The organism is Candidatus Phyllobacterium onerii (assembly GCF_028331445.1).
Classification (GTDB): Bacteria; Pseudomonadota; Alphaproteobacteria; order Rhizobiales; family Rhizobiaceae; genus Phyllobacterium; species Phyllobacterium onerii.
Genome location: NZ_JAQMHX010000001.1, coordinates 56,060 through 113,234, shown reverse-complemented (window position 1 = coordinate 113,234; position 57,175 = coordinate 56,060). Strand labels below are relative to the sequence as shown.

The window sequence follows — 57,175 nt, the reverse complement described above, 5'->3', positions numbered from 1 at the left end:
TCGCCGCAATCAGTGCTAACTTGTCAGAACCAGTGCCCAATAGCGCTCGGCACCGCCATTTGTGGACTCTGCATAGGCCAAACCGAAACGGGTAAATTGCCGATCGAGAATGTTACGCCGATGTGGCGGCGATGCCATCCACCTGGCGAAAAGCTGGTCGATATCCATGTGTCCCATGGCGATATTCTCAGCCGCAAGACCATGGATTTCGTTATCCCTTACACGGGAGGCAAAGCCGCGACCCCAGCCTGTCGTGTGAGCCATGCGGCCAGCACTTGCCATGTAGGCCGCCTGTTGTAAGGCGGCACGTTCCAGCATGGGATCAGCGTTCAACCCGGCGAGGCCATTGGCGGAGCGGATCGCTTGCACGTTTGAATTAGCCACAGCCGAAGCTCCCACAACTTTTCCTGGCGTTTTCACGGCAGTCTGGCAGGCAGATAGCGGCAGAACCGCAGCCGCGGTGAGGCCTAGAAAGTTGCGGCGCGACAGATAAAAATTCTTTTCGGACATGAAAGATTCCTGAAGGAGACCGTCCGCCAATATCCGCCAATTGTGGCTCCTTCGGGCCGAAGTTGGCTGTAGCGGAAATTAGCGCCGATAACTCAGCAAGCGCAAAATGATGAAGCAGGGAATGACAACCACCGCACCGAGCAGGAAATAAGCGGCAAAACGTTCGATAGCGCCAAAACCGAGATTCCAAATGCGGCGAATGAAGTTCTCGAAACCATAAAGAATGTCGATAGGAGACCAGTCGAAGGCATTCATGACGACGCCCACCACCAACGAGACCACGATCAGTTTCACAAGGACCCGACCGGGCGAGTCTCCCAGGAAGCGGTTCATTCTTTCCGACATTTGTTCTCCGGTATTGGAAAAGATGGAGCGGGTGAAGGGAATCGAACCCTCGTATGCAGCTTGGGAAGCTGCCGTTCTACCATTGAACTACACCCGCATCTGCTTATCAATGTTCGTTGAAGCCCATTCTTGTCAAGCGTTCCTCGCGTATCATTTAAAGTGCTTTGACAATTTCAGGCCCTGTGCCTGGTAGTTGGAACCGAGGTCGGTTCCGTAGAGTGCACGCGGGCGCTCCAGCATATGCTCATAGATCAGGCGTCCGACGATCTGACCATGTTCGAGAATGAATGGTACTTCATGGCTACGCACCTCGAGTACCGCGCGGCTGCCGGTTCCACCCGCAGCAGTATGGCCGAAACCCGGGTCGAAGAAACCGGCATAGTGGACACGGAACTCTCCAACTAGCGGATCGAAGGGCGTCATTTCTGCGGCATAGAGCGGTGGCACATGCACAGCCTCGCGCGAAACCAGAATATAGAACTCATCAGGATCGAGCACCAGTTCGCGTGCACCACGGTCATGGATAGGTTCCCAGAAATCAAAAAGGTCATGCACACCGCGTTTATCCACATCAACGACACCGGTATGATGTTTGCCGCGATAGCCGACGAGACCGTTCGCATCGCCAGTCAAATCAATTGACAGCGCGATGCCGCCCCCGGAAATGTTGGGCGTTTCGGACGCGACCAAGGTTTCCGCCGCATGCAAAGCCGTGAGTTCTACCTCTTCCAATTGCGCGCGCCCGGTACGGAAGCGGATTTGCGACAGACGCGAACCGGTACGTGCCACGATGGGAAAGGTGCGCGGACTGACCTCAAGATAGAGCGGCCCGTGATAGCCTGCTGGCACTTTGTCAAATTCCTGCGCACCGTCGACGATGACGCGCGTGAAAATGTCGAGTCGACCGGTGGAGCTTTTCGGGTTGGCCGAAGCAGAGACCTCAGGCGGCAGGCTCAGGCTTTCCAACAAGGGAACGATATAGACACAGCCGGTTTCAAGCACCGCGCCTTCGGTCAGATCGATTTCATGCAGCTTGAGACGCTCAAGCTTGTCGATAACGGCGGTTCCAGGCCCCGGCATGAAACTGGCACGAACGCGATAAGCTTTCGTACCAAGCCGCAAGTCAAGGCTCGCAGGTTGGATCTGGTCACCATCAAAATCGCGCTCCGTCCTGAGCGCGCCGGCTTGATGCAGAGCCCTGATGCCGCGGTCCGCCAGAATGCCCGCTTGATGTCTACTCATGTCGATCGCCAAAACCTTACAAAAACATACAAAAGCTTTAGCGTCTCGCCCGGTTGACGCAAGCGCTTGAGAGGATTAAAGCAGTTTTATCCCGTGGTGATTTGGCCGGCCGGCTTGCAGCCACGTTAAATAATTTGCTAAAAGAGGCCCGGTTTCGTCCGGCCTTTTTGCGATTCACGCAAGGCCGGTTTTTTATTGGCCAGATTCTGGCAGATTGAGAAGACGATGACCGCGAACATCACCCGCAAGCTACGCCCCGCAACCCAACTCGTCCATGCCGGAACGCTGCGTTCAGGCTTCGGTGAAACATCCGAAGCCTTGTTCCTGACGCAAGGGTTTGTCTACCCCAGCGCCGAAGCCGCTGAAGCCCGTTTCAAGGGTGAGGAGCCGGGCTTCATCTATTCCCGCTATGCTAATCCGACAACGGACATGTTCGAAAAGCGCATGTGCGCATTGGAAGGCGCTGAAGATGCGCGTGCTACGGCGTCAGGCATGGCGGCTGTGGCAGCAGCCATCATCTGCCAGGTCAAGGCCGGCGACCACGTTCTGGCCGCAAGGGCGATGTTCGGCTCATGTCGCTACATTATAGAAACGCTTCTGCCGCGCTACGGTGTTGATTTTACTTTGATAGATGGTTCGAGGATCGAGAACTGGCAAAACGCCATCCGCCCGAACACCAAGGTGCTGTTCCTCGAAAGCCCGACCAACCCGACACTCGAAGTCATCGATATTTCGGCTGTGGCACAGGTGGCCAATTCGGTCGGCGCCAAGCTCATCGTCGATAACGTCTTCGCGACGCCGCTCTTCCAGAAGCCGCTGGAACTCGGTGCACACATCGTTGTCTATTCCACGACCAAACATATCGATGGACAAGGTCGTTGTCTTGGCGGCGTGATCCTTTCCGACAAGCAGTGGGTAGACGAAAATCTGCACGAATATTTCCGCCATACCGGCCCTGGGCTCAGCCCGTTCAACTCATGGGTCATGCTGAAGGGCCTCGAAACTTTGGCCGTACGTGTGCGCCAGCAGACGGAGAGCGCAGCAAAAATCGCCGATTTCCTTGCCGATCATCCGGCGATCTCCAAGGTAATTTATCCGGGCCGTGCCGATCATCCGCAGGCTGATGTCATCGCCAAGCAAATGTCGGGCGGTTCCACACTGATCGCCTTCGAAGTAAAGGGCGCCAAGAAGGCGACGTTCAATGTCGAGAACACCCTGGAAGTCATCCAGATTTCCAACAATCTCGGTGATTCAAAGAGCCTGATCACCCATCCGACCACAACTACCCACAAAAATCTCACGGACGAGGCCCGCGCCGAACTCGGTATTTCCGATGGTTTATTACGGCTGTCGGTCGGGCTTGAAGACGCGGACGATCTGATCGAGGATCTCGATATCGCTCTGAAAGCGGCACTGTAGAAGATTAGAGGATATGCCGCGCGGAGACTGATTTCGGCGCGGCCCTCTTCCAGGCGATCGCCATGGCATGGCGGACTGCGTCCGGATCGGCGCTGTCCAGAACGACATAGGTCGAACCTTTTTCGCCCCAGCTTCCCGGCACAGGCTCAAACATATTTCTCGACGTCTCACACAAGAGGGATTGATCTTCCCGAGTGAGCAACAATACACCGCGCAGCTTCTCAGGGCGCAGCGTTGCAAACATTTTTCCATTCACCCTAAAATCGGTCGTGCTGAAATGACTTGCCTGAATAGTTTCAGGAAATGAAAGCGCCATTTCTGCAAATTCTTCGAGGCTCATCAACAGAATTGCTTAGCTCCACCGAACGGCTTCATCCCTATATTAGCGAGAAATGCGCCGATCACGAAGGATTTAAACCGGACTTTCTCTGGGCGGTTGACGTGATCGCGCCGAGCCGCGATATGAGGGACATAAACTGAGAGAAGGTATGTACAAAGCCATTACCCGCGATATTGAGGTAACCGTCGAACCGTTCTATCTGGAGGAGCAATCCAATCCGGAAGAGAACCGTTACGTTTGGGGATATCGCATTACCATCGCCAACGAGTCGGAGATTACTGTGCAATTGCGTGCGCGCTACTGGAAAATCACCGACGGTAATGGCCACATGGAGGAAGTACGCGGTCCGGGCGTCATCGGTGAACAACCTATTCTCAATCCCGGCGACTCCTTCCAATACTCTTCCGGTTGTCCCCTGACGACGACATCTGGCGTCATGGTCGGTCGCTATACAATGCAGACCGACAGCGGAGTACGCTTTGATATCGAGATCCCAGCATTCTCACTTGACCTGCCCGATCAGTTACGCACACTGAACTGATGCAAGAGACAAATCGTACTCAATCGCCTTACATCAAGGCTTTGGCCTGCTCTGCCGTTGCCTTTGCTTTGGCCATAGGCGCACAGTTTCTCGGCTATAGTCTGCCAAGCTTCACAACGAGAACGGAAGCTGTCAGTCAGTTGGTCGCGCTGGTGATGGTCCCCGGTCTCATCGTTGGCCTTCTGGCGAAGAAATCAACGAGAGTATGGCCGCTTTGGCTGATTATCTGCGCATTCATCGCACTATTAATTGTGGTAACGATCGTTCACGAAGTAACCGCGCCAATGCGTGCCTGATTGCTCAATTCTTTGGCAAAAACTCTGCCGGATCGAATTCATATTCTGTCGAGCAAAATTCGCAGGTGACACTAATCTTGCCATCCTCTATGCTGTCAGTAATCTCTTCAGCAGTGAAGCCAGAGAGTACGCCGGCAATTTTCTCGCGTGAGCACGAGCAATCATCGTTCACCGGCACCGCGTCGAAAACGCGGACGCCTCGCTCATGGAACAGGCGGTATAGCAGTCGTTCAGCTCCAACTTGAGGATCGGTCAATTCCGAGCTTTCGATAGTCGCAACGAGTGCCTTGATTTCAGCCCAGTCATCGTCTTCGACAAGGTCGACTTCATCGTCGTCGTCAGATTCCGGCGCGTCACCCGCTGGTAGATCACGCTGACGCATGCGCAGTTCCGATTCAGGCAGAAACTGCACAATGAGCCCACCGGCCCGCCATTGCTCGACCGGCTTGCCGTCTTCGCCACGTTCGATCAGCTTTGCAACCGAAAGACGAAGGTCTGTGGGAATCTGCTCGGACTGGCGGAAATAGGTCTTGGCGATCTCTTCGAGGTTGGAACCATCGAGCGCAACGATGCCCTGATATCGCTGGGTGTATTCGCCCTGATCGACGGTGAGTGCGAGCGTGCCGCCACCCATCAGCTCTACTGGCGAAAGTTTGTTCTCAGCGATGGCTTCGGCCAAGCGCTCCTCGTCATAGCGCGCGTACGCGCGAACGGAATTCGGCGTGCGAAAGTCGACGACCAGCATGTCGACTGGTCCGTCCGACTGGGACTGGAAGATGAACTTCCCATCGAATTTCAGCGATGTGCCGAGCAATACCGTAAGCACGATCGCCTCCGCTAGAAGCTTCGCTACAGGCTCCGGATAGTCGTGGCGGCTCAAAATGTCATCTAGTGCAGGTCCGAGCTGAACGGCACGCCCGCGCGCGTCCAATTCCTCAACCTGGAACGGAACCACGGCATCATCGCCAGCGAATACATATTCGTCAGTGCGGATGGAAGAATCAGACATTCGGGCGACCTCCTTCGAGGCACCAGGCAAGAATTGCCTTTTGTGCATGTAGACGGTTTTCCGCTTCATCAAAAACGACGGAATGCGGTCCATCAATGACGGAGTCAGTCACCTCCTCGCCGCGGTGTGCGGGAAGGCAATGCATGAACAGCGCATCAGGGTCGGCATGTTTTAGCAATGCGTCGTTGACCTGGTATGGCATGAACACGTTGTGGCCGCGCGCGCGACCCTCCTGTCCCATCGACACCCAGGTATCGGTAACGATACAATCGACACCTTCGACGGCCGAAATTGGATCAGTTGTCAGTCTAATCTTGCCGCCAGCGCGCTTGGCCCAATCAAGATATTTGCTGTCCGGTTCGCTGCCTTCCGGCGTCGCGATGTTGAGATTGAAATCAAATCGCGCTGCTGCCTCGACGAGCGAGTGCAGCACATTGTTGCCGTCACCCGTCCAGGCGAAAGTCCTGCCCTTCACCGCACCGCGATGTTCCTCGAATGTCATGATATCTGCCATAATCTGGCACGGATGGGTGTCATCCGTCAGCGCATTGATCACTGGCACTGTGGCGTTTTCGGCCATCTCTATCAGGCGTTCATGCGTGGTTGTTCGCATCATGATGATATCGACATAGCGCGACAACACCTTTGCGGTGTCGGCAATAGTCTCGCTGCGGCCAAGCTGCATTTCCGATCCCGTTAGCATGATCGTCTCGCCGCCGAGCTGACGCATGCCCACATCGAAGGACACGCGCGTACGCGTTGAAGGCTTGTCGAATATCATTGCCAGCACCTTGCCGGCAAAGGGTTTTTCGATATTGCCGGCTTTGAGACGCGTTTTGCGGTCGCGCGCATCGTTGAGAATGTGCCGCAGATCACTAGGCGAAAGCGCCGAGATATCCGTAAAATGACGGAGGTCCTGTTTGATCATCATAAGACTTGTCTCTACGCGCTTTTCAGTCTGGCTGTGACTGACAGACGCTCAGCTGCAGCTTCGATCCGCGTGAGGGCCTCACGGGCATCCGCTTCGGTTGCAACCAGTGGTGGCAAAAGGCGAATGACGTTGTCGCCCGCGCCGACGGTAAGCAAATGTTCGTCGCGCAAGGCTTGAACCATCGTCGTGTTTGGTACAGCGCACTTCAGACCGATCAGCAAACCGCGGCCACGCACCTCGGAAATCGCTTCCGGATAGCGATCGGAAATTGAGGCCAGCCCCTGTTTCATAAACAGCGCAATCTGCCGCACATGATCAAGGAAACCTTCTTCAAGAACGATGTCAAGCACTGCATTGCCTACAGCCATGGCTAACGGATTGCCACCGTAGGTCGTGCCATGCACGCCGGCAGTCATGCCCTTGGCGGCTTCGGCGGTCGCAAGACATACACCGAGGGGAAAGCCGCCACCAATGCCTTTGGCGACGGCTACGATGTCCGGCGTGATGCCAGACCATTCGTGCGCGAAGAGCTTGCCCGTGCGGCCTACGCCTGTCTGAACCTCGTCAAGGATCAATAGCAAGCCGTGTTCGTCGCAGAGCTTCCGCAGCGCGCGCAGTTCCTCGTCGGGCACCGGACGCACACCGCCCTCGCCCTGGATCGGTTCGATCAATATGGCGGCGGTTTCGGGTCCAATTGCTGCCTTCAATGCCTTTTCGTCACCGAAAGGCACCTGATCAAAGCCTTCGACCTTTGGTCCAAAACCCTCAAGGTATTTCAGCTGACCACCAGCGGCAATCGTCGCCAGCGTACGGCCATGGAAGGCGCCTTCAAACGTGATGATGCGGAATCGCTCGGGATTACCGTTGACGTAGTGATAACGCCGCGCTGTCTTGATCGCGCATTCGAGCGCCTCTGCACCGGAATTGGTGAAGAAGGCCTTGTCGGCGAAGGTATTATCGACGAGCCGCTGGCCCAAGCGCTTTTGGCCTGGAATTTCATAGATGTTAGAGACATGCCAAAGCTTCTCGGCTTGACTTTTCAAGGCCTCGACGAGGTGTGGATGCGCGTGGCCGAGCGAATTGACCGCGATACCGGCAGCGAAGTCGAGATAACGATCACCGGATTCGGTAATTAGCCACATGCCCTCACCTCGCTCAAAGCGCAGATCCGCACGAGCATAAGTGTCGTAAAGCGGTTGCGCGTTTGCGTCCGTCATATCGTCAAGGGCCTCCAAAACCCAGTTTGCCAAACCTGCTGATTACAAGGAAGAAACCGGCAGCGATGAAATCAAAAAGCCGCCCCACAATGCCATTTTTGGGGGCGGCCATACAATCGTAATATCGTCATTCGAACCTCAATTGTCAAATGAACACTTTAACAAGTCTTCACTGCGACCTGAGCTGTCGATGCATTCAAGATTTCGTCCCTGCAACTCTAACGAGCAAGCCCAAGCCGCTTAGCGAGTGTTTTTTGTAACAGTTGACCGCGCAAGTTGGGGAAAACCCCAAAAACCCATACCGTGACACTCGCCCGACTCTTGTCACAGAGTCATCCCATATTGTACGTTGAGAAACGAAATAGCTAGATTTCGTGCGGCGTCCTCGTCATCTGAATAGATATAGTATCAGGCCAATCTGGAGCAATCCAGATACGAGGAAGGATTCAGTCTAACGTCCGCACAAAACTGAGCCCCATATGGAGCTAGGAAACGATGAACTGGACAGATGAGCGCGTAGAGCAGCTAAAGAAACTTTGGGCCGAAGGTCTGAGTGCAAGCCAGATCGCAGCACAACTGGGTGGTGTCAGCCGCAATGCTGTCATTGGCAAGGTACATCGGCTGAAGCTGTCGGGACGTGGGAAAACCACATCAACCCAGACACGCAGCAAGAAGGTCAACACCGGTGCGTCCAGCGGCCATCGAAGCGCCGGCTCCCTCGGACACATGTCGAGCAGGGTTGTGAACCGCAGTGTCGGCGCAACCGCATTGCAGACAGAATACAGCACTGATCTCGTGACGCATACCGTCACGAAGACTGTAACGGATGTTGTGGTGCCGATTTCCCGGCGGCTCGAACTTGTGCAGTTGAGCGAGCGAACCTGCAAATGGCCAGTCGGAGATCCTCTACAACCGGATTTCAATTTCTGCGGTAATGATGTCGGCGAATCAGGGCCTTACTGCACCTATCATTCCCGTTTGGCGTATCAGCCGGCTTCGGATCGCCGGCGCATCCGATAATTTCGAGTGTAGACAACCCATCAAGGCGCCGAGTGGCGCCTTTTTTGTTACGAGATGTGGACTTTCGGAGGTCAAAACACGACGGTGAATGACGAGCCTTCGCCGACTTTGGACCGGACGATCAGCCGTGCGCGATGTCGTGTAAGGATGTGTTTGACGATAGCAAGGCCAAGACCGGTTCCCTTCTGAGCTCGGCTCGTCTCCAGGCTGACACGGTAGAACCGCTCAGTAAGCCGCGGTATATGCTCGTCTGGAATGCCCGGACCGAAATCCTGTATCGTGGCCTTGATAGACCCACCATCCCGCTTTAACTCGATGATAATCTTTTTGCCGGATTGGCCATATTTGCAGGCATTTTCCAGGAGGTTTTGGAAAACCTGCGTCAGTTCATCACGATCGCCGAGAACATTGATGGGACCAGCATCAATATTCCGCTCAAACTCGACGCCAAGTTCGGCAGCGAGCGGGCTAAGTGAGTCTGCCACATGGTTGAGCACTACCGCCAGATCTACCTGATCCTTGACGGCAATATGTGCCTTCATCTCGATGCGGGACAGCGACAGCAAGTCATCGATCAGCCGCGCCATGCGTTCGGCCTGTTTCTGCATGATCTGGAGGAAATTATCGCGAGCCGCCTCATCATTTCGTGCGGGGCCCCGCAAAGTCTCAATAAAACCGCTGAGCGAGGCGAGCGGTGTGCGTAACTCATGACTGGCATTGGCGATGAAGTCGGAGCGCATGCGCTCCAGACGATGCGCCTCAGTTTGGTCGCGGAATGACAACAGATATTGTCGATCTGCTCCACCCGCCTGGTCGAGCAGAAGCACGGTGGCGCGATACCAGCGCTCTACCGGAACGCGCTCAAAATAATCGACAGATCGTGCCATCGCATCCGCCACGACCGATTGAACCAGTGTCTGCATTTCAGGCGCACGAAAATGCATCAATAGCGCACCGCCCCGCGCCAATGGCGGAAAAGCGCCATTGGCAGCAGGATTGACGTAAAGTATCGTCCCCTCATGATCAAAAATGATCAGCGGATCCGGCAATTGCGTTGCAAGTTGCTGACCTGATAGGCTGAAGATTGCCGGATCATTAATATTCGTATCGGGGTGTCGGGCCGTGTTGCGGGGGAGAGCTGCGGAAAGCATGACGACGGCGAGGAAAACCAGCATCAGGATGCCAAAACTCAACCACCAGGACGCGCCGGAACTCAGAACCAAGGCCGTTATGAATGCAGCAACTCCCAGCACAAACCGCGCCTGGATCAACCTTTCCACAGCTCTTCGCCACAAGGTCCGGCTTTCCAGCCTCCATATGCGCATGCGTTAAACTCCTGCACTACAGTCCTTTTTCGCCTCTGGACGAGCCAACGCTCTCCCAATAACATGGCTTTATGTCAATTGAGGATGAATGAGTTGGGTAAAGATTCAAAAAAGACATCGCAACGCCCGGGTCAGGGGAAATCTACACTCAAACTGAAGATTGACGGCAAGAAGCGCAGCTTCAATATTGACGATCCGAAATTACCGGCCTGGATCGAAGATGGCGCGCTGGAATCCGGTGATTTTCCTTATACTGAAAAGATGCCAAAAGACGAATATGCGGAGACCCTCGAGAAGTTGCAAATCGAGCTGGTGAAGCTGCAGTACTGGCTACAGGATACCGGCGGTCGGGTGATGGCGGTTTTCGAGGGACGGGACGCGGCGGGAAAGGGCGGCACGATCTTCAATTTGCGTCAATACATGAATCCGCGCTCCGCGCGCAACGTCGCCTTGCCCAAACCCAGCGAGACCGAGCGGGGCCAATGGTATTTCCAACGCTATGTCTCGCACTTTCCCACCACCGGCGAGTTCGTAACCTTCGACCGTTCCTGGTATAATCGCGCCGGGGTCGAGCCCGTGCTAGGATTTTGCACCCCCGAACAGCATGAGACATTTCTCGAAGAGGCACCCGGCCTTGAGCGCATGGTCGTGGCCGATGATATTCATTTTTTCAAATTCTGGCTCGATATCGGCCAAATCATGCAATTGAAGCGCTTCCATGATCGCAGGCATAGCCCTTTAAAGAACTGGAAATTCTCACCGATCGATATCATGGGTGCCGAAAAGTGGGACGACTATACGAAGGCACGCGACCAGATGTTTGCTCGGACCCATACGCCTTACGCGCCGTGGACGATCGTGCGTTCCAACGACAAACGCCGCGCACGCCATGCAGTGATCCGCCGAATACTCTTGAGCCTACCCTACAAGGGCCGAGATCTCGATTTGATCGGCAACGAGGACGCCTTGATTATCGGTTCGGGTCCAGGCTTTCTCTAACCGCGGCCGGTCGGTGAGGCGTCTTTTCCCATAGAAAGGGCTGTGTGCAGAGCTGTTTGACCGCACGCCATGCAGCGACGGATACCAACATCCAATAAAACGGTATGACGCGCAGTATCGAACCCTTTATATCTTTGCCTACGGGGCTACGCTTTCCCAGCGCGTGGAACGAGAGGTAACCCATAGTAATATTCATGCAATCATAGAGTAAAATGCCGCGGTCGGCGGTACCAGCGTTTTCCAAAACAAGATTGACCCCCGAATACGCAATGAAAACAAGCATCAGCGGATACAGCAGCGAAGAGACAATTAATCCTGCTATCAACATGTGATAGACTAGAAACCGTCGAAAACCGAGATCGCCCAGAAACTGCCTCGGATGCCGCATCTCGAATAGCCAAGTCTGCATCCAGCCTTTCAGCCAGCGTGTCCGCTGCCGCAACCACACGTCGGTGACCGTCGGCGCATCTTCAATCGTTGGCAGCGACAACATCTCGACAATAAATCCGCGACGAGCGAGCCGCGTACCAAGTTCAGCATCTTCGGTCATGTTGTATGGGTCCCAACCACCGACTCCCTCGAGACAGTCGCGGCGAAAATGATTGGAACTTCCGCCGAGCGGCAACACGAGACCGTTGCGGGCAAGCCAGGGCAAGAGGCCAAAGAAATGCACGACGTATTCAAATGCGAACAAACGGGCAAGCCATCCTTCGTGAGCGTTCGCAATAACCAATGGAGCTTGCAGGCAGCCTAGATTGCCCCCTCCCACACTGAAGCGCTGCCATGCCTCAAGCAGTTGATCAGGATCCGGTCGGTCTTCTGCGTCATAAACAACCACAAATTCTCCGCGCGCCATTTGAAGTCCGTAGTTCAGGGCTTTCGGCTTTGTACGAGGCCCGATGCCGGGCACCGGAATGACCATGAAACCATGGGGTAGTTTTTGATCCTCGAACGCTGCAATGGTCGCGAAGTCATCCGCTTCGCACAGGAAGGTTACTTCCAGCTTCGAGCGTGGCCAGTTGAGCTCAGTCATGGCCCGGACCAATTGCGGAACTACATCGGCCTCCTGGTAAAGTGCAATCATGACGCTATAGACAGGAAGCTCGCGCGCTGGAACGGTTGGGAGGACTCGCGTTTCTCTTCTTATCGTTGCCCTCATCGCCAATAGGCGCAGTAGGATGCATCCGGAAAAAAACACCGAGAAAAGCATGTGAAGAATGAACCATAGGCAAGAAGATGCAAGCGCAAGCCCGAATAGGATTGACGCGCTCGAAAGCCCGAGAAGAATGCCTTGGCTGCCGGTCACAACAATCCTTGCCGAGAATCCTCGACTAGTCGTTTCAACGCTGTCTACGGCATTTTCCGCTAGCGCCCGCTCGTAATGCAGTCGCAGAAATTCTAAAAGATGCGCGGGAGTCGTTATTCTCAGTCGGGCTGCGATATCCTGGCTTTTGGGAAGATGAAGTTTGAGCACTGCAATTTCTTGCAGCGTCGGCGCAATATAGATCAATGTCGTGTGATCACATGTGACGACTACTGCGTGTCTTATACGCCTCAGAGCCACTGGATTCGGTATCGTGGGGGCGACGACATGAACATCTTTAGCTATCTCCTCAAACAACAAGCCTGCTTCATCAGCAATACACGAGGCGATCAATGCATCATCGGCACCATCGGATGCATAAAGCTCTTCGACGAAGGAAGTCGCATTGTAAAAAGATCGCCTGAACGCCGCGATGATCGGCGGCTTCGCCATTCCGCCTGCGCAGAGGCGTGCGGCGAGCGAAATCGCTATTTCCTTGGTCATGGCGGGTATCTCTAGTGAAGGATGGCGGCAACTAAACTCCCCGGTGACATCTGGAAATAGCAAATGAAGTTACGCAACAACACCATCTGAAACCTTCAATCAAAAATTGAAATATAAAGATATCAATACACTAGAAGTAGTATTTCTCGATATATAATGCAGACTATGCGAAATATTAACAATTAATATTGAAATTTCGTGATTGTCATTAGTTTTTCTGAACGGGCTGGAGCCAGCCTGTCAAGGGGACCCAGATCGTGTTACTCTCACGGCAAATCACACTGTTACGTTGAGACCGAATGCATTTCCGCACACTCGCTACAACCGCTCTAAGCATCGTCCTGATGGCGGTGTCGCCAGCCCATGCCGCGTCGAACTTTCCGCACTATTGGGACGGACGTGAACATGTTTCCAAGCCGAATCTTTCCACAATCGAGCGCATTCGTTTTGTGACTACGGTCGACTATCCGCCCTTCAATTTTATTGATAGTACAGGACGCATTTCCGGCTTCAATATCGATCTGGTGCGGGCGATCTGTGATGAGCTCGCTGTCACTGCAATGTGTCAGGTTGAAGCGCGCCCATGGAATGAATTGCTGCCAACACTTGAAAATGGAGAAGCGGAAGCGATTATTGCTGGCCTAAGACCGACAGCAGCCTTGCGTCAGAAACTCGCCTTTACGACACCTTATATGATGCTGCCGGCACGATTTGTGACGCTGAAGGAAACGCCACTTACCGAGCCTCTTGCCGATACGCTCGAAAAAAAGACAGTCGGCGTTGTAGCAGGGTCAGTGCACCAAGTGATTTTTGCTAACGATTTCCCGAAGGGCCATTGGGTCGGCTACCCCTCGCGTGATCTCCTGCTCAAGGATCTCCAAGCAAAGAAGATTGACGCCGTATTCGGTGACGGGTCGGATCTATCCTTCTGGATCGGCAGCATTGAGTCGGGCAACTGCTGCGCCTTCATCGGTGGTCCCTATATCGCGCCGCAGTTTCTGGGTGATGGATTGACCATTGCGACCACACGTAAGAATAGCGAACTTATCGATGCCTTTAATTTCGCCTTGAAGGCGATGGAGGAAAAAGGCACTACATCCGAACTCTATCTACGTTATTTTCCGGTCGATTTTTATTGAGCTGATTGAACCATTTGAGATCAGAGCAGATTGGATTCAAACGGGCACATGCAATTGACGCCAGCCACCTTGCGCCATAGTGTCCGCCCGCCTTACCAGACGGCACGAACACAGGAAAAACGAATGACTTCGCGCCTTGATACTCAAATCGAACTGAGCCCCGAATTAATCGAGGCGGCAGCAGAGGCCAAAGCATGGCCTTTCGAGGAGGCGCGAAAGATCATCAAACGCTATGAAAAGACCGGTTACCCCGAGACGATATTGTTCGAAACGGGCTATGGCCCCTCGGGCCTCCCGCATATCGGCACATTCGGTGAAGTGGCGCGCACTTCCATGGTGCGCCATGCCTTTCGGGTGTTGACCAAGGACCTGGTCAACACCAAGCTGCTGTGCTTTTCTGATGACATGGACGGCATGCGGAAGATTCCGGACAACGTACCGGACCCCTCCTCACTAGTGCCGCATCTGCATAAGCCACTGTCGTCCGTCCCAAATCCCTTTGGTGGCGATTACAGCAGTTTTGCTGACCACAACAACGTCATGCTGTGCCGCTTTCTTGACACGTTCGGCTTCGACTACGAATTTGCCAGTGCGACGGAATACTACAAATCAGGACGCTTCGATGAAGTGTTGCTTCGAGCGGTGAAGCATTACGATGACATCATGAAGGTGATGTTGCCAACGCTCGGGGAGGAACGCCAGGCAACCTATAGCCCCTTTTTGCCGATCTCTCCCACGAGCGGCAGGGTTCTCTACGTGCCGATGAAGAATGTCGACGCCAAGAACGGCACGATAACTTTTGACGACGAAAACGGCACCGAGACTACCGTCCCCGTGACGGGTGGTAATGTCAAACTGCAATGGAAGCCTGACTTCGGCATGCGTTGGGCGGCTCTCAGTGTGGATTTCGAGATGTTCGGCAAGGATCATCAGACAAATGCAATCGTGTACGACCGCATTTGCGAGATTTTGGGAGGCCGGGCGCCCGAGCATTTCGTCTATGAGCTGTTTCTCGATGATGTTGGCCAAAAGATATCCAAGTCAAAGGGGAATGGCATCAGTATCGATGAATGGCTGACCTATGCGCCCACGGAAAGTCTCGGCCTTTACATGTTCCAGAAGCCGAGAACGGCCAAGCGTCTCTATTTCGATGTCATTCCCAAGGCAGTGGATGAATATTTCACCTATCTCGCCGCCTACGAGCGCCAATCCTGGAAAGACCGGCTGAACAATCCTGTCTGGCACCTGCACAATGGAAATCCGCCGATTGTGGAGATGCCAGTACCGTTCGCGCTTCTGTTGAATCTCGTCAGCGCTTCCAACGCTGAAAACCGTAGCGTTCTCTGGGGTTTCATTTCCCGCTACGCACCCGGTGTGACCTCGCAGAACAGTCCGGAACTTGATGCACTAGTCGGCTACGCTATCCGTTATTTCAATGATTTCGTAAAGCCGACAAAGAAATTCCGGGCACCCGACGAAGTGGAACGTCTGGCACTCGAGGGGATGGACAAAACGCTCGCAGCCCTGCCTGACGATGCCGACGGTAGCATGATTCAAAATGCCATGTTGGACGTGGCCCGCGGCATCGAACGCTATCAGGACCATGCGAAAAAAAGCCCGGAGGGGGGCCCGGGCGTGTCCGTATCGTTCTTTCAGATGCTCTATGAGGTTCTTATTGGCCAAGAACGCGGACCGCGCTTCGGATCGTTCGTGGCACTCTACGGAATCGCCGAGACGCGCGCATTGATTGCGAGAGCGCTCATGGGACAATTAACTTGAGATAGTGCGCCTCAAATTCTCTCCGAGGGACGAATGATCGATCACACAGGTGTCGTTGTAAGTGACTTCGAGCGAAGCAAGAAATTCTATCGGGAAGCGCTCGCTCCAATTGGATACGAGTTGCTCCACGAAGTTCCAGCTTCGGTAACGGGAAGCTCGGATGTGGCGGGTTTTGGCGAGGGTGGCAAGCCCGACTTCTGGGTAACCAATGGCGAGCCTAACAAACCGCCGCTTCACATCGCCTTTCGTGTCAAAAGCCGCGATATCGTCAATGCTTTTCACGCGGCTGCGATAGCGGCTGGCGGTAGTGACAACGGACGACCCGGATTGCGTCCGCATTACCATCCCAATTATTACGGCGCGTTTGTGCGAGACCTTGACGGCCATAACATCGAGGCTGTTTGCCACGAAGCATAGCTATTCCGGGCGCGGTGGGAATGGGGCGTCTGGTACAGCCAATGGTGGCGGAGACGGTAGCGGCTCGGCAGCAGGTTCCGGCGCATCACTCACCGACGGTATGGGCAAGTTGGCTGAGGCTGGCAGCGCTGCGGGGGGACTACCAAAGATACCAAGTTTGGCTTCGTCGGCTTTCTTCATCCCATCCGCCATGGGCGTTCCGTCCTTCGCGCGTGCCCAACCATTCTGCACCAGCCATTCGGCAAGATCCGTATTGCCGAGCCTGCATTGCGTGGCGATGATATCGTCGGGCGGTTGTCCCGGTACGTTGCACTCGACAGCGCGAGAGCGTAGCCAATTGCGGAACGCGGTCCGTGCAGCCATGCCACACGGCCATGCACTACCGCCATCCATAATGCAGGTTTCCTCCGGTTGAACTACCTCGATCCCATCCAGCGCGATTCGGTAACCGCCTGCTTCAATTGTGCCAGCTGCGGTAGCGACGGGGCGATAAAGAAGTACTGGCCTGGCAGTGTTGTCGACAGGTGTCGGAGGTGGCGCCGGCGTAGGAGCTGTCGGCGGTGCGGGAAGCATTTCCAGCGTTGTACTCAGGGGTGGGCGAGGCTCAACTCGTTCGAGCGGTGCATTGTCAATACCTGAGGGGGCCATCGCATCCGGATCGACCTGACGCGCTTGCGGTGATGTAACCCTTCCCTGCGGCTGTGTGGCTTCCGATGGATCTTCTGGCGCGGCATTGGTCATCTCATCGGGCAGTTCGAAATTCTCTGGCGTGACATCGACGCCTTGGCTTTGACTAGGCGTATCGATGCCCCCGTTAAAGGGGGCGACGAAAGCGTAGATCAGCCCCAAAGCCACCAGAACGGTCAGGGCATAAAGCGGTAGCTGGCGCATGTAAAATGCGTTCCTATTGGCTTGCCCACAGGATCCGTGCGATCCAATCGATATGGACTGCATCGAAGGTGCGATTGGGGTGCTCGGGGTTCATCGACTGCAACTCGATTGTCCGCGGTGTCTGTCGTGCAAGTATCTTGGCCATGACTTCCCCGTCCTTTGTACGCACCACCACACGATCACCCCGTCGCACTGCCGCGCCGGGCGCAACGATGATCGTATCGCCGTCGCGATAGAGCGGCAGCATGGATTCGCCCGACACTTCAAGCGCATAAACAGAGTCGGCAGACCCTACCGGAAACTCGACGACATCCCAGCCTTGGCCCACAGGAAAGCCGCCATCGTCGAAAAAGCCTCCAGCGCCTGCCTGCGCGAAGCCAAGCAGCGGTACAGCACGTGTCGCGCCACCATTCCCGCCGCTGGCCCTGCCCAAAACGAGCGTCATGAATTCGTCCAGAGAAGCGCCGGTAGCTTCCATGATCTTGGCGAGCGATTCTGTTGACGGCCATCTTGCGCGTCCGTCAACAGCGTAGCGCTTGGATTTGTTGAAGGTTGTTGGATCAAGCCCCGCACGCTTCGCCAATCCCGATACGGAAAGCGAGTGGCGTTCTGCCAGCGCATCTATGGCCGCCCATATGCGGTCATGTGAAAACATGATGATACCTAAATAAAGGAAAAAATACCTTCAATGCTGTTTTATAAAGGAATTTGCCAAAAGTCGAGTAGAATTACGGAAAACTTTCTCATTTTTCACAGTTTTTTTGACGCGTGGTCCGATACTTAGGATGGTCGATTGCCGACATCATTGCGACGTCGGCAACTGTCGTTGCATTGCAAAGCGTGCTTCTCATGAGCTTTGTTGGGCCACACGCTAAGGGAAAGATGTAACTTCTCACCTCTCACCCTTATCAAGCAGCCTGTTTTTTGTCCTCTGCGGAGTACGGATTGAAACGGTCGTAGAAGGTCTCGCCTTTCTCAACCATGTCGAGCAAAAGCTTCGGCGCCTTGAACTGTGCGCCATACTTCCGCTGCAGGCCCTTGGCGATTTCGACGAAGTTCGCCGCGCCCATCCCATCGATGTAGGAAAGGGTTCCGCCAGTATATGGTGCAAAGCCGAAGGCAAGGATCGACCCCACATCCGCTTCACGCGGATCGGTCACAATGCCTTCCTCCATGACGCGTGCAGCTTCCAGCGCGATCGTGAACAGGAAGCGCTGCTTCAGTACCTCGACGTCGATCTTGTCCGGGTCCTGTTGCGGATAAAGCGTCTTCAACTCGGGCCACAAATGCTTTTTGGCAGGCTTCGCCGGATAATCGTAGAAGCCCTTGCCGTTCTTGCGGCCACGGCGATCATACTTATCGACCAGCGTGTTCACGAGCTCAACATGCCGCGGATCAACAGCCTTTGGCCCAAGATCAGCTAATATGGCCTTCAGTATCTTCTGCGACAGGTCAATCGCAGTCTCGTCATTGAGCGCCAACGGACCGACCGGCATGCCTGCCATTCGTGCCACATTCTCGATCATCGCGGGCGGAACACCTTCGATGAGCATGTTGTAAGCTTCCGACATGTAGCGCAGAACGCAGCGATTGACGTAGAAGCCGCGTGTGTCATTGACCACAATCGGCGTCTTCTTGATCGCGCGTACGTAGTCAAGCGCAACAGCAAGCGCCTTGTCCGATGTTTTCTTGCCAAGAATGACTTCCACCAGCAGCATCTTGTCGACGGGCGAGAAAAAATGAATTCCGACGAAATTCTTAGGACGTTGCGAGACCTTGGCAAGACCAGTAATGGGTAGTGTCGACGTGTTAGATGCAAAAATCGCGGCCGGCTTCAGCACGGCTTCCGCCTTTTCTGTAGCGATCCGCTTGACTTCACGATCTTCGAACACCGCTTCGATGACGAGATCTGCGCCTTCGAGATCGGCATAGTCAGCAGATGGTGTGATCAGGCCGAGAAGCTTTTCCTTTTCTTCTGCAGTGGCCTTGCCCCTCTGCATTTCCTTGGTAACCAGCTCGACGGAATGCGCCTTGCCCTTTTCCGCAGCCTCGAGGCTTTGGTCGAGGAGCACCACCGGGATGCCGGCTTTGGCAGTAACGTAGGCAATGCCCGCTCCCATGAAGCCTGCACCGATAACACCGATTTTTTTGAATTTCGTCGGTTTGACGTCAGCTGGACGGCGGGCGCCCTTGTTCAGTTCCTGCAGAGATACAAACAAGGAGCGGATCATCATTCCCGCTTCCGTCGTCTGCAGGATTTTGGTGAAGTAACGCTGCTCGATCTTGAGCGCTGTATCGAATGGGACGAGCAGACCCTCATATACCGATTTCAGGATCGAGGCCGCGCCTGGATAATTGCCATAGGTTTCGCGGCGCAGGATGGCGGTCGCCGCCGGCCAGAGATTTGCGCCGGCTGGCGAATATATCGCACCACCCGGAAGCTTGAAGCCTTTCTCGTCCCAAGGCTGGACTGGCTTAAGACCAGCCTTGATCATCTTCTTGGCAGCATCCACCAGCTTCTTCGCCGGAACGACCTCATGCACCAGCCCCATCGCCTTGGCGCGCGATGCGGTGAGACTGGAACCAGTCGTCATCATCTGCAGTGCGTCCTGCTGGTTGGTCAGGCGTGGAACACGTTGTGTACCACCAGCACCCGGAAAGATGCCGACCTTGACTTCCGGTAGGGCCATCTTCACCGACGGGTCGTCGGAAACGACTCGGCCATGGCAAGCTAACGACATTTCGAATGCACCGCCCATGCAGGTACCATTGATCGCCGAAACCCAAGGTTTCCCGCATGTTTCCAGCTTGCGGAAAAGGCCGCCCATCTTGCCAGTATTTTCGAACAAGATCTCGACCGCCTTCTTCGGGTCCTTCGCCTTCTCTTCCTGGAAAAGCTGGAACATGCGCTTGAGCATGGTCAAGTCGGCACCGCCGGAGAAAGTGTCCTTGCCGGAGGTGATCACGGCTCCCTTGATCGCTTCATCCTTCGCAACCCGATCGACGATCGCGTCGAGTTCCTTCATCACCGCTTCGGTGAAGACGTTCATGGACTTATCCGGCATATCCCAAGTTACGAGTGCGATACCGTCCGCGTCGACGTCGAATTTGAAGTTCTTATAGCTCATCTTCCTTATCTCCTCAGACGCGTTCGATGATGGTTGCGGTGCCCATGCCCGCACCGATGCACAGTGTAACGAGCGCAACATTGAGATCGCGGCGCTCTAGTTCATCAAGAACCGTGCCGAGGATCATTGCACCAGTCGCGCCAAGCGGATGCCCCATGGCGATCGCACCGCCATTGACGTTGATCTTGTCGCGCGGAATGTCGAAAGCCTGCATGTAGCGAAGCACCACAGCAGCAAACGCCTCGTTCAGTTCGAAGAGATCGATGTCCGAAATCTTCATCTTGGCGCGCTTCAAGAGTTTCTCCGTTACGTCGACTGGGCCGGTCAGCATCAGCGCCGGGTCCGAACCGATGTTGGCGAATGCGCGGATGCGGGCGCGCGGCTTTGAGCCGATCGCCTTGCCTGCGCTTTTTGAGCCAAGCAATACGCCGGCGGCGCCATCAACGATACCGGACGAATTGCCGGCATGATGGACGTGATTGATCGTCTCGACTTCGGGATGAGCTTGAATGCCGACAGCGTTGAAGCCACCCATTTCACCAGGCATCACGAAGGATGGATTGAGCGAAGCCAGTGCCTGCATGTCCGTGGTCGGCCGCATGTGCTCGTCGTGATCAAGAATCGTCAGGCCGTTCTGGTCCTTGATCTCGAGAACCGAATTCTTGAAGTAGCCTTTCTTCCAGGCCTCACCGGCTCGCTTCTGGCTTTCGACTGCGTAAGCGTCAACATCATCGCGGGTGAAGCCATATTTCGTGGCGATCAGGTCAGCGGAAACGCCCTGAGGCATGAAATAGCCCGGCAAGCCGACCGACGGATCCATGTACCAAGCGCCGCCCGACATCCCCATGCCGACCCGCGACATTGATTCAACACCGCCGGCGATAACAATGTCGTCCGCACCCTGCACGATCTTGGCGGCGGCGAAATTCACGGCGTCAAGACCAGATGCGCAGAAACGCGATATCTGCATGCCCGGCGCCTTGAAATCATAGCCCGCTTCGAAGGCCGAGGATCGCGGAATAACAGCGCCAGCTTCACCGACCGGATCGACGCAGCCGTAGATGATGTCGTCGACCAGGCCCGTATCGAGGCCATTGCGATCGCGCAGCGCCTCAAGCACATGAGCGCCGAGACGAACGGCAGGCACTTCGTGCAGACTGCCGTCCTTTTTGCCTCTGCCACGCGGCGTGCGGACGTGGTCGTAGATATATGCCTCAGTCATTTCATTCTCCCTGTTCGAACCGGCAGCTCAAAGGCTGCGGGCGATCAAAAGCTTCATGATTTCGTTGGTGCCGCCATAGATTCGCTGGACGCGCGCATCGCGGAACATACGGGCAATAGAATATTCGTTCATATAGCCGTACCCGCCATGCAGCTGCAGACATTCGTCGACCACCTTGTTTTGCAGGTCGCTCAGCCAGTACTTTGCCATTGAAGCCGTAACGGGATCGAGCCCGCCATTCAGATGGCGTTCGACACAATGATTGTAGAAAACGCGGCCGATCGTCGCCTCCGTCTTGAGTTCGGCCAGCTTGAACTGTGTGTTCTGGAACTCGATAACGGCCTTGCCGAAAGCCTTGCGCTCCTTGACATAGTCCGATGTAATCGCAATGGCGCGTTCTGCCATGGCAATAGCAGTCCCGCCAATCTGCAACCGTTCTTGTGGCAATTGCTGCATCAGTTGGACAAAACCCTGTCCTTCTTCTGTGCCAAGAAGATTGGACGTAGGCACGCGGACGTCATTGAAAAAGAGTTCCGAGGTATCGTTCGATTTCAACCCAATCTTATCGAGATTACGGCCGCGTTCGAAACCTTCCTGCCCATCGGTTTCGACGATGATGAGTGAGGTGCCCTTAGCCCCCTGCGCGGGATCCGTCTTGGTCACGACAACAATCAGATTCGCCAGCTGGCCGTTGGTGATGAATGTCTTCGACCCATTGATGACGTAGTGGTTGCCATCCCTTTTCGCGCTGGTCTTGACGCCCTGGAGGTCCGAGCCCGCACCGGGCTCGGTCATGGCAATGGCGCCGATCAGTTCGCCGGTCGCCATTTTCGGCAACCATTCCTGTTTTTGCTCTTCAGACCCATAGTGGAGGATATAGGGAGCAACGATGGAATTGTGCAGTGCTATGCCGAAGCCGTCGACACCGACATGGCTGATGGCTTCAAGAATGGCGCTTTCGTGCGCATAGCTGCCACCTGCCCCACCATATTCTTCCGGCATCGAGGCGCACAAAAGCCCGTTCTCACCGGCAAGCTCCCAGACAGAACGGTCGAACATTTCCTGTTTCTCAAAACGGTCGTAGTGCGGAAGAACCTCGGCCTCGAGAAATTTCGTGGCCATCTCTTCCAGCATCACAACGTCGTCAGTCTTCCAGTCGGGTTTCGGAACACCCAATACTTCTTCCGGTCGCAGACCCATCACAAACCTCCCGAGAATAGTAAAGGAGCCGCGAGACCGCGGCTCGAAATGAGCGTGCGGCAGCTTAGAATGCTTCCGCAGCGAGCGCCATCATCGTATCCGCCCCCGTCTGAATGCGAGCAAGATGCGCCGACGTCTCCGGCATGACGCGCTCCACGAAGAACTTGCCCGTAACGAGCTTGGTCTCATGGAAGGCCTTGTTGCTAGCGCCTTCAGCAAGCTTGGTATGCGATGCCTTGGCCATTCGCGCCCACATGTAGCCGAGCGAAACCAGGCCGAAGAGATGCATGTAGTCGGTCGAAGCAGCACCCGCATTGTCTGGGTTCGCCATGCCATTCTGCATCAGCCACATGGATGCCGCTTGCAAGTCGTTGAGGCCCTTCTTCAAATGCTTCGTGAAGAAGGACAGCTTCTCGTCGCCGCGATTTTCCTCGCAGAAATCGCCGACTTCCTTGAAGAAAGCCATGACCGCACGGCCGCCATTTGCTCCGAGCTTGCGGCCGACCAGATCCAATGCCTGGATGCCATTTGCGCCCTCATAGATCATCGCGATACGTGCGTCGCGTACGTACTGGCTCATACCATGTTCTTCGATATAACCATGGCCACCGAAGACCTGTTGCGCCATGCAGGCGTGCTCGAAGCCCTTGTCGGTCAGGACGCCTTTCAATACCGGGGTCATCAGGCCTAGAATGTCGTCGGCCAACTGCCTTTCGGTCTCGTCACCTGAGCGATGGGCAATGTCCGACTTCAATGCCGACCAGAGGATGAACGCACGTCCGGCTTCGTTGAAAGACTTGATCGTCAGGAGAATACGGCGGATGTCCGGGTGGACGATAATCGGATCAGCCTTCTTGTTCGGCTGCTTTGGCCCGGTCAATGAGCGCCCCTGGATACGGTCGCGCGCATAGATGGCAGCGTTCTGGTAGGCAATCTCGCCGATGGACAGACCCTGCAGTGCAACGCCCAGGCGCGCCTCGTTCATCATTGTGAACATGGCGCGCAGACCCTTGTTCTCTCCGCCGATCAGATAACCAGTTGCCTCGTCATAGTTCATGACGCAGGTCGAGTTGCCGTGGATGCCCATCTTCTCTTCGATGGAGCCGCACGATACGCCGTTGCGCGTCCCTGGATTGCCGTTCTCATCCAGGTTGAACTTCGGTACGATGAAAAGTGAAATGCCCTTGGTTCCTTCCGGTGCACCTTCGATACGGGCCAGAACCAGATGAATGATGTTCTCAGCCATATCATGCTCGCCGGCAGAGATGAAAATCTTTTGCCCGGAAATCCGATACGAACCATCGACATTCGGCACAGCCTTGCTGCGCAACAGACCGAGATCGGTGCCGCAATGCGGCTCCGTGAGGTTCATGGTGCCGGTCCAGGCGCCATCGGTCATTTTGGGCAAATAGGTTTGTTTCTGCTCGTCGGTACCGTGCGTGAGAATGGCCGCAATCGCGCCCTGCGTCAGGCCCGGATACATGACGAGCGCCATGTTCGCCGAAGCCATATATTCACCCGCCGCCACATGCAGCGTGTATGGCAGACCCTGACCACCAAATTCCTGCGGCACGGCAAGGCCAACCCAGCCGCCCTCGCGATACTGATCAAACGCTTGTTTGTAACCCTTGGGTGTCGTTACCGAACCGTCGTCGTGACGCACGCAGCCTTCTTGGTCACCTATCTGGTTAACCGGGAACAGTGTGTTCTCGGCCAGCTTTGCGCCTTCACTGAGGATGGCTTCAACAATATCCGGCGATGCGTCGCCAAAACCTTGCAAATTACCGTAGCGTTCAAAACCCAGAACATCGTTCAAGATAAACAGCGTGTCTTCAACAGGCGCGCGATAGCTCGGCATCAGCTTCCTCCAAAACAAAGCAAAAACGGCACGCAAGTTATGGCGCCGTTGAGATGTTGCCCAATCTAACAAATTTTGACGTTTGCGTAAACGTCAAAATTGCGTGAATTCATTTTTTAACGATGCATTTAGGCGCAGTGCCCACCTTCAGGGCAAATCGCCGTTCTTGGATTAAGCCGGCCAAATACTTTTTTAACCACTTCATACAGGGTCTTAACCAGTTGTTTACCACGTTTCGCCAATGTCACGATGACGGTGAACCGTGTCTATGTGTGATTTGTTTTTCACGGCTTGTCGGATCGCATGGGGCGCAAGCCCCGGCTCTCCGGTTTGGCCCCGACGCGCACAGCGCTATTGGCCGTTTCCTCAGAGCGATGGTTTTTCACCCGCCACGGTGTGGCGTCAACTCGAGCAGACGTCCATGACGAACCAGAGGTCACTAATGGAACAGGTCAATGTAAATCGCGCACGCCGTGATGCGACGTCGCTCGACAGTCTCAACCGTACACTCGAGGACCTTGAAAGTCAGTTGCGCGGTGCAATGGCGCCAAAGAAGGAGCTTCCGGAGAGTGAGGATATTGCCGACCGGTTTGCCGCTCTCGCCTCCCGTGCCGGTCAATTGACCACCCCCCGTTACGTTGCAGCAACCCAGGCACCTGTTTCAAACAAATATGACCTCTCGGCAATTGCCGCTCAACTCAAACAGCTCCGTGAGGAGATGGAAGGCGAGATCAAAGCGCCCGCCAACTCTGCGGAACCACACAGCGAAACGATTGGCAGACTCGGCCAGTCGACCGCTTCAAGTGATCGCCTGTTCAACCGCGCTTCTGCAAGCCAGCCGGAGACGGGTCATCTTTCCATGCTGCGCGGGGACCTCGATGAATTGAAGCGCACGGTCAATACATTGGCCCGCGAAGCATCCGTGCAGAATCTTGGCGATCGCTGGGATGCAATCGATGAACGCTTCGACGCCTTTGTACAGCGTAACCCTTCGACTACTGGAAGTGGCACCTCGCTACCTTCCAAATACATGCAGCAGCTCGATGAACGACTTGACGAGATCAGCCGCGCCATCGTCGCTACCTCGCAACCAGTCTCAGGCCAATCAATCGAAGTCGATGCCTTCGAACGCCTGGAGGCACGCATTGCGGCACTGTCGTCTCCCGACCGCACTTCGGATACGATCCTCAAGCGTATGGGCGAACTCGCCGAGCGTGTTGATCAACTGACCGAGCAGAGCAAAACACCTGCGATCAGTCTTGACATCTTGTCTGAACAGCTTTCGGCAGTGATGCGCCATTTGCAAACCGCACCGGCGGCGATCAACATCTCCGATTTCCGCGACCTTGAAAGCCGCGTTCTGCAGATCATCGACAAGCTTGAAACCTTACCGCCGCCAGCAGCTGATCCTGAATTCATCGAAAAGATCGATCAGCGCTTCGAAGAACTAACGCGCCGTCTCGACGACCACCACCTGATGAGCGAGAACAGCGACATTCGCTTAACCGACAATATCGAAGCCCGTTTCGAGGACATGGCACGCTACATTGCGCAAAACATGCCTCAAACCGAGAATACGCACGATGTCATCCGTAGTCTTGAACTGCAGATTGCGGGTTTGGCCGAGCATCTGGCTCAATCGAATGATCGATACGCCGAAATGTCCGCGATCCCACCACGCCTCGACGCGATCGAAGAATCAATGGCGGCAAACCGTGATCTCGTGGTGGAGGCTGCCCGTAACGCTGCGACCGAGGCGATCCGCAACACTGCTAATTTTGGCAGCGACCATGATAGCATGATTGCCCGCGAACTCGCCGCCGACTTGAAGACGTTGGAAAAACTTTCACGCAAATCCGAAGAGCGCAACAGCAAGACATTCGAGGCAATCCACGATACGTTGCTCAAGATAGTTGACCGTCTTGCCTCGCTCGAAAACGGGCCGGTTCCGGTCCACAGGCCCCTTGCAGCCCGGATTGAAGAAACAGTCATCCCCGAAGAGCCAGCGATGAAAGTTACGCTGGCTTACGATTCCCCCATAGATGTCGGGCCGGTCCTCGATACGGCGATCTTCTTGACAAGCCAGGAACTGCCGTCGGAAGCGACGGGTGCTGATGTTGCGGAAGAGGGACCCCACGAAAAAAGATCTCTCTTCAGCAGCCTTGCCCGCGGCCTGAAGGGACGCAGCAAACAGGAAATGGTGCCACAGGACTTGGAAATCGATATCGTCGAGGAGGCAAAGAAGACGGATAAAGTCGATCTGGATCCGAACATCCTCAACCGTCCGCTTGAACCTGGCTCCGGTATGCCAGATCTGAATTCTATCCTGAAGCGCGTTCGCGACGACCGCCGGGATATGCCGCTTGCCGGCGGCACATCGGAAGGCAAGGCCGATTTCATCGCCGCCGCTCGGCGCGCTGCTCAAGCAGCAGCCTCGGAAGTCGAGAGCCAGAAACGCACTCCTGTGTCGGACAGGACTGACGATGCCAAGGACAGCCTGCTTACACGCCAGCGCAGGCCAATTCTCTTGGCGATCGGCGCGATCATGATCGCAATTGCAGGTCTGCAACTGAAAAATGCGTATCTGAACTATGCGGACGGAATTGATAAGGCATCCATTGCCCAGCCTACACCACCCGAACAAGTAGGTGATGTTGCAGTCAAAGCACCACAACCTGTAGAGCAAGGAAAGACTCCGGAACTCACAACTCCGGCCGAAAACAGCGCACCGAAGGAACTGGCTGCCTCACAGCCCGCACCGGATAGTGTGGAAGCGGTTATCGCCACGCAACAAGCAACACCATCCACCATCGACGCCACGCCGGTGGTACCGGCCACCGATACTGCATCGACCACAGCTATTCCGACCATTCCGACTGAGGCGGGACCCCAACCGCTGCGCGATGCGGCAGCAAACGGCGACAGCAAGGCTCTTTTCGAAATCGGTAACAACTATATGGACGGGCGCGGTGTCAGCAATGACTTCACCAAAGCAGCCGAATGGTACAATCTTGCTGCAGAACGGGGCTTCGCGCCGGCGCAATACCGCATCGGCAACTTCTACGAGAAGGGCCTTGGTCTTACTCGCGATCTGGCGAAAGCCAAGACTTATTACCAGCTTGCCGCGGAACAAGGCAACGCGAGCGCCATGCACAACCTCGCAGTCCTTTTTGCCGCCGGAACCGATGGTGTAGCCCCCGACAACGAAGCCGCCGCGCGTTGGTTTACCCAGGCAGCCGAACTCGGTGTCAAGGACAGCCAGTTCAATCTTGGCATTCTTTCGGCCAAGGGTGTGGGCCTGCCACAGAATCTGGAAGAGAGCTACAAATGGTTCGCCATTGCGGCCAATGCCGGTGACAAGGACGCTGCTCAGAAGCGAGACGACGTGGCCAAGATCATGTCTCCCGAGCAGCTTGAACGCGCGAAGGCTGCCACCGAGCTTTGGAAGCCGAAACAGCTGAATCCCGACGCCAACGCCCTTAACGTGCCCGCGGAATGGCAGGAAAGGCCAACGACGACCGGTTCGATCGACATGGAAAAGGCCATCCGCAACGTTCAACTCATCCTCAACAAGCACGGCTACGATGCCGGCGGTTCGGACGGTAAAATCGGCTCTAAAACACGCGACGCGATCATGGCGTTCCAGAAGGACAATGGGCTCAGGCCCACCGGCAATATCGACAAGGATCTGGTTCGCAATTTACTCAGGACGAATGGCTGACCTTGCCAAGGGGATAAGTTTCTCTCTTAAAACCATTATAACAATGCTATTGCGACACAGGGATTCGCGTTTAAACCGCAATGTATTAGGGCCCTCAGTCAGAATTTGACTTGAGCCCGGCAAGCGGGCAAGAAACCTTAAAGAATTGCTATCATTGTGGTGCTACGACGGTGTCCTGACGCCACAATGGGTTTGGGGTTCGCATTGGGTATTTACCTGCCTATCGCCGAGATTTCGGTCAATGTCTTCGTGCTATTTTTTATGGGCGCGGCGGTAGGATTTTTATCGGGTATGTTTGGCGTTGGCGGCGGTTTTTTGATAACGCCGCTTCTCATCTTTTATAATATTCCACCTGCTGTTGCGGTCGCTACTGGCGCAAACCAGGTCATTGCTTCGTCATTCAGCGGAGCTCTTACCCATTTCAAACGCGGCACACTCGACGTCAAGCTAGGTTCGTTGCTGGTTGTAGGCGGCATCGCCGGTGCAGGCGTCGGTATTTATGTCTTTGTTCTGTTGCGCGAACTTGGCCAGCTCGATCTCATAGTGTCGCTTCTCTATGTCGTCTTTCTTAGCACCGTTGGCGGTCTGATGTTGTATGAAAGCCTTCAGGCCATGCGAAGGACGAGAGCTGGCCAGCTCTCCAATCTGAAGAAGCCGGGCCAGCATAATTGGGTACACCGCCTGCCTTTCAAGATGCGGTTCCGCGCCTCGAAGATCTATGTGAGCATCATCCCCGTTTTGGTGCTCGGTGGAGCCATAGGGTTTCTCTCGTCGATCATGGGCGTCGGCGGCGGCTTTATCATGGTTCCCGCGATGATTTACCTACTGAAGGTGCCGACAAACGTGGTTATCGGGACCTCCCTCTATCAGATCGTTTTCGTCACGGCCTTCACCACTGTCATGCAGGCAACGACCAATCAATCAGTCGATATCGTACTGGCGATGCTTTTGATGACGGGGGGAGTGATCGGCGCCCAATACGGCGCTCGCATCGGCCAGAAATTGCGCGGCGAACAATTGCGCGCGCTGTTGGCCATGCTGGTTCTGGCCGTTGGCCTGCGCCTTGCCATCGAACTCTTTGTCACACCCGATGACGTTTATTCGATCAGCATTGCGCTGGCCACGAGGGCAGTGCAATGAATACGCCAGCCGCTGCTCTAATTCTGATCATTGCGCTCGCTGCGGGACAACAGGCCCGTGCACAGCAATTGCCTGGCAACAAGGAAACCGTTGAAATCGGCCTCTCGACCGATACGATCGCGATCACATCCGGTTTCCGAGGCACTGACCTGACGGTTTTCGGTGCGTTGGACAATGCTGATCCGCTGATCCAGCGGCAAGGTCGTTATGATATCGTTGTGGTACTGGAAGGTCCCGAGAGGGATTTTGTCGTGCGACGCAAGGACAGATTTTTTGGCATTTGGGTCAACGCGGAATCCGTATCATTCCAACACATTCCGGCATCCTATTCGCTCGCATCAACCCGCAATCTGCAGGATATAGCAACGCCGAAAATATTCGGCCAGCTCAGCCTGGGGGTCAATAATATCTTCTACGAGCCAATACCTGACGGATTCGGATCGAGCGAATCCCTGAAGGAGTTCACTAAGGAGTTGCCCCGGCTGAAGCTCAAACAGCGTCTATACAATCAACGCCCTGGCGACGTGCAATTCCTGTCATCCACGTTGTTCCGTGCGACCCTCTCATTGCCCGCCAACGTGCCTGTGGGCAAACACATTGCTCGCGCATATCTGTTTCGCAATGGTGAGTTCTTGCGTGAAAGCTCGACGAGCCTCAACATTGTCAAAGCGGGGCTGGAGTTCCGCATCTACCGCGCCGCCAATCAATACAGCCTGCTTTACGGTCTTTTCGCCGTGTTCCTTGCCGTCGTGACTGGTTGGATGGGACGACTGGTATTCCGCAAAGATTAATCAGATGTCGGGCTTCGCGACGACAATAAGCCCTTGCAAGGGTTCGCCCCGATCAAGACGGATGGTCTCCTGCTGCAAACTTACCAATGTCATGGAATTCTCCGCCAGGACCCGCCGAACGTAGCTTTCGGAATGGGTGTAACGTAGCGATGGCTGCAGGATCAGCTCATTGTCGCTCGAATGGTTCTCAACGGAAAATGCGAACAACCCATCCGGGACCAAGGCCCCGGCGACATTGTGGAAGGCACGGTGGAGATCACCGACATAGACAAAGACATCCGCCGCAATGACGAGATCGGCGCTTTGGGCAGGCGTATCGAGTTCGTTGACATCGCCTTTGATAAGAGTGTCATAAACTTGTTTTTCGGCAGCCTTCTGCAGCATGGCTTCGGAGAGGTCCACGCCGCCCAGTTCATCGGCATCGGCGCGGAAATACGGACCCATCAGGCCGGTACCGCAGCCAAGATCAAGCACGGAGCGGAAACGCCGTTCCGGCGCAGCCACCTTGATGGCGTTCGCCAGCAATTCGGGGACGCGATACTCCAGCCTCTCCAAAAGCGCTGTTTCAAAGGTTGGCGCATAAGCGTCGAATAGGGTTTCGACATAGGCTGTCGGCGGCGTTTCCGGTACGGCAGCGTGGCCGGTTGCTGCGAGCTTCAATCCTGCGCCAAAGCGATCGTCTGGATCGAGCTGCAGCAATTTGCGCCAAGCTTCAGCAGCCGCATCACCCTGCCCCGCCGCCTCATGCATCTCGCCAACCCGAAAAAGGCCGGCAGCCCAATTGGGAGTTATCTCCAGTGCTTGCCGCATGAGGTCGGCAGCCGCACCATAGTCTCCGGTTTCGAATAGCATATCAGCATAGGAGGCACGGCGGTCGGCAATCAGATCGCCAGAAGATAGAAACGCGCGCTCCATCTTCTTCTAATTCGTGACCTGGACGCGTATCGAGATGATATCGACCGACTTTCCGGCCTGGGTTATATCCGAATTGATCTTGATCGCGCCGCCCGCAACCGGTTTCTTGTCCGCCGGAAATTGCTTCTGCACCAGATACTCGCTGCTCGCATCGGAAACATCGAAACGCGTGCGTCCGCAATCACCCAGATCCCTGAAGTCGCAGCTCACCGCCATTTGCGTCCTGGCACCATCTTCGCTCTTGGCCACGATATCGAACATCGTGTTTTTACCGGCAAGCTGTTCGAGAACGCCTTGGCCGACCTGGAAACTAACTTCATCGGCTTCACCAGGCGACTTGATACGTAGATACTTCTCTACCTGATCACCACCGATCGTTGCCGTCGCCCGTCCGGCGACAGATACCTGCGTTGTATCGGACGGATCGAAAATCGTAATCCAGCTACCCTCAGGCGACAACTCGCCTTCCTTCAGCGGCTCATGGCTACCGCTTACGGCCGGATTGCCGGTACTTGGCGGGATGCTGGACGGCTTCGAATTAATGATTCCGGAAGCAACAAGCCAAAGCAGACCGAGCGCTAGGGCCAGGATCGCAAGAATGATAACAAATTTTGTCAGGCCGCTCGCCTTTTTGCGTTCCATGTTTCGCTTCAGCCGTGGGCGCAGACGGTCCGGGCGATAATTGTCGGCAGTAACAGGTCCATCCGATACCAGTTCCGGTGCGTCAAGTTCAGGTTCCCGTCCAACATCAATCGTTGGTTCGATCCTTGTCGCAGACTGCGAAAGCACTGGTTCACGCCTTTCAACAACTGGCGCTGGCACCGGAGGCGCGATCGAGCCAGTTGTCTGAACTTCTTTTTCGATCCTGGTGATTGCGTCCTTTAGCCGTTCGCGGCGTTCGTCCCGTTGCCCATCGTCCAACGCCCCGTTTGCCGCAAGCGAACGCTCATGCGCTCCCCAAGCCGATTCGTAAACCTTCTGCCGAATCGCAGGGCTCCCGACATCGACTTTGGCCAACGCATTCCTGATCGCTTGCTCGATTGCTTCCAACTCGACAATTATCCCTTCAACACGGCTCCCATGATTGGCTAGCCATAACGCATCTCGCTGCTTATTCAAGACTCGCGCGGCGCAATGATGGCCGTTTCGAATTATGAACGCTATTGTTCGAAACGCTGCACCACCGCTCGATCATAGTATCACTTGCCTTTCACTTGCCCCCAATGCATCAGCTCTGGTAAAGCAAATTACGTTTACGCTAACGTCAAAATTTGGAGATGGACAATGGCCTTGCCGGATATTTTGAAGTCGAAGTTGCGAATTCCGGTGGTTGGCGCTCCGTTGTTCATCATTTCACATCCCGCGCTCGTACTCGCACAGTGCAAGGCGGGAATTGTTGGATCTTTTCCGGCTTTGAATGCCCGCCCCGAAGCACAGCTCGACGAGTGGCTGGCAGAGATTACGGAAGGCTTACGCGATCATGACGAGAAAAACCCCGACTGCCCTGCTGCGCCGTTTGCCGTGAATCAGATTGTACACCGCTCGAACAAGCGGCTCGAACACGATTTGATGATGTGCGTAAAATACAAAGTTCCCATCGTTATCTCATCGTTGGGAGCGGTGCCGGAGGTGAACGAGGCCATCCACTCGTACGGTGGTATTGTCCTTCACGACATCATCAACAACCGCCATGCGAATTCAGCCATTCGCAAAGGCGCGGATGGGTTAATAGCGGTCGCAGCAGGTGCGGGAGGCCATGCGGGAATGCTCTCTCCGTTCGCGCTTGTCCAGGAAATCCGTGAGTGGTTCGATGGGCCTTTATTGCTGTCGGGTGCCATCGCGACCGGCCGCGCCATTCTGGCAGCTCAGGCCATGGGTGCCGACCTTGCCTATATCGGCTCGCCCTTTATTACCACCACAGAAGCGCGCGCTGGCGATGACTATAAACAGATGATCGTCGATTCCAGTTCTTCTGATATCGTATATTCAAATTATTTCACTGGGATTCATGGAAATTATCTGAAGCCATCGATAGCCAAGGCCGGAATGGACCCGGACCATTTGCCCGAGGCTGATCCGTCCAAAATGGACTTCGAGGCAGCGACGACCGGCGCCAAGGCCTGGAAAGACATTTGGGGATGCGGTCAGGGTATTGCGGCCGTCAAGGAAATCGCTCCTGCTGCCGATCTTATCGCCCGCCTGGAACGTGAATATCGCGCGGCAAAGACGGCGCTTTGTGCAGCTTAGCGGTGCTGTCGCCACGACGAGGGATGTCCGTCTCACATCGGCCTGTTCGTGATCTCCGCTATAGCACGCTTCGCCATGACCTTGACCAGATTGGCACGATAGTCGGCGGAAGCATGCATGTCGGAAAGGAGTACGTCCGGATCCACCGCGAGACTATCCAGCGCCGAGGGGCTAAAGTTTCCGGCGAGTGCTCTCTCTGCATCCTTGAGACGAAAAACGCCGCCCTCGCCTGCGCCTGTTACAGCAACACGGATATTGTCGCCCGATTTGGCAACGAAAACACCGGCCATTGCATAAAGTGAAGCCGGATTTGGGAATTTTTTGTAGGCAGCTTTGTCAGGTGCAACGAATTCCACGGCCACAATAATCTCGTTTGGCTCAAGGGCCGTTTCGAATAGGCCGACAAAGAAGTCCGACGCGGGCAAGGAGCGTTGGGTGGTGATTATCGTCGCATCGAGCGCCAACAGGGCCGAGGGGTAGTCAGCAGCCGGATCGTTGTTGGCGATCGACCCTCCAATTGTGCCCATGTTTCGCACCTGCGGATCGCCAATATGGCTAGCGAGATTGGCAATGGCTGGGCAAATCTTTGCGAGCTCCTCATTGGTCGAGACATCGTAATGTGTCGTGACCGCGCCAATCCGCACGGTGCGGCCATCGACCGTGACGCCTTTCAACGCTTCGATTCTCCTGAGATCTATAAGATCGCTAGGTGACGCCAGACGCTGCTTCATGGTTGGAATTAGGGTCATCCCACCAGCTAGGAATTTGCCATCTTCGGCCTCACCCATCAGTCTTGCAGCCTCTTCAACGGAGGCAGCGCGATGATACTGTGTCTCATACATGATGATTTCCCCTCACTTCGCAGCCTGGATGGCATTCCACACAGTTTGCGGCGTCGCCGGCATGGTCAGATTGTTGTTGCGGATCGCATCAGTGATGGCGTTGATCACGGCGGGCGGCGAACCAATTGCTCCCGCCTCGCCGCACCCCTTGATTCCGAGCGGATTTGATGGGCAGGGCGTTTCCGTCGTCATGATATTAAACGACGGCAGGTTCTGCGCGCGCGGCATGGTGTAGTCCATGAAGCTCGCAGTTAGCAGCTGCCCCGTATCGTCATAGTGCGTGCCTTCCAGCAGTGCTTGGCCGATGCCTTGAGCCAGTCCCCCGTGGACCTGTCCTTCGACGATCATCGGGTTGATGATCTTGCCGAAATCATCCGCAGCAACAAACTGAATTATCTCGGTCACACCCGTCTCAGGATCGACTTCCACTTCGCAGATATGACAGCCGCCTGGGAACGTGAAGTTGGATGGATCGTAGAACGCACCCTCTTTCAATCCCGGCTCCATGCCGGAAGGAAGATTGTGGGCGGTGTAGGCCGCAAGCGCTACCTGAAACCATGGCAGCGACTTGTCGGTGCCAGCGACTCTGACATCACCGTCCTTGATCTCGATATCGGCTTCATCTGCTTCGAGGAGATGGGCAGCAATTTTCTTTGCCTTGGCTTCCACCTTATCCAAAGCCTTGACGACGGCCGACATTCCGACCGCGCCGGAACGCGAGCCATAGGTCCCCATCCCCATCTGCACCTTGTCCGTATCTCCATGAACGATGGAAACGCTCTCGATCGGAACACCGAAACGCTCGGTAGCCAATTGGGCAAACGTTGTCTCGTGTCCTTGACCGTGCGAATGGGAGCCAGTCAGAATTTCGATCGTGCCAATCGCGTTAACCCTGACTTCCGCGCTCTCCCACAGACCCACGCCTGCCCCAAGAGAGCCGACTGCCGCGGAAGGTGCAATGCCGCAGGCCTCGATGTAGCAGCTCAAACCGATACCGCGGAGCTTGCCACGCTTGGCGGCCTCCTCGCGGCGCTTCTCGAATCCCTCATAGTCGGCAGCTTTCAGCCCGGCATCGAGGGTCGCGTCGAAATCACCTGCGTCATAGTTCATGATTACCGGTGTCTGGTGCGGGAAAGTACGGATGAAATTTTTTCGCCGAAGCTCTGCCGGAGAAACCTTCAATTCGCGCGCTGCGGTTTCCATGATGCGCTCGAGCACAAAGCTTGCTTCCGGTCGCCCGGCTCCGCGATAGGCATCGACTGGCGCCGTGTTGGTATAAACGGCTTTCACATTGGCGTGGATCGCCGGAATGTCGTATTGGCCAGAGAGAAGCGTGGCATAAAGATAGGTCGGCACGGAGCTCGAGAATAGCGACATGTAAGCGCCAAGATTGGCGATCGTCTGCACTTTGAGACCAAGGATTTTATTATCCTGGTCAAAGGCTAATTCCGCATGCGTGACGTGGTCACGACCATGCGCATCCGCCAGGAAACTTTCGGTCCGGTCGGCCACCCATTTGACCGGAACTCCGGTCTTTTTCGATGCCCAGAGGCAAATGAGTTCTTCAGGATAAATGAAGATCTTCGATCCGAAGCCGCCTCCGACGTCCGGGGCGATGACGCGCAGCTTGTTCTCCGGCGCGACATTATAAAATGCGCTCAAAACCAAGCGCGCAACATGTGGATTTTGAGACGTCGTCCAACACGTATAGTGATCTTCTCCAGCGTCGTAGACCCCGAGCGTGGCACGCGGTTCGATCGCATTAGGAACAAGGCGGCCATTGACAATATCCATCTTGGTGACATGCGCGGCGCCTGCGAAAGCATCATTCGTGGCCTTTTCATCCCCGATGTCCCAATCAAAAATCAGATTGCCTGGCGCTTCCGAATGAAGTTGCGGCGCACCTTCGTTGAGGGCTTCGGCAGTCTTCACAACGACCGGAAGCTCTTCGTATGACACGTCGACCGCCTCGGCGGCATCACGCGCCTGCCCCTTCGTATCAGCAATTACGATAACGACCGCATCGCCCACATAACGCACCGCGTCGGTGGCAAGCGGCGACCAAGCGCCCATCTTCATTGGCGTTCCGTCTTTGGAATGGATCATCCAGCCGCAAATGAGATTGCCGATGCCGTCCGCCTTCAGTTCCGCACCTGTCAGAACGCCAATGACGCCGGGCATCTTCTTCGCTGTTTCAACATCGATGCCGGTGATTTTCGCGTGAGCGTGGGGGCTGCGCACGAAGGCAGCATGCTTCATGCCCGGTACGGACATATCGTCAGTATAGCGGCCCTTGCCAGTGATAAATCTTCTGTCTTCTTTGCGAAGAACACGTGCTCCGATACCTTCAACACCCATGGCTGCGTCTCCCTGTCGATAGCGCGTTTGCCTGGAAAAAGTTGACCTCCAAGCCACCGGCTGCAAAACTGAAAATCCAAATGATCAGGCGGCTTTGACGGCGCCCTTGCCCATTTTGTCCGATGCGTCGAGCACGGCCTTGACGATGTTGTGATAACCGGTACAGCGGCAAATATTGCCTTCGAGCTGATCCCGCACGGTTGCTTCATCAAGCCCGTTTGGGTGCCGCCGTATCATATCGACCGACGTCATAATCATGCCAGGCGTACAGAACCCGCATTGAAGCGCATGATTTTCCCGAAACGCGACCTGAAGCGGATGCAGTTCTCCACTGGCGCTGAGGCCCTCGATCGTCGTGATCGTCGAGCCGGAGGCTTGGGCCGCCAGCATTGTGCAGGACTTGACCGCCCTGCCATCGACATGAACGACACATGCACCGCATTGCGACGTGTCGCACCCGACATGCGTGCCAGTTAATCCAAGATTTTCACGCAGGAAGTGCACCAGCAGTGTGCGGTCTTCGGCTTCGCCTGTGACGGCACGCCCATTCACGAACAATTCCACTTTGGCCATAGGTTCCTCCCAGAACGTTGACGCAGGTGCCTCTTCCGGGCGTCATGTGGTAGGGAGAAGATTAACTGCTCTTTCGCACTTGTCTATCGTCAAAATAGAAAAATTCTAATTTGGTGATCATGCGAGGATCAAGGGTGGCTGGCGACCAGAATTTTGACGACACGCACGCATCTCTAGGCTTGCATTTGCAACCCAATGAAGGTATCAGGCGCGACATCCGCTGGCACATCATGATGGCCGCTTTCAAGGATCGGGAAGTTCTTTTCCTGCCGCATTAGCTCAGTTGGTAGAGCACATCATTCGTAATGATGGGGTCAGGTGTTCGAGTCACCTATGCGGCACCAAACATTTCAAAAACTTAGCGCCACTTTCCAGCCAGCCTGAGCATCGCTTTTTGCACTCAGGTAACACACGACGCCTTTCAGACCCGCCCCCGGTCGATGCCGAACTGTCACGGGCAACGGATGGCAGGCGGCCCGGCTAGCGGATCGGGGTCATCTTCTCTTTGCCGATCTTCCCTCCCTTGCCAATCCCGCCTCCGTGATAGTCGTCGATAAAGGAGCCTTCTATGCTCCCGTCGCTGGACACCTCATAGACCCCAAGCTGTGCGGTTCCATGTACGATGCCAGCGGTAGAAAGAGTTGTCCCTTTCAGCATGCAGATACCCTTCGAACCGTCGCTCCACTTAATGCGGCAAGTGTTTTCGGCTAATATTTCGATTTCTACTGTTACCGAAAAATGCGAGTCTGCAGGGTCAATGCCTTCCGACCTATATTGGCCGCCAATGCCCTCGGCTGCCGCAACACTGGACCCTGCGGCGACGAATGCGGCAAATGCAGCAATTCTGATAGCAGCCATGGATACCTCCCTGAGCGCGTAGCAAGTGAGGCTACTCCAATAGTTGGAAGCCTGCACAATCTTTCCTGCAAGCGCTGTCACAAAAATTCGCAATGATCGCGGTGTGCGAGTCACCTGTGCGGCACTACTTCGCTTACTATTCGACTGAATTCGGTCGTTTCACCGTCCCTGCGGTCGGCAGCAGCACTGGTTTGAGCATGAACGCTGCCAGCAAGCCAGTGATGGCGAAGCCTGCCGAGGTCAGGAAAAGCGGCGTGAATGCTGCAGCATAGCTATCGGCAACTGCTTGTCGCGCCGCCTCTGGCAACGCACCCAGCATTTTCGGTGTCAACTGCTCAATGTTACTGACCCCCGGAATGGTGACGCCGACACGGGAAAGATTTGCTGCAACGATAGCGCCATAGATGGAAATGGCGATGGAGGCTCCGCCCATGCGTGAAAGTGTCACCGCCCCTGTCGCTGCCCCGACATCCCGGCTGTCTGCTGCGTTCTGTACACCAATCACCGGAACCTGTTGTCCGAGACCGATGCCGATGCCGTGCATGGCCATCAAGATACCAATGAGAAACACGGGCGTTCCTGCCTGGACCTGCGTGAACAGCATGAAGGCGAGAAAGCTCAAAGAAAGACTGGCTATGGATTGTGGTTTGTAACGGCCCGTCGTCGAGATCAGCCGCCCTCCCAGGAGAGATCCACAAACGATGCCTCCGGTCAAAAGGATGAAAAACACCCCCGCCTGCGAGGGCGACAGACCCGTTGTAGTCTGTAGGAAAAGCGCAAAATAATTGACCATGCCGATAGCAATCGCCCCGCTGGTGATCGAGATCACAAGCAGCAGCGAGAATGTCGGATTCCGGAAAAGTGTCGGCGGGACGATGGGCTCCACTGCTCGACGTTCAACGAACACCCAACTCGTGGCGCACACGATGCCGAATGCAAGAATGCCAACACTCTGGACCGATATTATCGAACCGAACAGCTCTGAGCTGTCGGCAACAAGCACGATGCTGCTCGTGGTCAGGGCCAACAATATCGCGCCGGCATAGTCGATCGTTGGCTTGCGTTCGGGCTTGCGATAGGGAAGCATCGTGAACAGTCCGGTCAGGACGATGATCCCAACCGGGATGTTGACCAGAAAAATCGATCGCCAGCCGAAAAGATCGCTCATCGTGCCGCCGAGTACCGGACCGATTGCGCCAGAAGCCATGAGGACAAGGCTTGAATAACTCTGATATCGCGCCCGTTCTCGCGGTTCGAAAAGATCGGCGTTGATGGAGAAGATCGATACCATGATACCGCCGCCGCCGAGCCCTTGCAGCACCCGCGCAGCGATCAGCGTGTTCATCGACACGGCGAGACCGCACACGGCTGATCCGATGGTGAAGATCGCGATGGCAGTCATCATCACATATTTGCGCCCGAAGAGATCGCCCAGTTTGCCGTAGATCGGCATGACAGCGCTCGATGCAAGCAGATATGAGGATCCGATCCAGCCGAAGCGTTCCAGATGGCCGAACTCGCCGACGATTGTCGGCAAGGCAGTCGAGACTATCTGGTTGTCGAGCGTCGCCATGAACATGGCCGAACTCAGGAAAAAGAAGATGATAAGCCGCAGACGGTGGTCCGTAACGAGCGGCGCGGGCGTTGCATGCATGTCCATTGAGCAGGATATCCGAACTTGATTACTTAGATAAATGTGCTATTAGCATATAATTGTCAACAGCATTATAATGCCATTTGCATATTCATATGCTCAAAAATATGACAGGCGCCATGACGACACATAAACGTGAAGCCGACAATCAGACCTATCATGAAGACATCGTGCATATCGGTCAGGTAATGACGCGGATGCGCCTGTTGGTCGGCAGACGCCTGATTGGCCGCCTTGCAGTTCAAAACGTTGCGCCTGGTCTGGAACTCTCACACCTCGACGTCCTTGACGCCGTGAGACGAGCGGAAACCGCAGGCGAAGTGACCGTTGGTGCGATCGCCGAAATTTTGCGCATCGATCCGTCCCGGGCTAGCCGTATCGCTGCGGAAATGGTCACGCGGGGCGTCCTGCGCCGCAAAGCTTCCCAAGCGGACGCGCGGCGCATCGTGGTCGTTATCACAGCGCTAGGCCGGAAGTTGGTCGCGGAAATCAAGGCTCAGAAACTCGCTGTCGTGCAGGGGGTCGTCCAAGACTGGCCCGCCACAGATGTCGAAGCCTTCGCTATGCTTTTTGACAGATTCATCAGCGGATACGAACAGACGTTCCTGCCGCGCAAGGATTGAACCGCCTCCGTGGAGCCGACCCGGATTTCTTCACGACATGTTGAAGGCCTTGCGCAGTTTTTTTCTGCCCGAGGCGAGCTGTCCCCTTTCAATCTCGTAGCACCCTTGCTATATGCGTGACTGTTATAAGCATCCTTACGAGTTTACACATTCCCTCATGGACAATGCACCAACACTGAGCTTTCTCCTGCACGAGGTCGCGCGCCTGTTGCGCAAGCGTTTCGAACAGCGTGCAAAGGATTTGGGCCTTACGCGGTCGCAATGGCAGACACTGGCATATCTCGCCAAGAACGAGGGAATCCACCAGGCGGGTCTGGCCGAGCTTTTGGAGGTCGAGCCGATCACCCTGGTTCGTATCCTCGACAAGCTTGAGGAGCGCGGCCTCATTGAGCGACGCAAGCATCCTACTGACCGGCGTATCCGGCTGTTGTTTTCTCGCGAAGAGGCAAGGCCCCTTCTCGACGGCATTCGCCGTGTTGCAGACCTTACCCGCTCTGAAGCGCTCGCCGATGTCCCGGATGCAGATCGCGAACATCTTATTCGAACACTGACCCTAATGAAGACAAATTTGATCGACGCATGCCAAACGCCGGTCGAGGACAGAGAGAAAAATCATGGCTGACGGTTCACCTTCCCTGCGGATACCTGCCAATTCGGACAATGTCGCGCGCAATGACCCGGTAATGGAAAAGCCCGATACGACCATCGAAACCGCGCCTGCAGTACCCGTGGCGAAGGAAACTACGCCCCCCGCTGCTCCCGCACCGGCGCGCGCGCGGCGCAGCTTGAAGCGTCCGCTGCTTTTTGCGCTTTTGCCGGTTCTTTTGATCGTTGGCGGCTATTTCTATGCGACTGGCGGTCAGGTCATGTCGACCGACAACGCCTATATCCAAGCTGACATGGTCGGTGTTTCCACCGACGTGTCCGGTATCGTGCAGTCGGTGGATGTCCGCGACAATCAGCAGGTCAAGCAGGGCGATGTGCTGTTCCGTCTCGATGCCTCTCCCTTTGCCATCGCACTTGCCGGCGCGAAGGCGCAGCTCGGCGTAGTCCGCAATCAAGTTCTCAATCTTGAAGCGAGTTACAAGCAATCCCTGGCGGAGATAACCCAGGCTGAAGCCGATATTCCGTTTTTCCAAAAGTCGCTGCAGCGCCAGCAGGACCTGAATGCAAGCTCCTTCGCGTCCCGCGCGACCTATGATCAGGCAAAGCACGATCTCGACGCGGCCCAGCAAAAGGTCGACGTTGCCAAGGCAGAAGCTGCGGCAACGCTGGCGCAGCTTGGCGGCAACGCAGATCAACCCGTTGAGCAAAATCCTTCCTATCTGCAGCAGCAGTCGGCTGTTGACAATGCCCAGCGCAATCTCGATCACACGGTTGTCCGTGCCCCATTTGACGGTATCGTCACCAATGTCAGCTCTTTGCAGACCGGTGCATATCTTCAAGCGTCGCAGGCCGGTTTCAGTCTCGTCTCGACAACGCATATGTGGATCGCTGCGAGCCCCAAAGAGACCGAACTCACCTATGTGCGTCCCGGTCAGACAGTCGCCATCAGCGTCGACACCTATCCCGACGTGACCTGGAAAGGCACGGTCTCCAGCATCAGCCCGGCTTCCGGCTCCAGCTTTTCGCTGCTGCCTGCCCAGAATACTACAGGCAACTGGGTGAAGGTTGTCCAGCGCATCCCCATGCTCGTAAGTATCGACGACATGGCGGGTAAGCCGCCACTGCGAGTGGGCATGAGTGTCACCGTAGGTGTCGATACAGGCCATGCCCGCGGCCTGCCATCTTTCGTGACAAGTCTTTTCGGCAGCAAGGATCATGTCTAATACCATCGCAATTCCCAGCGCCGCATCCGTCGTCGCCAATCGCGGCGCGATAACCGCCTGCGTCATCCTTGCGGTGATCATGCAGGCGCTCGACACAACGATCGCCAATGTGGCGCTGCCCTACATCCAGGGAAGTGTCTCGGCGAGTGCTGATCAGATCAACTGGGTCCTTACCTCCTATATCGTCGCCGCGGCCATCATGACGCCGCCGTCGGGTTTTCTTGCGGCCCGCTTCGGTCGCAAGAACGTCCTTCTGACTGCCATTGTCGGCTTCGTCGTCGCGTCGGTTCTGTGCGGTCTCGCCCAATCCTTGCCGCAGATCGTTGTCTTCCGGCTGATGCAGGGCCTCTTCGGCGCATCGCTTGTGCCGTTGTCGCAAGGTATTCTGCTCGACATCTATTCGGTAGAAGATCGCGGCAGGGCCATGGCGCTTTTCGGCGTATCGGTGATGGTCGGTCCAGTGCTTGGACCGGTCATCGGCGGCTGGTTGACCGACCATATCAGCTGGCGTTGGGTATTCTATATCAATGTGCCCATCGGCATGCTGGCATTCTTCGGCATTGTCGCCTTCGTTTCAGAAACGACGAAAGAGGTGAGTGCAAAGCTCGACTGGTTCGGTTTCGGAACCCTGAGCCTTGCCATCGCAACGCTGCAGCTCTTCCTTGACCGCGGCGAACAGCTCGACTGGTTCTCTTCCGCTGAAATCCAGATAGAGGCGTTGATCTGCGCCGGCGCATTTTATCTCTTTCTTGTGCACACATTCACGGCGAAGAAATCCTTCGTCAATCCGCGCCTCTTCCTCGACCGCAACTTTTCGGTCAGCATGTTCTTCATCTTCGTCATAGGCGTCACCTATCTTGCCTCGCTCGCCTTGATGACGCCTTATCTGCAAACGTTGATGGGCTATCCCGTCGTCACCGCCGGTATCGTCATGGGGCCACGCGGCGTCGGTACAATGGTCTGCATGTTCATAGTTGGTAGACTGATCGGCAAGGTCGATACGCGCTTTTTGCTGTTCCTCGGCTTCAGCCTGACCGCATGGGCCATGTATGACATGACCGGCTGGACGCCCGACGTGTCGCAGTGGACTATCGTCTATGTGGGCTTCATCCAGGGCGCTGGTCTCGGCTTCCTTTTCGTGCCGCTTACGACCATCGCCTTTGCCACCCTCCCTGCGTCGATGCGCGGCGAAGGCACCGGCCTCTACAATCTGTCGCGCAATATCGGCTCAAGCGTCGGCATTGCGGTCGTCACCGCGCTCATCACCGAGAATGTGCAAAGCAATCATTCGTCGATCGCCGCCTATGTCACGCCGTTCAACCACGCGTTCAACGCCCCTGCTGTGATGCAGAATCTCGACCCTATGAAGGCTGCTGGTCGCGCTGCGTTGGACGGGATGATTACGACGCAGGCGACAATTATCGCCTATATGGACGATTTCAAGCTGTTGATGATCATGTCGCTGGTCTCGATCCCGCTGGTCATGCTGCTGCGCAAGCCGGCGGCAAACGCCGCTCCGGCGGATCATGCGGCCGTAATGGAATAAGCTTGCACATCATTCTACTTCCTTGAGGTCTCCGAGCAGCGTTGGAATCAGCTCAGAGACGGTAGGATGTATGGGAACAGCCCATTTCAATTGAGGATAGGTCGCATCCACATTCATGATGTCGATAATGCCGTGGATCGCCTCGTCGCCGCCTATCCCCAGTATGGCTGCACCGAGTATCCTTTGCGTCTGTGCGTCCACCACGACTTTCATGAAGCCTTGTGTCTCATCCTTTTCCACTGCGCGACCGACACGGGTCATCGGCCTCTTGGAAGTCAGCAATGGCCGCCCCGTCTTGCGAGCCTGCGCCTCTGTCAGGCCTACCCGGCCGAGCGGCGGATCGATATAGAGCGCATAGCCGAGGATACGATCGCCCACTTTGCGGGTCTCTCCGTCAAGGAGATTTGCCGCAACGATCTCGAAATCATTATAGGCGGTATGAGTAAAGGCACCGCGCCCGTTGCAATCGCCAATTGCCCAGATGCCAGGTACGTTTGTCTCAAGCTGGTCATCAACTTTGATGTATCCACGCTCATCAAGTTCTATGCCTGCCTTGTCGGCACCAAGATCGTCGGTGTTGGGCCGCCGACCGATCGCCAATAGCACATGTGAGCCGACAACCGTTGGTGAACCGGCTGTGCAATCGACACCGACCTCCGCACCCTCGGCGTGAGGTCTAAACGATATGCATTTCGCATTAAGGCGAATTACAATTCCCTCGCCCTCGAGAATTTCCTTGATCGCTTCGGATACATCCTCGTCCTCGCGCGCAACTAGCCTCGGGCCCTTCTCGACAATGGTCACGTCGGCACCAAACCGGCGGTACATTTGCGCAAACTCGAGGCCTATATAGCTGCCGCCGATGACAACCAGGTGCTTCGGCACCGTATCGAGCCCCAGCATGGACGTGTTGGTCAGGATGTCGATGTCGTCAACGCCAGGCATATCCGGTACATTGGCACGGCCACCAACATTGAGAAAAATCCGGGGTGCGGTGAAGGCCGCGCCATCGATAACGATTTCATGCGGTCCGGCGAAACGGGCGTGGCCCTGCATAACCGTGCAGCCATCCATGCCACGCAAGAATTTCTCGACTCCGGTGCGGGCATTGAAGGACACAGTGTCGGCGCGCTGCTTGACCCGCTTCATGTTGATTTGGACCGGCCCACCCGTCTCGATGCCAAAATCAGCACCACGCCGGGCAAGATGTGCTGCATAGGCACTCGCGACCAGCGTCTTCGTCGGCATACAACCCGTATTGACGCATGTACCTCCGAATAGCTTACGTTCGACCATGAGCACTTTCATGCCGGCGTTCGTGAGGCGACCTGCCAGAGATGGCCCGGCCTGCCCTGCACCGATGATAATCGCGTCGAAAGCTTCGGTCATGCCTGCAGCATAGATTAGCAACGACGCCGCGTCACCCTGTGCGCCACATTTCAACGTAAAGGATTAGGTCATCATTTGGAGTGCCAGGTGAACGCCGGGTTCAGTCGCCGTTCAGATCGACAACGATATCCTCAGGAAATTCCAATGGGGTATTTTTGTCATGCTTGTTCAGCGTCTTGGCATCATTTTCGTGATTTTCGTCGCCTTCGCACTGTCCTTCGGCAGTTTCGTCAACCATGCGAAATCGAAACGCGTGGGGCATTACCAAAACACTGTCCTGCAGGTCCGAAATTAGAGCGCAATGAGATTAGCGAGTTTTCTTCCAGGCTTTTTCCGCCTCGTCGAGTCGATCCAGCAGGTCCTGAAGCAATTTGGGGATGTTCCTGTCCGTTTCCGATGGGCGAGCTGTTTTGGCCACATGGCGAAAATCCGAGCGAACGACCTGTTCTCGCAGTACGTCCGCTGCGCGCGGGCGGGAACCTGGATATTTTGCAGCCATCACCATTCCAATCACTCCTGTGCACCGCCAACAATCTGACCGCACATCTTCCGGACTTAACTTCCGTCCGGCGCATTTGTTTCAAATTCTATGGCTCTATAGTCAACAGATCCTGAATCGCACGGCGAGCCTAGCATCCATTAAAATTTACTGGCGGGGAACCTGAACCGGATCGCAGCGTTCTTCTCAAAACCTTAGAGGATATGCCTATGTTGATCCGTATCGGTTACGAGATTGCAATTCGCTGTAGTCAGCCCACACCCATGACGACCTATCTCAACCTCGAATCGGAACGCATACCAGACGTCCAATGCGAGCGTGGTCCAACCGCTACCCCGGATACAAAGCTTGAAACGTTTCGCGACCTTTTCGGAAACAGCTGCATCCGCCTCCTGGCTCCTGCGGGCAACCTCTCATTGAAGTATGATGCGGTCGTCAAGGATGACGGGCTCCCCGACTCCGTCGACGATAACGCAGCCGAGGTGAGGGTCGACCAGTTGCCAACCGAATGTCTGGCATATCTGTCGGCGAGCCGCTATTGCGAGACCGACGAGTTGAGCAATCTGGCGTGGAGTCTTTTCGGCCACGTCAAACCCGGCTGGTCGCGAGTTCAGGCGATAACTGACTATGTCAACCAGCGACTGACCTTCAGCTACGGTTTTGCCAGATCGACACGCACTGCAGCGCAAGCTCATGAGGAGCGTGTTGGCGTTTGCCGGGATTTCGCGCATCTGGCCGTTGCCTTCTGCCGCTGCATGAATATTCCAGCACGCTATGTGAACGGCTATTTGGGCGATATTGGCGTGCCGGCTGATCCAGCGCCAATGGATTTCAACGCCTGGTTCGAGGTCTATCTCGGCGGCAAATGGCACACATTCGATGCCCGTCACAATCAGCGTCGCATCGGGCGGATTGTCGTAGCGCGTGGCCGGGATGCTGCCGATATTCCATTGATCCACACATTCGGACCGCATGAACTGACAAATTTCAAGGTCTGGACCTTCGAGGAACACGATCCATCCTTTGCCAGTCAACGCTTCGAGAAAATATCACTGGTAACCCCCTGGTTCAGCCAGCGCTGGTCGCGCTTGTCGCGGGCTGTCAGGGAAAGATCGGAAACAGAACCGACTGTCTAGAGCCCAGATTTCCCGTTTGCCACATTTGAAAGCGGTCAAAAGCATATTGCGCTGCGGTAAGCCCTTTCAACTGCCGGTAAATTCTTTTCGATTTGCAACTCCACAGTTGCGAAGCTATTTTCTCCTCCGTGTCGGGGTTCGTTTCGTCTAGGGGAAAGGAATAATCCTATGCCTTTCGATAATCCTTCAAAGCCGATCTACTCCCAGGATGACTGGAACGTCATGCAAGCCGCCTACAACAAGGCAGCTGCGACGCTTGTGGTGAAATCAAGCTCGGAGGAAGACGCGAAAGTTATCGCGGAAACCGTGATGACCGCGTTCAATCGCGGCAATCGTGATGTCAATTCGCTGGCGGCCCTTGCAGTCATAACCGCGATTAACTCGCATCCGGTCGTCCATGGCGGTGAGGTCGATCAACAGAAGCGCTTTGCGGAGGACAAGTCGCTCTACAACCAGGCATCAGCACCACCACAACTTTGACTTTCATCGATGATTCCGGCACATCAGTTTGCAGTGGAGATTGCAGACGGGGGTCGGAAAATGAAATTCGTGATGGCTGCCATATTATTATTCAGCAGCTTTGTTTTGGCCGGGTGCGGCTCCTACGCAACGTGGACACCACGCGAGCCCGAACCAACCCAGATCAATCCGCCTGAGTGCCAGCAAGGGACTGGTATTTGTCCAGGGCGATATGGACGCGCAGGCCAAATGCGCCGGCACTCGTAAGAAAGCTCTTACCCGGCAAAACTTTGTCGGAATAGTGCGTTCAGATCGTCGATGACGTTTCGCGCAGCGTGGCGCTGCAGAAGGCCCGTATTGAGCCGATCTGAAGCGGCTTCTTGAAAGGCCATGTACCCCTTATGGCGTGGGCGCACCCAGGCAGCTTCAAGCGTTTTGCGCGTTGCTGCGTAGAAGCTTGCCGTTGCCTCATTGACAGTTTCGTCTTCCCAAGCGTCGGCATGAGCCGGTTGCCCACCGGCTGACGCATACGGCCCTCGTTGCACCTCGCCTCCGGCAATCCAGTAGGCGAAATCGATAGCCGCGGCGCGATTTGCTGAAAATGCCGAAACACCTATGCCCGTCCCCCCAAGCGCCGAGCCGGCAGGACCATCACCTCCCGCGGCGGGAATATCAGCAAAGGCGACGAGATTGGGCCTGAAACCATCGATGGAATAATTAACGTAGCCATAGATCAACGGTGAACCGGCAATGTGCGAACCGGCCTCGGCCATTCTCTCCAGTACCGTAATGGGATCCATTTCGAAGCACGCAGGATCAATCAGCGCCGCAATTTCAGCCATCATTTCGAAAGTACGTATTCCGCTTTCAAGATCAATCAGTTGCCCGGGGACTGCACACGGTGAACCAAGATTGCCGCTCAACGTATAAAAAGTCATCAGCGAATGAGGCGGGCGTAGTGGCAGCAAGACCCTGCCTGCCTTGGCCAGGCCCATTACTTCTTCCCAGTTTGCGGGGGAATCTTCGAGCAGGTCAGGCCGCCAAGCACAAACTTGCGTCGCAGTATCGATTGGAAATGCCCATTGCCTCCCCTGCCAATTGTAGCTTGGGTAGGACTGCCCGACGCTCCCGGCGGAAAGCGCTTGCAGCTCTGCCGCACGCCCCGGCACATCGAGCGGTGCAAGACAATGTTCCGCTGTAATCTGGCCGACATGCGGATGATCAATGACGATAAGATCATATTCCCGTGCCAGCTCCTCGACGGGAAAGGACTCGAAATCCTGCAGTGAGCGCTTTTCCCATTCGACGTCTATGCCGGTCTTCTCTTTCCAGAGTTTTGAACAGGCAACCATCGGGTCATAGCCGCGCGGATGGCTCCAGGTCATGCCTTTTAGTTTGATTGCGCTCACAGCCCAAACTCCTTGCGGATCGCCTCGCTATGTTCGCCGATGCGCGGTGCGGCCCGATCAAACTTCGCGCGGAGCCCGTTTACCCGAATTGGCGAGCGCGTGGTGAGGATCGAAACATTGTCGTCGCGCTCCACGGTCTGCAACATGTCGAGAACCTTGAAGCCTTCACTTTCCAGAAGCTCCTCCCAATTCAACACCTTGGCGCACCAGATATCGGCCGGTTCGAGAATGGCGAGCCAATGATCGGTGGTCTCGGTTTCGAGTCGGGCAGCGATAATGCGTTTGATGTCGTCGCGCGCCGTGAACCATGTAGCCGGGCGGTCGCGGTAGGGCGCCAGATCATCGAGCGAGAGAAGGTCTGCCAATTTAGGTAGCGGGGTCATCGCGAGCGCCAGATAGCTGTCCTTCGTGTGGTAGACGCCGTAGGGGGCGGAAAGATAGGCATGGGCACTACGGAAATCCGAACGTTTTGGCAGGCGCCGGCCATCGTTCAAATGTGTGGTCAAAACTTCGAACTGGAAGTCGATGAGCGATTCCATCAAGCTTGTCTCGATGTGGCTGCCCTTGCCAGTGATGCCGCGCCTGACAAGACAGGCGAGAATGCCCTGCACGATTGCCGCGCCCGCCAGCATATCGCCTACCGCCAGTCCAAATGGCACTGGCCCTTGGCTCTCGTCGCCGTTCAACCACATCAAACCAGAACGAGACTGCGCCAACAGATCCTGGCCCGGGCGAGAAACCCACGGACCTTCATCGCCATAGCCTGAAATGCTGGCATAGACGAGACGCGGGTTGATCGCCCTCACCGTCTCGTAGTCGAGACCAAGGCGCTGGATGACACCGGGGCGGAAATTCTGGATCAGCACATCGGCGTTGGCGAGCAATGATTTCAAAGCTGCAAGATCAGCCTCGTTTTTCATGTCAATCGCGAGGCTCTCCTTGGCGCGGTTGATCGCATGGAAAATAGTCGAGTCGCCACCAATTTCCGTATCGCTCAAATAAAGACGGCGGGAGAGGTCACCTCCATCTGGCCGCTCGATTTTGATAACACGAGCGCCAAGATCCATCAGGCGCAGTGAAGCATAAGGCCCGGACAGGAACTGGCTCATATCGACGACAAGCAGGCCCACCAACGGCAATTCATTATCAGCAGTCATTATTTCTCGGTCTTTCCAACGAAATCGGCGGGATTTTGGTACTTTACGGTCTGCAAATGTTCGCAATACAGAACGAGTTCACCCTCGTTCTTGTACACTTCATAGCTCGCTCGGATCAGGCCCAAGTCCTTGTAGCGCGGGCGCTTATCCAGATTGGTACGGATGGCGTAGATCGTGTCATTCAGGAAGACCGGCTTGATGAAACGCAACTTGTCATAGCCATAGGAAAAGGCGTTGACGCAGTTGGTCGCCACGAGCCCGAGGCCGGCGGAAAACACGAAAGCACCTGCAACAAGCCGCTTGCCGAAGATGCCCTCGCTCTCGGCAAACATCTGGTCCTGCACATACGGGTGAATATCCGTAACCAGCATGTTGAACAGGTGGCTATCGCTTTCAGCTATTGTCCGGCGCAACGAACGGATTTTCTGTCCAACCGGCCAATCCTCATAAAACCAGTTCTCGGCGTTCCACACGGGCAGCGCGGCATGGTCTCCCGGCATGTCTTTCGGATATGTGGAGGAGACACCGATGCTGGGCGCAAAATCGGTCATGGCCATAAGGCCCCAGCCAGCAGATGTTGCCTCTGCGATCTCACGCGTCATCCTCCCATATCTTCTCTTGTGAATAATCTTTTCACATATGGGGATAAATGACAAGGTAGGAAGTGTTAAATCCTAACTGTGGATGATGCCCTCGCCCAATAACCGCTCGCGATCGTGGGGACCTTCGAAGTCGATTTGTGGCCCGATGGGTACGATGCCGGTCGGATTGACATGCGCGATGGAGTAGTAACCAGCCTTGATATGGTCGATCTTCACTGTGTTACGTACATCCTGCCACTGGTAGAGCTCGCGCAAATAGTTGGAAAGATTGTGATAATCCTTCAGACAGCGGAGATTGCATTTGAACGCGCCATGATAGGCAGCGTCGAAGCGCACCAGCGTCACGAACAGGCGCCAGTCCGCTTCAGTCAAATGGTGACCAGCGATATATCGATGGTCGGCCAGATGCGCCTCAACCTTGTCCAGCGCCTTGAAGACAGCCGTCGCGGCTTCTTCGTAAGACGATTGAGTTTTGGCGAAACCAGCACGGTAAACACCGTTGTTGATATTCTCGTAGATAAGCTCGTTCCATTTATCAATTTCGGGACGCAGCTGCTGCGGATAAAAATCCTGATGATCTCCAGTCAAACCGTTGAACGCGGTATTCAAAATTCGAATGATGTCAGCGGATTCGTTGTTGACGATCTGACCCTCCGTGCGATCCCAAAGCACCGGTACTGAAACTTTGCCGGTATAGGTAGGCTGACTGGCGGTGTAGAGCTGATGCAGATAGCGGATCGGCGGCGCCTTCGGCCCGGCGTCTTGTTCCTTGGCGAAAGTCCAGCCATTTTCGCCGATCGCAGGTTCAGCGACGGAAATGCGGATTATGTCGCGCAGACCCTTGAGGTTAAGGAAAATCAGAGTCCGGGACGCCCATGGGCAGAGATAGGAGACGAAGAGCTGATAGCGATGGGGTTCGGCTGGGAATGTCGGTTTCCCTTGAGCATCTGGGGCGCCATCGGCCGTAATCCAGCTCCGAAAGTGCGTCGCCTCGCGGTGGAATGCACCATCCTTCATTTCGCTGGCGGCTACTTCGCCCTCGACCCATTTTCCGTTGACCAAAGCTGGCATCTGATTTGTTCCTGACATTCGAATTGTACGTCAGGATCGCATTTCGCCGCATGGTTGCAAACCGCGCAAGCTTTGACAGACTGTATTTGCACCCGCGACAGTTGGTTCACCTGATCGCGGCGATTAAATCCTTATCGGGAAAGCACGTAGGCGCCAGGCCCTGTTTCGCCTGCCAATCGCCAATTGAGCGACGGGTTTTGAAACCCGGGAATCCATCCGCACCGCCCGCATCATAACCCTTCTTTTCCAGAACCCGCTGAAGCCCCGCGATATCCGAACGATAGAGTCCGCCGACATCGCCCCAACCGGCGGAAAAACCTGTTGCGCCGTGTGCGATACGATCTCCGACATGGCCGATGAACAGCGCATAGAGATCACTCATATTGTATTCCTTGATTACATAGAAGTTCTTGGTAACGATGAAGGCCGGGCCATGCCGTCCCGCAGGCATCAGCAGAAAGCCTTCACGTTTGGTCTCGCCGGAAGGAAATGGCTTGCCGTTGACGCGGGCAATGCCCAGCTTTTCCCAGGCTGCAAAAGGCTTGCCTTGGTCAGGACCTTCCAGTGCACAACTGACATTACCCGGAACTTTGACTTCGTAACCCCAGTCACGGCCCTTCTGCCAGCCATATTGCGCAAGGTAGTGCGCGATGGACCCGAGCGTGTCCGGCACGGAATTCCAGATGTCACGTTTGCCGTCCCCATCGAAGTCGACGGCGTGTTCGAGATATGAACTCGGCATGAATTGTGGCTGGCCCAAGGCCCCAGCCCAGGAGCTTTTCATGCTGCCTACGCCGATATAATTTTTTTGGACGATCTCCAGCGCGGCGATCAGCTCTTCGCGAAACATATCCTTGCGCGTCGCCATGAAAGCCTTGGTGCCGAGCACGGTAAACGCATTGTTGGGAATTTTGACACTGCCGTAGCCGCTTTCGCGCCCCCAGATCGCAAGGACGATCTCACCCGGCACACCATATTTCGCCTCGACTACCTTCAAGATGCGCGAATATTTGCCGGCCCGTGCGGTCCCGCCTGACGTAACCGCATTGATCGTCTTGTCATTGAAATACTTGCCGGGCGAACCGAATTCGGATTGAGTTTGCTTCTTCGGTGTCTGCGGTTTTTCACCGGGCATCACCAGGTCCGGCAGATCAAAATTGAGCGAGACACCCGAGAACGCCTGATCGAAGTTCGCCTTGGAAATACCTTTCGACTTGGCTTCTGGCCAGAGATCATTAGCCAACCAGGTTTCAAATTGTGATTCGACCTCTGTCTTCGATACGGCAAACGCTGAAGAACTCAGAAGCATTCCAATCAATACGATGCCAAATCTCGCCAGGCTTGCGATCAAAAACGTTCTCCCTACAGCGATGTTCGAGCCCGCAGCGCGGCGGTCAATGTTCCTTCGTCGAGATAGTCGAGCTCGCCGCCAACAGGGACGCCATGGGCGAGCCGGGTGACGCGAATATCAAGCCCTGAAAGCTGGTCCGTAATATAATGTGCTGTTGTCTGGCCCTCGACGGTAGCGTTGACCGCAAGGATTACCTCCTTGATCTCACCTTCCGCCACCCGCCCGACGAGCGACGCAATATTGAGATCGTCTGGCCCTATGCCATCCAGGGGCGACAGACGCCCGCCAAGCACGTGATAGCGCACGTTCATTGACCCGGCACGCTCCAGCGCCCAGAGATCAGACACGTCTTCGACAACGATCAGTGTCGCTCGCTCCCGCCGCGGGTCGGTACAGATCATGCATGGGTCAGATGTATCGACGTTGCCGCACGTCGAGCAGATGCGCACCTTTTCAGCGGCATCTTGCATGGCAGAGCCAAGCGGTATTAGGAGAGCTTCTTTCTTTTTGATCAGATGCAGTGCGGCCCGGCGCGCCGAACGTGGCCCGAGGCCCGGCACTTTGGCCAGGAGCTGGATCAGACGCTCAATTTCGGGACCGGCGATTCGTTTCGACATAGCGTGGGTGTAGAGCAATTTAGCACTTTAGGGAATCACGACGCGCAACAACTGTAGCGAACACCCTGCTGAAAAGCACAACCCTGCATGCGTTGCCGCCAACCTTCAATATATCCATGGTTGCCGCCAGAGCGGCTAAAACGGCAGCTTGAATCCGGGCGGGATTGGCAGGCCTGCGGTCAGCGCCTGTGTTTTCTCCGCCATAATCGCCTCGACCTTCGTCTTGGCCTCGTTGTGCGCCGCGATGATCAAGTCTTCGATGACCTCGATATCGTCTTCCTTGAACAGGGAGGGATCGATGGTCAGGGCAGTGAGCGCGCCCTTGCCTGAAAGCTTTACTGTAACGAGGCCGCCCCCTGCTTGGCCTTCCGCTTCAAGAGCAGAAATCTCTTCCTGCATGGCCGCCATCTTGGCCTGCATTTCCTTGGCCTGTTTCATCATGCCCATAATGTCACGCATGGAAAACTCCTGTTTTTTCAATCGTCTTCTTCGATGGGTGCCAGCGTATCACCACTGGTAGCCGCACCCTCGATGATTTCGCTGTCCGCCTGTCCGGCTGGCGCGGCGATGCGCACATTTATAATCTTCGCGCCCGGAAATCTTGACAGGATAGCCGCAACATCCGGATCTGACCTTGCATCGCTCAAAAGTGAATCGCGTTTCGCAGTTTCGGTCTCGTTGATCGTCGCAGTGCCCTGCTCGCGCGACAGCGAAACCATCCAGCGAATGCCGGTCCAGTCGCTCAACCTCTGCGACATATCCGTCAAAAGCGTCTTCGGTGCATTTTCCGTCAAATTGATTTCAAGCCGACCGGGCCTGATGCTGACAAGCCGCACGCAATTCTTGACCATGATCTTGAACTGCATGTCGCGCTGCTTTTCCGCCAGCGCGATTATATCCTCGATGCTGTTGACGGGCACCGTCGGCGCCGACTCTTCAATTACCGGCGGAGGGATAGGCTCGGACCTTGCAGCAGGTTCGACCAGACGCATGGTGGCACCACCATTGGAGCTGACCAAACCGCGCGACGAAGCGATCGCATCGGTCGAACGTGCCACGGCTCCCCCGCCATTTCCGGGACGCGGGCCATCGCTGCGCGGAGCCTGAGCGGCAAGCGGTCCACCCTCCTCCAGCGATTTCAACGCCTCGTCCAGCGTCGGCAGGTCGGCAGCATGGGCAAGCCGGATCAGCAGCATTTCCGCTGCCTGCACGGGCCGACTGGAATTGTCGACTTCGGTTATACCTTTGAGCAGCATCTGCCAGGTGCGCGACAGCACCCGGATGGAAAGCTTCTCTGAAAAATCCTTGCCTCGTGTCCGCTCATCTTCCGATAGGGAAATGTCATCGGCCACGTCGGGCGTGAAGCGGATGCGCGTCACCAGATGATTGAAATCGGCAAGATCGGTCAGCACAACGCTCGGGTCGGCACCCACATCATATTGCGCCCGAAATTCGCGCAGGGCAGATGCAACGTCGCCGCGCATCAGCATCTCAAACAAGTCGATGATGCGAGCCCGATCGGCAAGACCGAGCATTGAACGGACGGCCTCGCCATCAACGGTGCCCGCGCCGTGGGCAATCGCCTGATCGAAGATTGAGAGCGAATCGCGGACCGAACCTTCGCCCGCCCGGGCAATCATGCTCAGCGATGCATCGTCGACCGTGATTGCCTCAAGGCCGGCAATCTTCTTCAAATGCTCGATCAGGAGACTTGTGTCGATACGGCGCAGATCAAAGCGCTGGCAGCGCGACAAAACAGTAATCGGAACCTTGCGGATTTCCGTGGTGGCAAAGATGAATTTTACATGGGGCGGTGGCTCTTCGAGAGTCTTCAACAGGCCGTTGAAGGCCTGATTGGAGAGCATGTGCACTTCGTCGATGATGTAGACCTTGTACCGCGCAGAAACGGGACGATAGCGCACCTGCTCGATAATCTCGCGGATATCGTCGATACCCGTGTGCGAAGCGGCATCCATCTCGATCACGTCGACATGACGACCTTCCATGATCGCCTGGCAATGTTCGCCCGGCACAGAAAGATCTATCGTCGGCTTGTCGATGTCAGTTGTCTTATAGTTGAGCGCGCGTGCGAGGATCCGTGCAGTCGTCGTCTTGCCGACCCCACGGACGCCCGTCAGCATCCATGCCTGCGCAATGCGGCCGGTCTCGAACGCATTGGTCAATGTACGGACCATCGGCTCCTGGCCGATCAGATCGTCAAAATTCTGCGGGCGATATTTGCGGGCGAGCACGCGATAGGCGCTGTCTGCCATGGTGTTCATTCCGCTCCTGCTTTTGATCTACTCGTGTCGCGCAAGTTTGGACCGCCATACACCGCAGCGTCAATGCCGATAACGGCTTTGACACAGGCAAGGTGACAAAGAAGAAAGGGTGGGAGGCTGGCACGGCGACCCGTGCCTGGCTCGTTGGGGCTGCTTCCTTCCGGACCTGACCCGGTTGGCGAGTGGCTCGTCCACCACCAACCTCCCGAGGCTCATATCGGCAATTCACGCGCAAAAAGCAAGCGTACAGCCGAAAAAACTGCTATTTGTCGCAAATCATGATGTTCGAACTCGATCGCAAGCTTGCAGCTGACACGTTTTCCATTGCGAGACTGGGTCTCTGCGACCTGCGCCTGATGAATGACCGCCGCTGGCCATGGCTGATCCTGGTTCCACAGCGCCCGAACATCTGCGAGATCCATGAAATGACCCCGCTCGATCAGACGATGCTCACCTTCGAGGCGGGAATCGCCGCGCAGGCACTGAAAACCGTGGTCAACTGCGAAAAAATTAACACAGCCGCCATCGGGAATATTGTCCGCCAGCTGCATCTGCATGTCATCGCGCGCAACAGCGGCGATCCCGCCTGGCCCGGACCAGTCTGGGGCTTTGGGAAGCGCGATCCTTATGAGGAAAAAGAAGCAAAGGCCTTTGCGAACGCCATACTGAAGGCTATCTAGTTACTCAATATACTTGGCTTCCCACGCCGGAGGCTCTCTGGAGTTCCATCCCATGCCTTTTAGCCTCTTCGATGCTCCGGATATGGAGCCAAGCCATTTCGTCGGCTTTGCCGGAAACAGAATCAACCGCCATTCAGAAAAGCGCAACGACGATGTGGTGGCCGCGGCGCTTGCCAATGCCAAAGCTCGCATCCTACTCACTGGTCAGGGCCAGGTGCTGGTTATGGGTGGCGACACGGGCAGTGCGCTATTCAGTCTGCAAGACGCAACAGCACTGTTACCGGCAACGGACAAGACCATCTATCTCGGCATGCAGGACGATATTCCGGTCCTTGCCTCCATCAGCGGCTTCGATTTTGCAGCCTTGCCGGATTCGATCAAGGCTTTCGACTACCGTTCCGTCTATACGCAAGGCCTCGTCCCGCCAGACCAGCTTGGCGCGATGGCGCAGGCTGTTTCGTTGCTGACATGGCACGAGAATCACAAGTTCTGCGGCCGGTGCGGCACCGAAACCGTGATGCGCGATGGAGGCTACCGGCGCACCTGTCCCAATTGCGAGGCACAGCATTTTCCGCGCACCGATCCGGTTGCGATCATGATGGTAGTATACGAAGACAAGTGTCTTCTGGCACGCGGTGCGCACTTCGGCCCGGGCATGTATTCCTGCCTCGCGGGATTCATCGAACCAGGTGAAACGATCGAAAATGCCGTGCGTCGCGAGACGTTCGAGGAAACGAACCTGCCGGTCGGCCGCGTGCTCTACCATGCCAGCCAACCCTGGCCCTTCCCCT

53 protein-coding genes, 2 tRNA genes, 1 other RNA gene and 1 riboswitch (1 of these 57 only partly in view) are annotated in these 57,175 nt (G+C 55.6%); of the genes, 21 read left to right on the top strand and 35 right to left on the bottom strand.

Translation table 11 applies throughout. The annotated features are described in order from the left end of the window. Positions 1 to 15: 15 nt before the first annotated feature. The 4 genes from PHA01_RS00565 to PHA01_RS00550 form a co-directional block, all read right to left on the bottom strand. A complete protein-coding gene (locus PHA01_RS00565; protein ID WP_271892592.1) occupies positions 16 to 510 on the bottom strand; it encodes a CAP domain-containing protein in 495 nt (164 codons plus the stop codon). 78 nt (positions 511 to 588) lie between these two features. After that, the gene (locus PHA01_RS00560) at positions 589 to 855 is read right to left on the bottom strand and encodes a DUF6460 domain-containing protein (protein WP_209998037.1); all 267 of its coding nucleotides are present in this window, start codon (positions 853 to 855) and stop codon (positions 589 to 591) included. Between the two features lie 23 nt (positions 856 to 878). Further along, positions 879 to 952, bottom strand: a tRNA-Gly gene (locus PHA01_RS00555). A gap of 53 nt (positions 953 to 1,005) precedes the next feature. Continuing rightward, positions 1,006 to 2,097, bottom strand: a complete 1,092-nt coding sequence (locus PHA01_RS00550; RefSeq protein WP_271892589.1) for a 2'-deoxycytidine 5'-triphosphate deaminase — start codon at positions 2,095 to 2,097, stop codon at positions 1,006 to 1,008. Between the two features lie 83 nt (positions 2,098 to 2,180). Next, positions 2,181 to 2,260: riboswitch (SAM riboswitch) on the top strand. 62 nt (positions 2,261 to 2,322) lie between these two features. On the opposite strand from PHA01_RS00550, the gene PHA01_RS00545 reads away from it, so the two are divergent. Beyond that, complete coding sequence (locus PHA01_RS00545) at positions 2,323 to 3,516, top strand: O-succinylhomoserine sulfhydrylase (RefSeq protein WP_271892587.1); 1,194 nt, start codon at positions 2,323 to 2,325, stop codon at positions 3,514 to 3,516. A gap of 4 nt (positions 3,517 to 3,520) precedes the next feature. Here the strand turns inward: PHA01_RS00545 and PHA01_RS00540 are convergent, their stop codons facing one another. Then, the gene (locus PHA01_RS00540; RefSeq protein ID WP_271892585.1) at positions 3,521 to 3,856 is read right to left on the bottom strand and encodes an MmcQ/YjbR family DNA-binding protein; all 336 of its coding nucleotides are present in this window, start codon (positions 3,854 to 3,856) and stop codon (positions 3,521 to 3,523) included. 148 nt (positions 3,857 to 4,004) lie between these two features. Here PHA01_RS00540 and apaG point away from each other — a divergent pair, with 148 nt between their 5' ends. Next, positions 4,005 to 4,397: a Co2+/Mg2+ efflux protein ApaG gene (gene apaG / locus PHA01_RS00535; protein WP_112528256.1), complete on the top strand. Its 393-nt coding sequence runs from the start codon at positions 4,005 to 4,007 to the stop codon at positions 4,395 to 4,397. Beyond that, a complete protein-coding gene (locus PHA01_RS00530; protein ID WP_271892582.1) occupies positions 4,397 to 4,693 on the top strand; it encodes a hypothetical protein in 297 nt (98 codons plus the stop codon). Before apaG ends, PHA01_RS00530 begins: the two co-directional genes overlap by 1 nt. 4 nt (positions 4,694 to 4,697) lie before the next feature. On the opposite strand, the gene PHA01_RS00525 is transcribed toward PHA01_RS00530, so the two are convergent. From PHA01_RS00525 to PHA01_RS00515, 3 genes are read right to left on the bottom strand one after another with little or no spacing between them, the layout of a single operon-like run. Next, positions 4,698 to 5,702: an Hsp33 family molecular chaperone gene (locus tag PHA01_RS00525; RefSeq protein ID WP_271892579.1), complete on the bottom strand. Its 1,005-nt coding sequence runs from the start codon at positions 5,700 to 5,702 to the stop codon at positions 4,698 to 4,700. Then, a complete protein-coding gene (argF, locus tag PHA01_RS00520) occupies positions 5,695 to 6,633 on the bottom strand; it encodes an ornithine carbamoyltransferase (protein WP_271892576.1) in 939 nt (312 codons plus the stop codon). Before argF ends, PHA01_RS00525 begins: the two co-directional genes overlap by 8 nt. Positions 6,634 to 6,644: 11 nt before the next feature. Continuing rightward, positions 6,645 to 7,850 carry an aspartate aminotransferase family protein gene (locus PHA01_RS00515; protein WP_271892573.1) on the bottom strand — a complete coding sequence of 402 codons (1,206 nt, stop codon included), beginning with the start codon at positions 7,848 to 7,850 and terminating at the stop codon, positions 6,645 to 6,647. A 495-nt stretch (positions 7,851 to 8,345) separates the two neighbouring features. Between PHA01_RS00515 and PHA01_RS00510 the strand changes: the two genes are divergently transcribed. Continuing rightward, complete coding sequence (locus PHA01_RS00510) at positions 8,346 to 8,870, top strand: GcrA family cell cycle regulator (protein ID WP_112528248.1); 525 nt, start codon at positions 8,346 to 8,348, stop codon at positions 8,868 to 8,870. 71 nt (positions 8,871 to 8,941) lie between these two features. On the opposite strand, the gene PHA01_RS00505 is transcribed toward PHA01_RS00510, so the two are convergent. After that, complete coding sequence (locus PHA01_RS00505) at positions 8,942 to 10,195, bottom strand: ATP-binding protein (protein WP_271892569.1); 1,254 nt, start codon at positions 10,193 to 10,195, stop codon at positions 8,942 to 8,944. A gap of 153 nt (positions 10,196 to 10,348) precedes the next feature. Between PHA01_RS00505 and ppk2 the strand changes: the two genes are divergently transcribed. Then, the gene (gene ppk2 / locus PHA01_RS00500; protein ID WP_417020905.1) at positions 10,349 to 11,194 is read left to right on the top strand and encodes a polyphosphate kinase 2; all 846 of its coding nucleotides are present in this window, start codon (positions 10,349 to 10,351) and stop codon (positions 11,192 to 11,194) included. Here ppk2 and PHA01_RS00495 read toward each other — a convergent pair. Further along, positions 11,166 to 13,001 (bottom strand): glycosyltransferase, encoded by a 1,836-nt coding sequence (locus tag PHA01_RS00495; RefSeq protein WP_271892566.1) that lies wholly within the window; start codon positions 12,999 to 13,001, stop codon positions 11,166 to 11,168. The genes ppk2 and PHA01_RS00495 overlap by 29 nt on opposite strands. Before the next feature lie 299 nt (positions 13,002 to 13,300). Between PHA01_RS00495 and PHA01_RS00490 the strand changes: the two genes are divergently transcribed. The 3 genes from PHA01_RS00490 (at position 13,301) to PHA01_RS00480 (ending at position 16,336) form a co-directional block, all read left to right on the top strand. After that, entirely contained in the window at positions 13,301 to 14,140 is an 840-nt protein-coding gene (locus PHA01_RS00490) for a transporter substrate-binding domain-containing protein (RefSeq protein ID WP_271892560.1), read from the top strand. A gap of 123 nt (positions 14,141 to 14,263) precedes the next feature. Then, positions 14,264 to 15,919: a lysine--tRNA ligase gene (locus PHA01_RS00485; RefSeq protein WP_271892554.1), complete on the top strand. Its 1,656-nt coding sequence runs from the start codon at positions 14,264 to 14,266 to the stop codon at positions 15,917 to 15,919. A gap of 33 nt (positions 15,920 to 15,952) precedes the next feature. After that, a complete protein-coding gene (locus tag PHA01_RS00480) occupies positions 15,953 to 16,336 on the top strand; it encodes a VOC family protein (protein WP_271892548.1) in 384 nt (127 codons plus the stop codon). On the opposite strand, the gene PHA01_RS00475 is transcribed toward PHA01_RS00480, so the two are convergent. From PHA01_RS00475 to PHA01_RS00450, 6 genes are all read right to left on the bottom strand, one after another. Then, the gene (locus tag PHA01_RS00475; RefSeq protein ID WP_271892544.1) at positions 16,337 to 17,227 is read right to left on the bottom strand and encodes a thermonuclease family protein; all 891 of its coding nucleotides are present in this window, start codon (positions 17,225 to 17,227) and stop codon (positions 16,337 to 16,339) included. It abuts the gene before it with no gap. Positions 17,228 to 17,240: 13 nt separating this feature from the next. Then, a complete protein-coding gene (locus tag PHA01_RS00470) occupies positions 17,241 to 17,882 on the bottom strand; it encodes a helix-turn-helix transcriptional regulator (protein ID WP_271892543.1) in 642 nt (213 codons plus the stop codon). A 253-nt stretch (positions 17,883 to 18,135) separates the two neighbouring features. Beyond that, positions 18,136 to 20,355, bottom strand: a complete 2,220-nt coding sequence (locus tag PHA01_RS00465) for a 3-hydroxyacyl-CoA dehydrogenase NAD-binding domain-containing protein (RefSeq protein WP_271892541.1) — start codon at positions 20,353 to 20,355, stop codon at positions 18,136 to 18,138. A gap of 13 nt (positions 20,356 to 20,368) precedes the next feature. After that, complete coding sequence (locus PHA01_RS00460; RefSeq protein ID WP_271892539.1) at positions 20,369 to 21,577, bottom strand: acetyl-CoA C-acetyltransferase; 1,209 nt, start codon at positions 21,575 to 21,577, stop codon at positions 20,369 to 20,371. 27 nt (positions 21,578 to 21,604) lie between these two features. Beyond that, positions 21,605 to 22,777: an acyl-CoA dehydrogenase family protein gene (locus PHA01_RS00455; RefSeq protein WP_271892537.1), complete on the bottom strand. Its 1,173-nt coding sequence runs from the start codon at positions 22,775 to 22,777 to the stop codon at positions 21,605 to 21,607. A 64-nt stretch (positions 22,778 to 22,841) separates the two neighbouring features. Next, a complete protein-coding gene (locus PHA01_RS00450; RefSeq protein ID WP_271892535.1) occupies positions 22,842 to 24,635 on the bottom strand; it encodes an acyl-CoA dehydrogenase C-terminal domain-containing protein in 1,794 nt (597 codons plus the stop codon). Between the two features lie 421 nt (positions 24,636 to 25,056). On the opposite strand from PHA01_RS00450, the gene PHA01_RS00445 reads away from it, so the two are divergent. From PHA01_RS00445 to PHA01_RS00435, 3 genes are all read left to right on the top strand, one after another. Continuing rightward, complete coding sequence (locus PHA01_RS00445; protein WP_271892534.1) at positions 25,057 to 28,356, top strand: peptidoglycan-binding protein; 3,300 nt, start codon at positions 25,057 to 25,059, stop codon at positions 28,354 to 28,356. Positions 28,357 to 28,560: 204 nt separating this feature from the next. Continuing rightward, positions 28,561 to 29,496, top strand: a complete 936-nt coding sequence (locus tag PHA01_RS00440) for a sulfite exporter TauE/SafE family protein (RefSeq protein ID WP_271893889.1) — start codon at positions 28,561 to 28,563, stop codon at positions 29,494 to 29,496. Next, complete coding sequence (locus tag PHA01_RS00435) at positions 29,493 to 30,287, top strand: TIGR02186 family protein (RefSeq protein ID WP_271892532.1); 795 nt, start codon at positions 29,493 to 29,495, stop codon at positions 30,285 to 30,287. The genes PHA01_RS00440 and PHA01_RS00435 overlap by 4 nt, the downstream gene beginning before the upstream one ends. On the opposite strand, the gene PHA01_RS00430 is transcribed toward PHA01_RS00435, so the two are convergent. Then, positions 30,288 to 31,202: a methyltransferase domain-containing protein gene (locus PHA01_RS00430; RefSeq protein ID WP_271892530.1), complete on the bottom strand. Its 915-nt coding sequence runs from the start codon at positions 31,200 to 31,202 to the stop codon at positions 30,288 to 30,290. It abuts the gene before it with no gap. A 6-nt stretch (positions 31,203 to 31,208) separates the two neighbouring features. Beyond that, the gene (locus tag PHA01_RS00425; RefSeq protein ID WP_271892529.1) at positions 31,209 to 32,252 is read right to left on the bottom strand and encodes a hypothetical protein; all 1,044 of its coding nucleotides are present in this window, start codon (positions 32,250 to 32,252) and stop codon (positions 31,209 to 31,211) included. Between the two features lie 234 nt (positions 32,253 to 32,486). Here PHA01_RS00425 and PHA01_RS00420 point away from each other — a divergent pair, with 234 nt between their 5' ends. Next, positions 32,487 to 33,449, top strand: a complete 963-nt coding sequence (locus PHA01_RS00420; RefSeq protein WP_271892527.1) for an NAD(P)H-dependent flavin oxidoreductase — start codon at positions 32,487 to 32,489, stop codon at positions 33,447 to 33,449. 32 nt (positions 33,450 to 33,481) lie between these two features. Here the strand turns inward: PHA01_RS00420 and PHA01_RS00415 are convergent, their stop codons facing one another. From PHA01_RS00415 to PHA01_RS00405, 3 genes are all read right to left on the bottom strand, one after another. Continuing rightward, a complete protein-coding gene (locus PHA01_RS00415) occupies positions 33,482 to 34,291 on the bottom strand; it encodes an FAD binding domain-containing protein (RefSeq protein WP_271892524.1) in 810 nt (269 codons plus the stop codon). A gap of 12 nt (positions 34,292 to 34,303) precedes the next feature. Continuing rightward, positions 34,304 to 36,649 (bottom strand): xanthine dehydrogenase family protein molybdopterin-binding subunit, encoded by a 2,346-nt coding sequence (locus tag PHA01_RS00410; protein WP_271892522.1) that lies wholly within the window; start codon positions 36,647 to 36,649, stop codon positions 34,304 to 34,306. Positions 36,650 to 36,733: 84 nt separating this feature from the next. Further along, complete coding sequence (locus PHA01_RS00405) at positions 36,734 to 37,222, bottom strand: (2Fe-2S)-binding protein (protein WP_271892520.1); 489 nt, start codon at positions 37,220 to 37,222, stop codon at positions 36,734 to 36,736. 268 nt (positions 37,223 to 37,490) lie between these two features. Between PHA01_RS00405 and PHA01_RS00400 the strand changes: the two genes are divergently transcribed. After that, positions 37,491 to 37,566 (top strand) — tRNA-Thr (locus PHA01_RS00400). 136 nt (positions 37,567 to 37,702) lie between these two features. Here the strand turns inward: PHA01_RS00400 and PHA01_RS00395 are convergent. Further along, positions 37,703 to 38,080, bottom strand: coding sequence for a hypothetical protein (locus PHA01_RS00395; RefSeq protein WP_271892518.1), 378 nt, complete (start codon positions 38,078 to 38,080; stop codon positions 37,703 to 37,705). 136 nt (positions 38,081 to 38,216) lie between these two features. Next, positions 38,217 to 39,740: an MDR family MFS transporter gene (locus PHA01_RS00390; RefSeq protein WP_271892515.1), complete on the bottom strand. Its 1,524-nt coding sequence runs from the start codon at positions 39,738 to 39,740 to the stop codon at positions 38,217 to 38,219. Positions 39,741 to 39,853: 113 nt separating this feature from the next. Here PHA01_RS00390 and PHA01_RS00385 point away from each other — a divergent pair, with 113 nt between their 5' ends. The 4 genes from PHA01_RS00385 to PHA01_RS00370 all read left to right on the top strand — a co-directional run bounded on the left by PHA01_RS00385 (position 39,854) and on the right by PHA01_RS00370 (position 43,732). Beyond that, complete coding sequence (locus PHA01_RS00385; RefSeq protein ID WP_271892512.1) at positions 39,854 to 40,357, top strand: MarR family winged helix-turn-helix transcriptional regulator; 504 nt, start codon at positions 39,854 to 39,856, stop codon at positions 40,355 to 40,357. A 157-nt stretch (positions 40,358 to 40,514) separates the two neighbouring features. Further along, positions 40,515 to 40,979 carry a MarR family winged helix-turn-helix transcriptional regulator gene (locus tag PHA01_RS00380; protein ID WP_271892510.1) on the top strand — a complete coding sequence of 155 codons (465 nt, stop codon included), beginning with the start codon at positions 40,515 to 40,517 and terminating at the stop codon, positions 40,977 to 40,979. Then, a complete protein-coding gene (locus PHA01_RS00375) occupies positions 40,972 to 42,186 on the top strand; it encodes an HlyD family secretion protein (protein ID WP_271892509.1) in 1,215 nt (404 codons plus the stop codon). Before PHA01_RS00380 ends, PHA01_RS00375 begins: the two co-directional genes overlap by 8 nt. Continuing rightward, positions 42,179 to 43,732 carry a DHA2 family efflux MFS transporter permease subunit gene (locus PHA01_RS00370; protein WP_271892507.1) on the top strand — a complete coding sequence of 518 codons (1,554 nt, stop codon included), beginning with the start codon at positions 42,179 to 42,181 and terminating at the stop codon, positions 43,730 to 43,732. The genes PHA01_RS00375 and PHA01_RS00370 overlap by 8 nt, the downstream gene beginning before the upstream one ends. A gap of 9 nt (positions 43,733 to 43,741) precedes the next feature. Here PHA01_RS00370 and PHA01_RS00365 read toward each other — a convergent pair whose 3' ends face one another. From PHA01_RS00365 to PHA01_RS00355, 3 genes are all read right to left on the bottom strand, one after another. Further along, a complete protein-coding gene (locus tag PHA01_RS00365) occupies positions 43,742 to 45,121 on the bottom strand; it encodes an FAD-containing oxidoreductase (RefSeq protein WP_271892504.1) in 1,380 nt (459 codons plus the stop codon). Between the two features lie 100 nt (positions 45,122 to 45,221). Continuing rightward, positions 45,222 to 45,359, bottom strand: coding sequence for a hypothetical protein (locus tag PHA01_RS00360; protein WP_271892501.1), 138 nt, complete (start codon positions 45,357 to 45,359; stop codon positions 45,222 to 45,224). A gap of 69 nt (positions 45,360 to 45,428) precedes the next feature. Beyond that, positions 45,429 to 45,626, bottom strand: a complete 198-nt coding sequence (locus PHA01_RS00355) for a hypothetical protein (RefSeq protein WP_271892500.1) — start codon at positions 45,624 to 45,626, stop codon at positions 45,429 to 45,431. A 203-nt stretch (positions 45,627 to 45,829) separates the two neighbouring features. Here PHA01_RS00355 and PHA01_RS00350 point away from each other — a divergent pair, with 203 nt between their 5' ends. Together PHA01_RS00350 and PHA01_RS00345 are read left to right on the top strand one after the other, a co-directional pair. Beyond that, positions 45,830 to 46,756: a transglutaminase-like domain-containing protein gene (locus tag PHA01_RS00350; RefSeq protein WP_271892498.1), complete on the top strand. Its 927-nt coding sequence runs from the start codon at positions 45,830 to 45,832 to the stop codon at positions 46,754 to 46,756. 168 nt (positions 46,757 to 46,924) lie between these two features. Further along, positions 46,925 to 47,236 carry a hypothetical protein gene (locus PHA01_RS00345; protein ID WP_271892496.1) on the top strand — a complete coding sequence of 104 codons (312 nt, stop codon included), beginning with the start codon at positions 46,925 to 46,927 and terminating at the stop codon, positions 47,234 to 47,236. 254 nt (positions 47,237 to 47,490) lie between these two features. On the opposite strand, the gene PHA01_RS00340 is transcribed toward PHA01_RS00345, so the two are convergent. The 9 genes from PHA01_RS00340 to ffs all read right to left on the bottom strand — a co-directional run bounded on the left by PHA01_RS00340 (position 47,491) and on the right by ffs (position 55,910). Continuing rightward, positions 47,491 to 48,600 carry an extracellular solute-binding protein gene (locus tag PHA01_RS00340; RefSeq protein ID WP_271893888.1) on the bottom strand — a complete coding sequence of 370 codons (1,110 nt, stop codon included), beginning with the start codon at positions 48,598 to 48,600 and terminating at the stop codon, positions 47,491 to 47,493. Positions 48,601 to 48,620: 20 nt separating this feature from the next. Next, positions 48,621 to 49,781: a CaiB/BaiF CoA transferase family protein gene (locus PHA01_RS00335; protein WP_271892493.1), complete on the bottom strand. Its 1,161-nt coding sequence runs from the start codon at positions 49,779 to 49,781 to the stop codon at positions 48,621 to 48,623. After that, positions 49,781 to 50,332, bottom strand: a complete 552-nt coding sequence (locus tag PHA01_RS00330; RefSeq protein WP_271893887.1) for a MaoC family dehydratase — start codon at positions 50,330 to 50,332, stop codon at positions 49,781 to 49,783. The genes PHA01_RS00335 and PHA01_RS00330 overlap by 1 nt, the downstream gene beginning before the upstream one ends. A 123-nt stretch (positions 50,333 to 50,455) precedes the next feature. Continuing rightward, positions 50,456 to 51,454: a glutathione S-transferase family protein gene (locus PHA01_RS00325; protein ID WP_271892491.1), complete on the bottom strand. Its 999-nt coding sequence runs from the start codon at positions 51,452 to 51,454 to the stop codon at positions 50,456 to 50,458. A 106-nt stretch (positions 51,455 to 51,560) separates the two neighbouring features. Next, positions 51,561 to 52,763: a lytic murein transglycosylase gene (locus PHA01_RS00320; protein WP_271893885.1), complete on the bottom strand. Its 1,203-nt coding sequence runs from the start codon at positions 52,761 to 52,763 to the stop codon at positions 51,561 to 51,563. Positions 52,764 to 52,816: 53 nt separating this feature from the next. Then, positions 52,817 to 53,422: a recombination mediator RecR gene (gene recR, locus PHA01_RS00315; protein WP_271892489.1), complete on the bottom strand. Its 606-nt coding sequence runs from the start codon at positions 53,420 to 53,422 to the stop codon at positions 52,817 to 52,819. A gap of 135 nt (positions 53,423 to 53,557) precedes the next feature. Beyond that, a complete protein-coding gene (locus tag PHA01_RS00310) occupies positions 53,558 to 53,881 on the bottom strand; it encodes a YbaB/EbfC family nucleoid-associated protein (protein ID WP_112526406.1) in 324 nt (107 codons plus the stop codon). A gap of 17 nt (positions 53,882 to 53,898) precedes the next feature. Beyond that, entirely contained in the window at positions 53,899 to 55,704 is a 1,806-nt protein-coding gene (locus tag PHA01_RS00305) for a DNA polymerase III subunit gamma/tau (RefSeq protein WP_271892485.1), read from the bottom strand. A 109-nt stretch (positions 55,705 to 55,813) separates the two neighbouring features. Continuing rightward, positions 55,814 to 55,910: signal recognition particle sRNA small type (gene ffs / locus PHA01_RS00300), an RNA gene on the bottom strand. A 69-nt stretch (positions 55,911 to 55,979) separates the two neighbouring features. Between ffs and PHA01_RS00295 the strand changes: the two genes are divergently transcribed. Both PHA01_RS00295 and nudC read left to right on the top strand, forming a co-directional pair. Next, positions 55,980 to 56,384, top strand: coding sequence for an HIT domain-containing protein (locus PHA01_RS00295; RefSeq protein ID WP_271893884.1), 405 nt, complete (start codon positions 55,980 to 55,982; stop codon positions 56,382 to 56,384). Positions 56,385 to 56,436: 52 nt separating this feature from the next. Next, positions 56,437 to 57,175 carry the 5' portion of an NAD(+) diphosphatase gene (nudC, locus tag PHA01_RS00290; protein WP_271892483.1) on the top strand. It continues 203 nt past the right edge of the window, so only the first 739 of its 942 coding nucleotides appear in the window; its start codon is at positions 56,437 to 56,439; its stop codon lies off the right edge, out of view.

Coding starts and splice junctions, on each gene's coding strand:
- PHA01_RS00495 (WP_271892566.1), bottom strand. CDS start 13,001: ATGACCAAGGAAATAGCGATTTCGCTCGCCGCACGCCTCTGCGCAGGC.
- PHA01_RS00465 (WP_271892541.1), bottom strand. CDS start 20,355: ATGAGCTATAAGAACTTCAAATTCGACGTCGACGCGGACGGTATCGCA.
- PHA01_RS00355 (WP_271892500.1), bottom strand. CDS start 45,626: ATGGTGATGGCTGCAAAATATCCAGGTTCCCGCCCGCGCGCAGCGGAC.
- PHA01_RS00450 (WP_271892535.1), bottom strand. CDS start 24,635: ATGCCGAGCTATCGCGCGCCTGTTGAAGACACGCTGTTTATCTTGAAC.
- PHA01_RS00325 (WP_271892491.1), bottom strand. CDS start 51,454: ATGCCAGCTTTGGTCAACGGAAAATGGGTCGAGGGCGAAGTAGCCGCC.
- PHA01_RS00320 (WP_271893885.1), bottom strand. CDS start 52,763: ATGCTTCTGAGTTCTTCAGCGTTTGCCGTATCGAAGACAGAGGTCGAA.
- PHA01_RS00405 (WP_271892520.1), bottom strand. CDS start 37,222: ATGGCCAAAGTGGAATTGTTCGTGAATGGGCGTGCCGTCACAGGCGAA.
- PHA01_RS00490 (WP_271892560.1), top strand. CDS start 13,301: ATGCATTTCCGCACACTCGCTACAACCGCTCTAAGCATCGTCCTGATG.
- PHA01_RS00410 (WP_271892522.1), bottom strand. CDS start 36,649: ATGGGTGTTGAAGGTATCGGAGCACGTGTTCTTCGCAAAGAAGACAGA.
- PHA01_RS00305 (WP_271892485.1), bottom strand. CDS start 55,704: ATGAACACCATGGCAGACAGCGCCTATCGCGTGCTCGCCCGCAAATAT.
- PHA01_RS00435 (WP_271892532.1), top strand. CDS start 29,493: ATGAATACGCCAGCCGCTGCTCTAATTCTGATCATTGCGCTCGCTGCG.
- PHA01_RS00560 (WP_209998037.1), bottom strand. CDS start 855: ATGTCGGAAAGAATGAACCGCTTCCTGGGAGACTCGCCCGGTCGGGTC.
- PHA01_RS00460 (WP_271892539.1), bottom strand. CDS start 21,577: ATGACTGAGGCATATATCTACGACCACGTCCGCACGCCGCGTGGCAGA.
- PHA01_RS00380 (WP_271892510.1), top strand. CDS start 40,515: ATGGACAATGCACCAACACTGAGCTTTCTCCTGCACGAGGTCGCGCGC.
- PHA01_RS00470 (WP_271892543.1), bottom strand. CDS start 17,882: ATGTTTTCACATGACCGCATATGGGCGGCCATAGATGCGCTGGCAGAA.
- PHA01_RS00390 (WP_271892515.1), bottom strand. CDS start 39,740: ATGGACATGCATGCAACGCCCGCGCCGCTCGTTACGGACCACCGTCTG.
- argF (WP_271892576.1), bottom strand. CDS start 6,633: ATGATGATCAAACAGGACCTCCGTCATTTTACGGATATCTCGGCGCTT.
- PHA01_RS00510 (WP_112528248.1), top strand. CDS start 8,346: ATGAACTGGACAGATGAGCGCGTAGAGCAGCTAAAGAAACTTTGGGCC.
- PHA01_RS00385 (WP_271892512.1), top strand. CDS start 39,854: ATGACGACACATAAACGTGAAGCCGACAATCAGACCTATCATGAAGAC.
- PHA01_RS00550 (WP_271892589.1), bottom strand. CDS start 2,097: ATGAGTAGACATCAAGCGGGCATTCTGGCGGACCGCGGCATCAGGGCT.
- PHA01_RS00540 (WP_271892585.1), bottom strand. CDS start 3,856: ATGAGCCTCGAAGAATTTGCAGAAATGGCGCTTTCATTTCCTGAAACT.
- PHA01_RS00310 (WP_112526406.1), bottom strand. CDS start 53,881: ATGCGTGACATTATGGGCATGATGAAACAGGCCAAGGAAATGCAGGCC.
- PHA01_RS00340 (WP_271893888.1), bottom strand. CDS start 48,600: ATGACCTGGAGCCATCCGCGCGGCTATGACCCGATGGTTGCCTGTTCA.
- PHA01_RS00370 (WP_271892507.1), top strand. CDS start 42,179: ATGTCTAATACCATCGCAATTCCCAGCGCCGCATCCGTCGTCGCCAAT.
- PHA01_RS00430 (WP_271892530.1), bottom strand. CDS start 31,202: ATGGAGCGCGCGTTTCTATCTTCTGGCGATCTGATTGCCGACCGCCGT.
- PHA01_RS00365 (WP_271892504.1), bottom strand. CDS start 45,121: ATGACCGAAGCTTTCGACGCGATTATCATCGGTGCAGGGCAGGCCGGG.
- PHA01_RS00395 (WP_271892518.1), bottom strand. CDS start 38,080: ATGGCTGCTATCAGAATTGCTGCATTTGCCGCATTCGTCGCCGCAGGG.
- recR (WP_271892489.1), bottom strand. CDS start 53,422: ATGTCGAAACGAATCGCCGGTCCCGAAATTGAGCGTCTGATCCAGCTC.
- PHA01_RS00350 (WP_271892498.1), top strand. CDS start 45,830: ATGTTGATCCGTATCGGTTACGAGATTGCAATTCGCTGTAGTCAGCCC.
- PHA01_RS00360 (WP_271892501.1), bottom strand. CDS start 45,359: ATGGTTGACGAAACTGCCGAAGGACAGTGCGAAGGCGACGAAAATCAC.
- PHA01_RS00455 (WP_271892537.1), bottom strand. CDS start 22,777: ATGGGTCTGCGACCGGAAGAAGTATTGGGTGTTCCGAAACCCGACTGG.
- PHA01_RS00335 (WP_271892493.1), bottom strand. CDS start 49,781: ATGACTGCTGATAATGAATTGCCGTTGGTGGGCCTGCTTGTCGTCGAT.
- PHA01_RS00345 (WP_271892496.1), top strand. CDS start 46,925: ATGCCTTTCGATAATCCTTCAAAGCCGATCTACTCCCAGGATGACTGG.
- PHA01_RS00525 (WP_271892579.1), bottom strand. CDS start 5,702: ATGTCTGATTCTTCCATCCGCACTGACGAATATGTATTCGCTGGCGAT.
- PHA01_RS00330 (WP_271893887.1), bottom strand. CDS start 50,332: ATGACCGATTTTGCGCCCAGCATCGGTGTCTCCTCCACATATCCGAAA.
- PHA01_RS00485 (WP_271892554.1), top strand. CDS start 14,264: ATGACTTCGCGCCTTGATACTCAAATCGAACTGAGCCCCGAATTAATC.
- PHA01_RS00515 (WP_271892573.1), bottom strand. CDS start 7,850: ATGACGGACGCAAACGCGCAACCGCTTTACGACACTTATGCTCGTGCG.
- PHA01_RS00505 (WP_271892569.1), bottom strand. CDS start 10,195: ATGCGCATATGGAGGCTGGAAAGCCGGACCTTGTGGCGAAGAGCTGTG.
- PHA01_RS00415 (WP_271892524.1), bottom strand. CDS start 34,291: ATGTATGAGACACAGTATCATCGCGCTGCCTCCGTTGAAGAGGCTGCA.
- PHA01_RS00545 (WP_271892587.1), top strand. CDS start 2,323: ATGACCGCGAACATCACCCGCAAGCTACGCCCCGCAACCCAACTCGTC.
- PHA01_RS00375 (WP_271892509.1), top strand. CDS start 40,972: ATGGCTGACGGTTCACCTTCCCTGCGGATACCTGCCAATTCGGACAAT.
- apaG (WP_112528256.1), top strand. CDS start 4,005: ATGTACAAAGCCATTACCCGCGATATTGAGGTAACCGTCGAACCGTTC.
- PHA01_RS00475 (WP_271892544.1), bottom strand. CDS start 17,227: ATGCGCCAGCTACCGCTTTATGCCCTGACCGTTCTGGTGGCTTTGGGG.
- PHA01_RS00445 (WP_271892534.1), top strand. CDS start 25,057: ATGACGAACCAGAGGTCACTAATGGAACAGGTCAATGTAAATCGCGCA.
- PHA01_RS00565 (WP_271892592.1), bottom strand. CDS start 510: ATGTCCGAAAAGAATTTTTATCTGTCGCGCCGCAACTTTCTAGGCCTC.
- PHA01_RS00480 (WP_271892548.1), top strand. CDS start 15,953: ATGATCGATCACACAGGTGTCGTTGTAAGTGACTTCGAGCGAAGCAAG.
- PHA01_RS00530 (WP_271892582.1), top strand. CDS start 4,397: ATGCAAGAGACAAATCGTACTCAATCGCCTTACATCAAGGCTTTGGCC.
- PHA01_RS00420 (WP_271892527.1), top strand. CDS start 32,487: ATGGCCTTGCCGGATATTTTGAAGTCGAAGTTGCGAATTCCGGTGGTT.